General features: G+C 62.9%; 46 protein-coding genes and 2 pseudogenes (1 of these 48 running past the window's edge). 22 read left to right on the forward strand and 26 right to left on the reverse strand.

Annotation, left to right across the window (positions count from 1 at the left end; all coding sequences use genetic code 11):
* A protein-coding gene (locus F3J20_RS11325; RefSeq protein ID WP_240162758.1) for a DUF3857 domain-containing protein crosses the window boundary here: on the reverse strand, positions 1 to 1,756 show its 5' portion. It extends 113 nt beyond the left edge of the window; only the first 1,756 of its 1,869 coding nucleotides appear in the window; the start codon lies at positions 1,754 to 1,756; its stop codon lies beyond the left edge, outside the window.
* Between the two features lie 730 nt (positions 1,757 to 2,486).
* On the opposite strand from F3J20_RS11325, the gene F3J20_RS11330 reads away from it, so the two are divergent.
* From F3J20_RS11330 to F3J20_RS11340, 3 genes are all read left to right on the forward strand, one after another.
* Positions 2,487 to 3,806 (forward strand): MFS transporter, encoded by a 1,320-nt coding sequence (locus tag F3J20_RS11330; RefSeq protein ID WP_167048509.1) that lies wholly within the window; start codon positions 2,487 to 2,489, stop codon positions 3,804 to 3,806.
* A complete protein-coding gene (locus tag F3J20_RS11335; RefSeq protein ID WP_167048511.1) occupies positions 3,803 to 4,618 on the forward strand; it encodes an alpha/beta fold hydrolase in 816 nt (271 codons plus the stop codon). The genes F3J20_RS11330 and F3J20_RS11335 overlap by 4 nt, the downstream gene beginning before the upstream one ends.
* Before the next feature lie 62 nt (positions 4,619 to 4,680).
* Complete coding sequence (locus F3J20_RS11340; protein ID WP_167048513.1) at positions 4,681 to 6,063, forward strand: MmgE/PrpD family protein; 1,383 nt, start codon at positions 4,681 to 4,683, stop codon at positions 6,061 to 6,063.
* Between the two features lie 56 nt (positions 6,064 to 6,119).
* Here the strand turns inward: F3J20_RS11340 and gcvA are convergent, their stop codons facing one another.
* Complete coding sequence (gcvA, locus tag F3J20_RS11345) at positions 6,120 to 7,025, reverse strand: transcriptional regulator GcvA (RefSeq protein ID WP_167048515.1); 906 nt, start codon at positions 7,023 to 7,025, stop codon at positions 6,120 to 6,122.
* A 106-nt stretch (positions 7,026 to 7,131) separates the two neighbouring features.
* Here gcvA and F3J20_RS11350 point away from each other — a divergent pair, with 106 nt between their 5' ends.
* Genes F3J20_RS11350 through F3J20_RS11370 form a run of 5 tightly spaced genes read left to right on the forward strand, consistent with a single transcriptional unit; the run spans position 7,132 to position 14,266 of the window.
* Positions 7,132 to 8,277, forward strand: coding sequence for an acyl-CoA dehydrogenase family protein (locus F3J20_RS11350; RefSeq protein WP_167048517.1), 1,146 nt, complete (start codon positions 7,132 to 7,134; stop codon positions 8,275 to 8,277).
* 29 nt (positions 8,278 to 8,306) lie between these two features.
* Positions 8,307 to 10,415 carry an acetate--CoA ligase family protein gene (locus F3J20_RS11355; protein WP_167048528.1) on the forward strand — a complete coding sequence of 703 codons (2,109 nt, stop codon included), beginning with the start codon at positions 8,307 to 8,309 and terminating at the stop codon, positions 10,413 to 10,415.
* A gap of 31 nt (positions 10,416 to 10,446) precedes the next feature.
* Positions 10,447 to 12,495 carry a 3-hydroxyacyl-CoA dehydrogenase NAD-binding domain-containing protein gene (locus tag F3J20_RS11360; protein WP_345889869.1) on the forward strand — a complete coding sequence of 683 codons (2,049 nt, stop codon included), beginning with the start codon at positions 10,447 to 10,449 and terminating at the stop codon, positions 12,493 to 12,495.
* Between the two features lie 55 nt (positions 12,496 to 12,550).
* Positions 12,551 to 13,300 (forward strand): electron transfer flavoprotein subunit beta/FixA family protein, encoded by a 750-nt coding sequence (locus F3J20_RS11365; RefSeq protein ID WP_167048532.1) that lies wholly within the window; start codon positions 12,551 to 12,553, stop codon positions 13,298 to 13,300.
* A 30-nt stretch (positions 13,301 to 13,330) separates the two neighbouring features.
* The gene (locus F3J20_RS11370) at positions 13,331 to 14,266 is read left to right on the forward strand and encodes an FAD-binding protein (RefSeq protein WP_167048534.1); all 936 of its coding nucleotides are present in this window, start codon (positions 13,331 to 13,333) and stop codon (positions 14,264 to 14,266) included.
* Positions 14,267 to 14,789: 523 nt separating this feature from the next.
* Here the strand turns inward: F3J20_RS11370 and F3J20_RS11375 are convergent.
* From F3J20_RS11375 to F3J20_RS11385, 3 genes are all read right to left on the reverse strand, one after another.
* A complete protein-coding gene (locus tag F3J20_RS11375; protein WP_167283392.1) occupies positions 14,790 to 16,166 on the reverse strand; it encodes an aldehyde dehydrogenase family protein in 1,377 nt (458 codons plus the stop codon).
* Between the two features lie 33 nt (positions 16,167 to 16,199).
* Positions 16,200 to 16,613 (reverse strand): GFA family protein, encoded by a 414-nt coding sequence (locus tag F3J20_RS11380; RefSeq protein WP_167048538.1) that lies wholly within the window; start codon positions 16,611 to 16,613, stop codon positions 16,200 to 16,202.
* An 86-nt stretch (positions 16,614 to 16,699) separates the two neighbouring features.
* Positions 16,700 to 17,752, reverse strand: coding sequence for a LacI family DNA-binding transcriptional regulator (locus tag F3J20_RS11385; RefSeq protein ID WP_205193278.1), 1,053 nt, complete (start codon positions 17,750 to 17,752; stop codon positions 16,700 to 16,702).
* Positions 17,753 to 18,069: 317 nt separating this feature from the next.
* Here F3J20_RS11385 and F3J20_RS32090 point away from each other — a divergent pair.
* A pseudogene (locus tag F3J20_RS32090) lies at positions 18,070 to 18,207 on the forward strand (DUF6402 family protein); the annotation flags it as partial.
* A 277-nt stretch (positions 18,208 to 18,484) separates the two neighbouring features.
* Here the strand turns inward: F3J20_RS32090 and F3J20_RS11390 are convergent.
* From F3J20_RS11390 to F3J20_RS11410, 5 genes are read right to left on the reverse strand one after another with little or no spacing between them, the layout of a single operon-like run.
* On the reverse strand, positions 18,485 to 20,035 hold the full coding sequence (locus F3J20_RS11390; RefSeq protein ID WP_240159269.1) for an efflux transporter outer membrane subunit: 1,551 nt from the start codon (positions 20,033 to 20,035) through the stop codon (positions 18,485 to 18,487).
* Between the two features lie 12 nt (positions 20,036 to 20,047).
* A complete protein-coding gene (locus F3J20_RS11395; protein WP_167048542.1) occupies positions 20,048 to 21,199 on the reverse strand; it encodes an ABC transporter permease in 1,152 nt (383 codons plus the stop codon).
* Positions 21,196 to 22,173: an ABC transporter ATP-binding protein gene (locus F3J20_RS11400; protein WP_167283393.1), complete on the reverse strand. Its 978-nt coding sequence runs from the start codon at positions 22,171 to 22,173 to the stop codon at positions 21,196 to 21,198. Before F3J20_RS11400 ends, F3J20_RS11395 begins: the two co-directional genes overlap by 4 nt.
* Positions 22,170 to 23,135 carry an HlyD family efflux transporter periplasmic adaptor subunit gene (locus F3J20_RS11405; RefSeq protein WP_167048546.1) on the reverse strand — a complete coding sequence of 322 codons (966 nt, stop codon included), beginning with the start codon at positions 23,133 to 23,135 and terminating at the stop codon, positions 22,170 to 22,172. Before F3J20_RS11405 ends, F3J20_RS11400 begins: the two co-directional genes overlap by 4 nt.
* The gene (locus tag F3J20_RS11410) at positions 23,132 to 23,803 is read right to left on the reverse strand and encodes a TetR/AcrR family transcriptional regulator (protein ID WP_167048548.1); all 672 of its coding nucleotides are present in this window, start codon (positions 23,801 to 23,803) and stop codon (positions 23,132 to 23,134) included. Before F3J20_RS11410 ends, F3J20_RS11405 begins: the two co-directional genes overlap by 4 nt.
* Before the next feature lie 308 nt (positions 23,804 to 24,111).
* Here F3J20_RS11410 and F3J20_RS32095 point away from each other — a divergent pair.
* Positions 24,112 to 24,249, forward strand: a pseudogene (locus F3J20_RS32095) (transcriptional regulator); the annotation flags it as partial.
* A gap of 1,205 nt (positions 24,250 to 25,454) precedes the next feature.
* Here F3J20_RS32095 and F3J20_RS11420 read toward each other — a convergent pair.
* On the reverse strand, positions 25,455 to 25,742 hold the full coding sequence (locus tag F3J20_RS11420) for a hypothetical protein (RefSeq protein ID WP_167048550.1): 288 nt from the start codon (positions 25,740 to 25,742) through the stop codon (positions 25,455 to 25,457).
* A 440-nt stretch (positions 25,743 to 26,182) separates the two neighbouring features.
* On the reverse strand, positions 26,183 to 27,100 hold the full coding sequence (locus F3J20_RS11425) for a LysR family transcriptional regulator (protein ID WP_167048552.1): 918 nt from the start codon (positions 27,098 to 27,100) through the stop codon (positions 26,183 to 26,185).
* A gap of 117 nt (positions 27,101 to 27,217) precedes the next feature.
* Here F3J20_RS11425 and F3J20_RS11430 point away from each other — a divergent pair, with 117 nt between their 5' ends.
* From F3J20_RS11430 to F3J20_RS11445, 4 genes are all read left to right on the forward strand, one after another.
* Positions 27,218 to 27,892 carry a hypothetical protein gene (locus F3J20_RS11430; protein ID WP_167048554.1) on the forward strand — a complete coding sequence of 225 codons (675 nt, stop codon included), beginning with the start codon at positions 27,218 to 27,220 and terminating at the stop codon, positions 27,890 to 27,892.
* A gap of 71 nt (positions 27,893 to 27,963) precedes the next feature.
* Positions 27,964 to 29,355, forward strand: coding sequence for an MFS transporter (locus F3J20_RS11435; RefSeq protein WP_167048556.1), 1,392 nt, complete (start codon positions 27,964 to 27,966; stop codon positions 29,353 to 29,355).
* Positions 29,356 to 29,409: 54 nt separating this feature from the next.
* Positions 29,410 to 30,309: an NAD(P)-dependent oxidoreductase gene (locus F3J20_RS11440; RefSeq protein WP_167048558.1), complete on the forward strand. Its 900-nt coding sequence runs from the start codon at positions 29,410 to 29,412 to the stop codon at positions 30,307 to 30,309.
* 28 nt (positions 30,310 to 30,337) lie between these two features.
* Complete coding sequence (locus F3J20_RS11445) at positions 30,338 to 31,141, forward strand: sugar phosphate isomerase/epimerase family protein (protein WP_167048560.1); 804 nt, start codon at positions 30,338 to 30,340, stop codon at positions 31,139 to 31,141.
* A gap of 151 nt (positions 31,142 to 31,292) precedes the next feature.
* Here F3J20_RS11445 and F3J20_RS11450 read toward each other — a convergent pair whose 3' ends face one another.
* Both F3J20_RS11450 and F3J20_RS11455 read right to left on the reverse strand, forming a co-directional pair.
* On the reverse strand, positions 31,293 to 32,207 hold the full coding sequence (locus F3J20_RS11450; protein WP_167283394.1) for an NAD(P)-dependent oxidoreductase: 915 nt from the start codon (positions 32,205 to 32,207) through the stop codon (positions 31,293 to 31,295).
* A 191-nt stretch (positions 32,208 to 32,398) separates the two neighbouring features.
* Positions 32,399 to 33,133, reverse strand: a complete 735-nt coding sequence (locus F3J20_RS11455) for a FadR/GntR family transcriptional regulator (protein WP_167048564.1) — start codon at positions 33,131 to 33,133, stop codon at positions 32,399 to 32,401.
* A gap of 115 nt (positions 33,134 to 33,248) precedes the next feature.
* On the opposite strand from F3J20_RS11455, the gene F3J20_RS11460 reads away from it, so the two are divergent.
* Complete coding sequence (locus tag F3J20_RS11460; RefSeq protein WP_167048566.1) at positions 33,249 to 34,382, forward strand: mandelate racemase/muconate lactonizing enzyme family protein; 1,134 nt, start codon at positions 33,249 to 33,251, stop codon at positions 34,380 to 34,382.
* Between the two features lie 116 nt (positions 34,383 to 34,498).
* Complete coding sequence (locus F3J20_RS11465; RefSeq protein WP_167048568.1) at positions 34,499 to 35,749, forward strand: MFS transporter; 1,251 nt, start codon at positions 34,499 to 34,501, stop codon at positions 35,747 to 35,749.
* 144 nt (positions 35,750 to 35,893) lie between these two features.
* On the opposite strand, the gene F3J20_RS11470 is transcribed toward F3J20_RS11465, so the two are convergent.
* From F3J20_RS11470 to F3J20_RS11485, 4 genes are all read right to left on the reverse strand, one after another.
* Positions 35,894 to 36,331: an SET domain-containing protein-lysine N-methyltransferase gene (locus F3J20_RS11470; RefSeq protein WP_167048570.1), complete on the reverse strand. Its 438-nt coding sequence runs from the start codon at positions 36,329 to 36,331 to the stop codon at positions 35,894 to 35,896.
* A 356-nt stretch (positions 36,332 to 36,687) separates the two neighbouring features.
* Positions 36,688 to 37,485, reverse strand: coding sequence for an alpha/beta hydrolase (locus F3J20_RS11475; protein ID WP_167048572.1), 798 nt, complete (start codon positions 37,483 to 37,485; stop codon positions 36,688 to 36,690).
* A gap of 171 nt (positions 37,486 to 37,656) precedes the next feature.
* The gene (locus tag F3J20_RS11480; RefSeq protein WP_167048574.1) at positions 37,657 to 38,895 is read right to left on the reverse strand and encodes a porin; all 1,239 of its coding nucleotides are present in this window, start codon (positions 38,893 to 38,895) and stop codon (positions 37,657 to 37,659) included.
* 215 nt (positions 38,896 to 39,110) lie between these two features.
* Positions 39,111 to 40,439, reverse strand: a complete 1,329-nt coding sequence (locus F3J20_RS11485) for an MFS transporter (protein WP_167048576.1) — start codon at positions 40,437 to 40,439, stop codon at positions 39,111 to 39,113.
* 238 nt (positions 40,440 to 40,677) lie between these two features.
* Here F3J20_RS11485 and F3J20_RS11490 point away from each other — a divergent pair, with 238 nt between their 5' ends.
* A complete protein-coding gene (locus tag F3J20_RS11490; RefSeq protein ID WP_240159271.1) occupies positions 40,678 to 42,306 on the forward strand; it encodes a gamma-glutamyltransferase in 1,629 nt (542 codons plus the stop codon).
* A 70-nt stretch (positions 42,307 to 42,376) separates the two neighbouring features.
* Here the strand turns inward: F3J20_RS11490 and F3J20_RS11495 are convergent, their stop codons facing one another.
* The 5 genes from F3J20_RS11495 to F3J20_RS11515 all read right to left on the reverse strand — a co-directional run bounded on the left by F3J20_RS11495 (position 42,377) and on the right by F3J20_RS11515 (position 48,323).
* On the reverse strand, positions 42,377 to 43,075 hold the full coding sequence (locus F3J20_RS11495; protein ID WP_167048580.1) for a GntR family transcriptional regulator: 699 nt from the start codon (positions 43,073 to 43,075) through the stop codon (positions 42,377 to 42,379).
* Positions 43,076 to 43,154: 79 nt separating this feature from the next.
* The gene (locus F3J20_RS11500) at positions 43,155 to 43,910 is read right to left on the reverse strand and encodes an aspartate/glutamate racemase family protein (RefSeq protein WP_167048582.1); all 756 of its coding nucleotides are present in this window, start codon (positions 43,908 to 43,910) and stop codon (positions 43,155 to 43,157) included.
* Between the two features lie 32 nt (positions 43,911 to 43,942).
* Positions 43,943 to 45,229, reverse strand: a complete 1,287-nt coding sequence (locus F3J20_RS11505; RefSeq protein WP_167283395.1) for an FAD-dependent oxidoreductase — start codon at positions 45,227 to 45,229, stop codon at positions 43,943 to 43,945.
* A 22-nt stretch (positions 45,230 to 45,251) separates the two neighbouring features.
* Complete coding sequence (locus F3J20_RS11510; RefSeq protein ID WP_167048586.1) at positions 45,252 to 46,946, reverse strand: thiamine pyrophosphate-binding protein; 1,695 nt, start codon at positions 46,944 to 46,946, stop codon at positions 45,252 to 45,254.
* Between the two features lie 657 nt (positions 46,947 to 47,603).
* On the reverse strand, positions 47,604 to 48,323 hold the full coding sequence (locus F3J20_RS11515; protein WP_167048588.1) for a MarR family winged helix-turn-helix transcriptional regulator: 720 nt from the start codon (positions 48,321 to 48,323) through the stop codon (positions 47,604 to 47,606).
* A gap of 46 nt (positions 48,324 to 48,369) precedes the next feature.
* On the opposite strand from F3J20_RS11515, the gene F3J20_RS11520 reads away from it, so the two are divergent.
* The 5 genes from F3J20_RS11520 (at position 48,370) to F3J20_RS11540 (ending at position 53,667) form a co-directional block, all read left to right on the forward strand.
* Positions 48,370 to 49,227 (forward strand): alpha/beta hydrolase, encoded by an 858-nt coding sequence (locus F3J20_RS11520; protein ID WP_167048590.1) that lies wholly within the window; start codon positions 48,370 to 48,372, stop codon positions 49,225 to 49,227.
* Positions 49,228 to 49,272: 45 nt separating this feature from the next.
* A complete protein-coding gene (locus tag F3J20_RS11525; protein WP_345889870.1) occupies positions 49,273 to 50,400 on the forward strand; it encodes a porin in 1,128 nt (375 codons plus the stop codon).
* A gap of 175 nt (positions 50,401 to 50,575) precedes the next feature.
* Positions 50,576 to 51,841, forward strand: coding sequence for an MFS transporter (locus F3J20_RS11530; protein ID WP_240162759.1), 1,266 nt, complete (start codon positions 50,576 to 50,578; stop codon positions 51,839 to 51,841).
* A 55-nt stretch (positions 51,842 to 51,896) separates the two neighbouring features.
* Entirely contained in the window at positions 51,897 to 52,997 is a 1,101-nt protein-coding gene (locus F3J20_RS11535) for an LLM class flavin-dependent oxidoreductase (RefSeq protein ID WP_167048593.1), read from the forward strand.
* A gap of 49 nt (positions 52,998 to 53,046) precedes the next feature.
* Positions 53,047 to 53,667 carry an NAD(P)H-dependent oxidoreductase gene (locus F3J20_RS11540; protein ID WP_167048595.1) on the forward strand — a complete coding sequence of 207 codons (621 nt, stop codon included), beginning with the start codon at positions 53,047 to 53,049 and terminating at the stop codon, positions 53,665 to 53,667.
* Positions 53,668 to 53,828: 161 nt separating this feature from the next.
* Here F3J20_RS11540 and F3J20_RS11545 read toward each other — a convergent pair whose 3' ends face one another.
* The 3 genes from F3J20_RS11545 to phnX are packed head-to-tail and all read right to left on the reverse strand — an operon-like array spanning position 53,829 to position 57,240.
* Complete coding sequence (locus F3J20_RS11545) at positions 53,829 to 55,208, reverse strand: MFS transporter (RefSeq protein ID WP_167048654.1); 1,380 nt, start codon at positions 55,206 to 55,208, stop codon at positions 53,829 to 53,831.
* 47 nt (positions 55,209 to 55,255) lie between these two features.
* Complete coding sequence (gene psrA / locus F3J20_RS11550) at positions 55,256 to 56,395, reverse strand: iron-containing alcohol dehydrogenase PsrA (RefSeq protein ID WP_167048597.1); 1,140 nt, start codon at positions 56,393 to 56,395, stop codon at positions 55,256 to 55,258.
* Positions 56,392 to 57,240: a phosphonoacetaldehyde hydrolase gene (gene phnX, locus F3J20_RS11555; RefSeq protein WP_167283396.1), complete on the reverse strand. Its 849-nt coding sequence runs from the start codon at positions 57,238 to 57,240 to the stop codon at positions 56,392 to 56,394. The genes psrA and phnX overlap by 4 nt, the downstream gene beginning before the upstream one ends.
* Positions 57,241 to 57,671 lie beyond the last annotated feature (431 nt).

The following is a 57,671-nucleotide window of genomic DNA, read 5'->3' on the forward strand; positions in this document are numbered from 1 at the left end:
GCGTAATGGTGACGGTCCGGCCGTCGGTCTGGTACGACGAGGTATAGGTGCCGAGCGGGGAGCGGATTTCGGCCGGGCGTGGCAGCCTTGGCACCGTGATGCCCTCCGGCAGCGTAATGGTCGTGGTTTCCGTCACGTGGCGTCCGGGGAACGGCATCGCGAAGTCGCGCGTGTCGACCATGATCGTCTCGAACGCGGTACTGATTCCGGAAAAACTGCCGAGGCCGAGCGGCACCTGAAAAGCGCCCGGGCCCGGTAGCTGCGCATAATCCGGCAACGTGAAGCGCGTCTCGTATTGGAACGGTTTGCGCAAATCGAGCAAATCGCCGTGCAGATAGGTACCGTAGCCGTCCTGCCCCGTTAGCGTAAGCATGCGTGCGGCAAATTGCGACTCGGTGCCGGGCGGCAACGGGGTCAATATCCGGCGCGCCGCCCAGTCGAACGTACCGGTGTTGTCGATCCGGCTCGTTCCGGAGCCGTTGCCTTGCGCGTCGAGCGAAATCTTCGTGGTGACCTGCACACGTCCGGTGTCGGGCGTCGACAGCGGCAGCGTGATGACGTGGGCCGCGCCTGTACCATCATCCGTCAGGAGTGCCTGTTTGCCGAGTTCGGAACCCGGCAGCACGCCGAAGCGGGCAACTTCCGCGGTCGAATCGGCGAACAGTTTGAAGGCCGGCAAGTACGTGATCGCGTGATTGAATACCGCGAGCGGATCGGCAACGCCTGGCAGCCAGTACATCGTGCCGAGATTGACGAGCACCGGCGCGCTGGCAATGCCTTTCGCCGCAAGCAGCGCCTCCAGCAACGTCACGTGGTCCTTGCAGTCGCCATAGGCGGACGCGAGAATCGCATCCGCTTCGTGAGGTACGATGCTGCCCGTGCCGAGATTGATCGCGACGTAGCGAATGTGCGTGCTGACCCAGTCGTACAGAATTTCCGCCTGACGTCGCGGATCGTCGACACCTTGCGTGAGACGGTCGGCAAGGGATCGGATCGCCGGTGTGACAGCCGACTTCGGACGCGCACGCTCCAGATAGGCGGCGCCGGCAGCCGCGAAGTCCGGGAAGGTCGTCATCACTACACGCGGACTGTAGTCGAGGTTGCTGACCGAACCGAACTCGGGCGGATGCGCGGGACGATTCGTCAGCGTCCATTGCCACACTTGCCGGTCAGGCTGGTTGGTGTCGATCCGCCCGCCATCGAGCCCGATCGCGTCCGCGTGAAGCGCCATCGACGCCGGGGCATGCACGGTCAACCGCATCGAATCTCGCTGAATCGCGTTGCTGAAGTACTCGCTCATCGAGAACTGGCCGGGGAACAGCGGCTTGTTCCGGGTCAACTCGTAGCGCAGCGTCAGCACGGTGCCGACCGCGACGCCGGGAAATACGATGACCTTGACCTCGTCGTCGTCGAACATCGGCGCGCCTGCGCTTTTCGGGCTTTGTTGCGTCAATATCCTGTCCGGCGTGACATCGAGACGCACGCCATCTTTCGTCGTGGTGTAGGCCTCCTCGACCTTCAGATTCTGCTGCGATTCGCTGTAACGCAGCGAAATCTGCCCGCTCTGCGCGACACCCTGCTCGGTATTGATCCGCACGCGTCTCGCAACGGTCCGCGTACTGGCGCCGTTCTCGCTGATGTCATACACGATGTCATCGGAGAGGTTCGTGATGTTCGACTGAAAGCCCGCCATCGCGGCGGCACAATGAGTCGCGAGCAATACGACCGTACACAGGGAAGGGATCAGTCCGCGCATGGAATTCCTGTCTCGCAACGTGTTAGAAAAGGTGCCGTGGCCGGTTGGGTGCGACGACGGTTCGCGTGTGATTTTTCCGGCCCGGCTAATGACTGCGCATCGAACATACTGGTATCGTTTTTAACGATTTCCTTTCTGTATATTTAACATTGCATGGATAATTTCCATGTTTGATGCATTGAATTTGTATTAATAAATGGTTGGGAGATTGATTGCACTGGAAAGGCGAATGGATTTCATCGAATCAGCTGGTTTTTACGGATCGTAACGCCTTATTTAAGCCGGAAATGCTTGCATTTTCGGTTTATTTTAGCAGTCGCCGGATATGTGTCAAGAAAATGAAGATCGGTTTTATTGTGGTGTTTTTCTGAAGGATTAAATGATTTTAGGTAAATATTTTTTAGATGGTATTTATGTATTTTTTAATATTAATTCGTGTGGGTTTATCAGGTAACTTCTGGGAAATCCGGCAGTCGGTATGATTTCCCGCGAGGCAGAGGCTGGTGGCGCGTTTGAGCCTCTCGATCTGGTTGACGACTCTTCCATTCCAGCACGTCGATGCCGCAGCAGTTCCGTTTGCGCACTGTGACTTTTTGGAACATCAGTGTGAGCGATAGGAAGTGTTCAACGCAGGCTGTGCGCGCCAAACTCTGCGCACCTATCCGCTGTCTTGAAGCCAGATTGACGTAGGGGACACCGGAAGAGCGATAACCGCCTCAAAGGAGACAATGTGTCAGACACCCTATCCACAGCCGAGGCAACGGAGGCCTCGACCAGAGCGTATCTTCGAAGTCGCATCGCCGGGTGTATCGGGCATGCCATCGAATGGTTCGATTTCTCGATATACGCCAATCTCGCCATTTTCTTCGGCGCGCAACTTTTTCCCGCCGACAACCAGAGCTCCGCGCTTCTGGCCGCTTTCGGCGTATATGCACTCGGATTCGTGATGCGGCCAGTCGGCGGATGGCTGCTCGGTGTCGTCGCCGACCGTTACGGCCGTAAAACGGCGCTCACCGTGTCCGTCACGTCAATGGCCTTCGGTTCGCTCATGATTGCCGTCTTGCCGACGTACGCGACGATTGGACTTGCCGCACCGCTCATCGCAACGGTCGCGCGTTTGTTGCAGGGCTTGTCGGTGGGCGGCGAATTTGCCGCGGCCTGTTCTTTCCTCGCCGAGACAGCGCCGCCTGATAGACGCGGTTATCACGGCAGCTTCCTGTTTTTCGGCACCGGGATCGGACTTATTCTGGCATCAGGCATTACCTGGGCGCTGACGCAGTCGCTGAGCCATGACCAGATGGCGAGCTTCGGATGGCGCATACCGTTCGTTATCGGCGCCGCCGGAGGTCTGTTCGGATACTGGCTGCGTACCCGGGTCGCCGAAACGGAAGCGTTTACGAAAGCCGCGGAACAGCAGAACCAGCAAACCAGCGGTTCGATCCGGGCTCTGCTCGCCGATCATCGGCGCGAAGTGCTGACGCTGATCGGTACCAGCATTCTTGGCGCTTTCGCCTTCTATCTCTTCATCGTCTACGTTCCCGTGTATGCGATTCACCGCTCGGGTGCGCTGCCCGCGACCGCCTACGCGGCCAGTACCTGGAGCCTCATCGCGTTCACGGTGGTTCAACCGCTGTTTGGCATGCTCTCGGACCGGTTCGGCCGCCGCCCTCAACTGATCGTGATGGCCGCAGCGTACACGGTGTTTCTCTATCCGGTCGTACTGTCGGTCGGCGATACCTTCTGGTCCATTTTGCGCGTCGAACTGTTCGGCATGGTGCTCTATGCGCTGTACACGTCCATCGCACCGGCGGTAATGGCCGAGCTGTTCGACACCGACGTGCGGGCGCTGGGCATCGGCTTGCCGTTCAATCTCGTTGTCGCCGTGCTGGGTGGAACGACGCCGTATCTGATGACCTGGCTTCAGGAGCGCAGCCTGGAACGGTTCTTTCTGATCTACGTATGCGTGGGGTCGGCGATAAGCCTGGTCACCTACCTGGTAATGGCCGAAACCAACGGCAAGCGCATCGAGCGTTCGACGGTGGAGTCATGATCGCGGCGGCCTTCGAGCGACTGTCGCGACAGGCGAGGCAACAGACCGCGGCGAACGGGAGCCTCAGCTATGTGGACCTCGGCAAGGGCCAGCCGGTTGTCTTCGTTCACGGCGGGCACGGCGGCTGGTATCACTGGATAGTCAACATCGAGGCACTCGCGCAAGGGCGGCGAGTGATTGCCCCCGATCTTCCGGGCTTCGGCGCATCGTCGGCTCCCGCCGAAACTTTCTCGCTCGAAGTTGCCGGGCAACGTGTCTTCGATTTGCTGGACGAACTCGACGTCGGGCAGTTCGACCTCGTGGCATTCTCGTTCGGCAGTTGCGTTGCCGGATATATGGCGGCGAGCAGGCCTGAGCGGATTCGCACGCTCACACTGGTCAATCCCGCGGGCATGGGGCCGGTTTCGGCCTCACTGAGCCAGATTCAGAAAGAGGCTGCCGAGGTCGCTCGCAGTGTGGGCATGGAGGGCGGTGTGGAAGTCTCGCTGAAGAAAATCATGCTGTCGGATCCATCGCTGGTGACACCGGAACTCACGGCGCTCGCGGCGCGGCACGTTCGCGCAACCCGGGTTCTGACCCGGCCCATTGCCCGCAGCAATCCTACCCGGGCGCTTATCGAAAGAGTTCAGGCGCCGGTATGGCTGGTGCTCGGCTCGAAGGATCCGCATCAGGCTCACGAGGTGGCTGCGCGCGAGGGCTGGATTCACAGCCTTTCCGCAAGGAATCGTGCGTCGGTGCAAGCGGCCGCTCACTGGCTCCAGTACGAGCGCGCCGAGTGGTTCAACAGACATCTGAGCGAATTCATCTCCTAGCTCTTCACCGCTTTCATCGGGCGTAAGCCGATATTGCCCAACTCATCTCGGAACAGGCAGCCATGATACTGGAATCATTTGCAAAGTATGTTGAAGGGCAGGCGACAGCGGAGTTGACGCCGAACACGCTTCGCGCGGCCAAACGCGTGCTGATCGACTGGTTTTCAGCGCTATTGCCGGGTACTCAGGTCGCGCCCGGCATCCAGTTGTTGCAAGCGCATCGCGCCGAACTCGGACATGGACGATCGAGCCTGCCCGGCAACGAGACGACCGCGTTCGCGGCGACGGCAGCATGGCTCAACGGGAGCATCTCGCATGCGGTGGAATTCGACGACATTTTCCGCGACGCCATCTACCATCCAGGTTGCCCCACCATCGCGGCCGCTCTCGCACTCGCCGAGGATTCGCATGCCTCCGGTCTGCTGCTTCTGAAGTCGATCGTCGCGGGCTACGAGGTATCGACACGCATCGGAGCGGCGATCCAGCCGGCTCACTATCGGTTCTTCCACACCACCGGAACGGTCGGCTGCTTTGGCGCGGCAGCCGCGGGTGTTCTCCTGACCTCTCCCGGCGACGCTCAGGCGGCGTTGCACGCCATGGCCACATCGGCGACGTTTGCGTCGGGTCTGCAGCAGGCTTTCAGGTCCGATGCGATGACCAAGGCGCTTCACGCGGGACATGCGGCCTGGGTCGGCGTGACGTCGGCGCAAGGCGCGTCGGCCGGCGTGACGGGCGTGGCCGACATTCTCGAAGGAAGCGCCGGATTCGGCGCCGCGCTTTGCGACTCGCCCGATTGGCGTTCGGTAACGGACGGACTGGGCGACGTATTCAACATCGAGCGCATCACCCAGAAGAACCATGGTTGCTGCGGCCACACATTCGCAGCTATCGACGCCTTGCTCGATGCGATGAAAACCAGCGGACTACGCTGGGAGCAAATTGCCCGGGTGGTCGTCAGAACATACGCGCCTGCTCTTGAAGTCGCGGGTATTCGTGAGCCGAAGTCGGCATTTGAAGCGCGCTTCAGCTTGCCCTACGTTCTGGCACATGCGGCGGTGTACGGCTCGGTCCGTCTGGAGGCTTTTTCGGACGAACGTCTGCGCGATGGTCACGTGCGGGAGTGGATGAAGAAGATCGAACTGGTCGCGGACCCGGAAATAACCCGGAATTTTCCGAGGATGCGTGCTGCCCGCGTCGAACTGACGTCCGTCGATGGCAAGACAGTCGAGGCATTCGCGCCTTACCGGCGCGGTGACCCCGAAGCGCCGCTCAGCGACGCGGACATCGACGACAAGTTCCGGGAACTCGCCGAGCCCGTGATCGGCTCGCAAGCCGCTCACGAACTTCTGGAAAAACTGTGGCGGATGGAAGAACTCGACGTATCGGATCTGAACCTGTCGAACCTGTTGCCGGCAGGATTCAAGCGAGACCGCGACGGTCGCTAGAAGTGTGTTCCACCGGGGCCGGCGTGATTCGCCAATCAACTGGGCCCCGGATACGTTTAGCCCGGCATCGATTGAATTTCAGAACGAAGCCATGCTCTGAACGCCTCGACCTTCCGGGAGTGTTTCCGGTTGTCTGGAACCAGCAGATAGTAAGCGAGCTCGCGGGTCACCGGCCGGTCAAAAGGCCGGACCAGAACGCCGGTGGTCAGGTCGTTCGCAAGCAGCCGCGTTTGGCCGATGACGATGCCCATCCCTTCGATTGCGGCCTGGTACGCAAGCAGGGAATTCTGAAATCCTCCTCGCTGACGGCTCACCAATCCTTCCAGGTCGCCGCGGCCCACCGCTCGCAGCCAGTCGAACCAGTCGTTGCGCCGGTATCGCGACTGAAGCAGCCGATGATTGGCCAGGTCGTCGATAGTGGCGAGAGCTGGGCCGTTCTTCAACAGTTCCGGACTGCATACCGGTTCGATGACGTCATCGAACAGACGTTCGCAGTTGATGCCGGGCCAGTTGCCGTCTCCGAACTGAATGGCCGCATCGACCTGAACTTCGCTGAAATTGATCTTCGCGACGGTCGTGCTGAGTTCGACCGGGATGTTCGGCTGTGCCTTCTCGAATCGATGCAGCCGATGCATGAGCCATTTTGCGGCGAACGTGTTGTAGACCGATAACCGTAGCGGCTCTCCCTCCACGCGGCCGACGATCGTCTCGGTCGCGCTCACGATGGACGCGAACGCCGGCCCAATCTGCTTGTAGTAAGCCGCTCCCACCTTCGTGAGCTTGACGCCTCTGGGTCCCCGGTCGAACAGACTCACGCCGAGATAGTTTTCGAGCGTGGCGAGTTGCCTGCTCACGGCCGAATGTGTCACGTACATCTCCGCGGCGGCACTCGTCAGACTGCCCAATCGGGCGACGGCTTCGAAGACGTGAAGAGGGTTCAGGGGCGGGACTGTCCGGGGCATGAGATGTTCCAAAAAGTCACAGAAACGTACCGTATGCGAAGTAGTGTGTCAATCGACCGGCTGGAATAATCAATCGCATAGCAGTTCCACGGTCAAAGAGGAAAACATGGACTTCGCACTTACTGAGGAGCAGACCGCGTTCGCTGATGCAGTGCAGCGATTCGCGCGAGACACGTTGGCGGAAGGCGCACTCAAGCGCGCGCATCATGCCGGTTTCGATTTCGACGTTGCAGGGCAGCTTGCGGAGCAAGGCCTGCTCGGCATCACGATGAACGAAGAGGATGGCGGCCAGGGCGGCACCCTCATGGATGCGGTCATCGCGATTCAGGAAATCGCGCTGGTTTGTCCGAAGAGCGCGGACATCGTGCAGGCCGGGAATTTCGGGCCGATTCGCACGTTCGTCGAGTATGCGACGGCCGAGCAGAAGAAGCGCTATCTCAAGGATCTGCTCAGCGGGCGCAAAGTGATTTCGCTGGGCATGACGGAGCCCGGCGCCGGCTCGGCCGTCACGCAACTCAAGACGTCGGCACGGCGCGAGGGCGACGAGTACGTCATCAACGGGACGAAAATCTTCTCGACTCATAGTCCGGATGCCAGCCTGTTTCTCGTCTATTGCCGATTCGGTCCCGGTGTGGAAAACATCGGCTCCGTACTGATCGAAAAGGGTACGCCCGGATTTACGGTCGGTCAGCCGTCCAGCTTCATGAGCGGCGAAGAGTGGTCGCAGTTGTATATCGAAGAGTGCCGTATTCCCGCCGAGAATGTTCTGCTGGGACCGGGCGGATTCAAGAAGCAGATCTCGGGCTTCAACGTCGAGCGCGTCGGCAACGCATCGCGTGCGTTGGCGCTGGGGCGTTACGCTTTCAATACGGCGCGCGAGCATGCGCTGATCCGCGAACAGTTTGGCCGGCAGCTTTGCGAGTTCCAGGGGATTCAATGGAAGTTCGCCGATATGGCGCTGAAGCTGGAAGCCTCGCAACTGCTGCTCTATCGCGCGGCCAATGTTCCGAACGGCGAGTTGCCGACCGCGTACAACACGGCCATTGCAAAAGCGCATTGCAACCTGACGGGCTTCGATGTTTCGAACGAGGCACTGCAGGTCATGGGCGGCATGGGTTATAGCCAGGAGTCGCTGGTCGAATACTGCGTTCGTCGCACGCGTGGCTGGATGATCGCGGGCGGCTCGATCGAAGTGCTGAAGAACCGGATCGCCGAGAACGTGTTCCAGCGCCGCTTCGATCAGCGCAAATAAGAGGGGCGTCTAACATGGAGAACAGCATCATGCCCCAGGGCGAATCGCAGCGCAGGTCGCTGGCAGACGTGCTCCTTGCACCGCGCAGCGTTGCACTTGTTGGCGCATCGGACGACCCCTCGAAAACCGCGGCGCGTCCGCTCCGGTTTATCCGCCAGGCCGGCTTCGACGGTGACGTCTATCCCATCAATCCCAACCGCGACACCGTGCTGGGTGAACAGGCCTGGCCCAGTGTTCGCGCACTGCCGGTCGTGCCGGAGCATGCCTTCATTCTCACGCCGACCGACGCCGCGATCGACGCGTTGCAGGAGTGCGCCGAACTCGGTGTTCCCGTTGCCACGATTCTCGCCGCGGGCTTCTCTGAAAGCGGTCCGGAGGGCGAGGCTCGCGAGGAACGCGTACGGAAGATCGTTCAACGGACCGGGATTCGCGTGCTGGGCCCGAGCGGCCTCGGCATGGTCAACGTGCGCAGGAAGCTTGCGCTGACCGCGAACGCGGCGTTCGCGGAACCGGACCTGCCGGTGGGCGGAATCTTTGTCGCGTCGCATAGCGGCAGCATGATCGGGGCGCTCGTATCGCGAGGCAAGGAGCGCGGAGTCGGCTTTGCCGGGCTCGTTTCGGTCGGCAACGAGGTCGACCTGAGCGTCGGCGAAATTTGCGCGGCGACGCTGGACGACCCCCAGGTCACGGGCTACATGCTCTTCCTCGAGACCTTGCGGCACTCCGACAAACTTCGCCAGTTCGCCGTTCAGGCTGCGCAGAAAGGCAAGCCTGTCGTCGCCTACAAACTCGGCCGTTCGAGTGCGGCCGCGGAGTTGGCGGTCTCGCATACGGGAGCCCTCGCCGGCGAGGACGACGTCGCCGATGCTTTCCTGAGAGATTGCGGTATCGCACGCGTCGAAACGCTCGATGCGTTTCTCGAATGCCTGCCTCTGCTGGCATGCGTTCCCGTTGCCCAAGCCGCCACGGCGAGCAAGCCGCGCGTCGCGGTCGTGACGACGACCGGCGGCGGCGCGGCCATGGTCGTCGATCAGCTCGGAGTCCGGAACATCGAGGTCCAGCATCCGAGCGCGCAGACTTACGAGCGTCTGGCCGCTGCGGGCGTGAAGGTGAACAGCGGCCGCATCGTCGACCTCACGCTCGCGGGCACCCGCTATGACGTGATGAGCGCGGCCCTCGGCGTGCTGCGATCGGCGCCGGAATTCGACCTGGTCGTGGCGGTCGCCGGCTCCTCCGCGCGATTCTCTCCCGAGCTTGCGGTGCGTCCGATTATCGATAGCGCAACGCAGTCACCGGCGTTGCTTCCGCTCGCCGCGTTTGTCGTGCCGGACGCCCCCGAAGCGCTGCGGCGTCTGACCGCGAGCGGCGTGCCGTGTTTCCGCACGCCCGAGTCCTGCGCGGACTCGATCGCATCGGCCTATGCGCGACGCAGCCCGCTCGCGATCGTCGAGCCGGCCGCAGTCGAAGCGGGAGGTGCGCCGATACTTCTGGACGAGTTGGCGGCTTACGAACTGCTGGCGAAGGTCGGCGTCGTTCATGCGCCCGCCGTGGCGATCGACGTAACGGGCGACGGCAGTCTTCCGGATAACCTGCCGTATCCGCTTGCAGTGAAGGTGCTATCGGCCGACGTACCGCACAAGACGGATGTTGGCGGTGTCGAACTCGGCATCCGTGACGCCGGGCAACTCGATGCCGCGATCGAAAAAATCCGCGCGAACGTGGCCCGCAACGTCGAAGGGTTCGAACTGCAGCGCGTTCTTGTCCAGCAGATGACCCGGGGACTGGGCGAAGTTCTCATCGGATACCGTCGCGATGCGCAAGTGGGGCCGATTGTGATGCTGGCCTCAGGCGGCATCTTCACGGAGATTTACAGGGATCGCGCGCTGCGCCTCGCCCCCGTTACGCGGGAAGCGGCGCTCGAAATGATTTCCGAGGTCAAGGCCATGCGTGCGCTCGACGGCTATCGCGGCAAGGCACGCGGCGACCTCGAAGCACTGGCGGATGCCATCGTCGCTGTGTCGAAGCTGGCTACGCTGCCCGGTGCCCTGGTTCTGGAGGCGGAAGTCAATCCGGTGATGGTGCTCGAAGAAGGACAAGGTGTTCTCGCGGTGGATGCTCTCGTGAAGATCGGGGGCTAGTATGGACAGACGTTCAGGCCCTGAGTTCGAGGTGGCGGCGCAACCGGTTCGTTGTGAAAAGCATGGCGACATCGGTTTTCTCGTGATCGACAATCCACCCGTGAATGCAAGTTCGGTGGAAGTTCGCCGCGAACTGCTCGAAGGCATTCTTGCCCTCGGGAACGACGCCACGCTGCGCGGCATCGTCATCATTGGCGACGGAAGCACATTCATTGCCGGCTCGGACATACGCGAATTCGATGCCCCGATTCAGGCGCCGTCGTTGCCCGAGGTGATTCTCGCGATCGAGAATGCAGCCGTTCCGGTCATCGCTGCGATCCATGGTCATGCGCTCGGTGGCGGCTTTGAGCTGGCACTTGGTTGCGATGGGCGCATTGCGGTTTCCGGGGCGACGATGGGATTGCCCGAAGTCAGCCTCGGCATGATTCCCGGCGCCGGCGGAACCCAGCGCGTCGCATACATCACGGGCAAAGCGAAAGCCATCGAACTTGTCGCTTCCTCGCGCCGGCTGACGGCAGCCGAAGCGTTGCAGCTCGGACTCATCGACCAGCTCGTCGACGACGATCTGGCCGATGCCGCCGCACAGTTCGCGCTGACGTTCGCGGCAAGGAAGCGGCGGATTCGCGACCGCGAGGTTCCGTTTGCATCGGCCGGGGAAATCGAGTCGGCCATCGGCGCCGCCATGCGGCTGCGCAAGAACCTGCCTCATATCCAGCAGGCGGTCGACGCGGTCAACATGGCCGGCGACGTGCCGTTCGATGAGGCACTCTCACGGGAGCGCGCGGTTTTCGACGTGCTGCGCACGAGCGTTGCCGCGCGCGCATTCCGCCATCTGTTTTTCGCCGAGCGGGAGTGCCAGCGTTCGCGTTATGGCGGTCGTCCCGACACGGCGGGTATTCGTCGAATCGGCGTGGTCGGCGCGGGCACCATGGGTGTCGGCATTGCCGGATGCTTTGCCGACGCGGGCTATGAAGTCGTTCTGTTCGACACCCATGACATCGCACTGGCGGCAGTCGCGGAGAAGCTTCAGCGCACCTACGACTCGCTGCTGAAAAAGGGCAAGCTCGACGAACGCGAGATGCGCGAGCGGCTCGCACGAGTCCGTACGGTCAGCGATCTCGGGCAATTGAACAAGGTCGACCTCGCTATCGAAGCTGTTTTCGAAGATTTCGACGTCAAGCGCGACATCATGGCAAAGCTGCACGATGTCTTGCCGCCCGATGCCATTCTGGCTTCGAATACTTCGTATCTCGACCTCAACCGGCTTGCGGCGGACGCGGGTCGTCCACGCCGTACTGTGGGCCTGCATTTCTTCAGTCCGGCACAGGCGATGCGGCTTCTGGAGATCGTCGAAACGGAGCACACGGATGCCGCGACGGTAGACATCGCGATTGCAATCGCGAAACGTCTGGGAAAGGTGCCGGTGGTCGCTCGGGTCGCCGAAGGTTTTATCGGCAACCGTATTTTTGCGGCCTACCGCAAGCAGTGCGAGTACATGCTGGAAGAGGGCGCGTTGCCCGAGCAGATCGATGAAGCACTGGAGGAATTCGGCTTCGCGATGGGCCCGTTCGCCGTCGCGGATCTTTCCGGGCTCGACATCGCCTGGAAGATGCGTCAGCGCCTGAATGCGGTGAGCAGGCCCGCCCGCTATGTGACGATTCCGGACGCGTTGTGCGAAGCCGGCCGGTTTGGCCGCAAGACCGGTGCCGGGTATTACCTGTACGAGGCCGGTGGCCGGCGCGGTGTTCCCGATCCGGAGGTGCACACGATCATTGCTCGTGAGCAGCGGAAGAGGGGCATCGTTCCGCGCTCGCTGGGCAACGATGAAATCGTCGAGCGTGCGATGGCCGCCATCGTCAACGAAGCGGCGAAAGTGATGGAAGAGGGCGTTGCCTCTCGTACCAGTGATATCGACGTGGCGCTCGTGCATGGCTACGGGTTCCCGCGTTACCTGGGCGGCCCCGTTTTCTGGGCACGGCAGCGTGGTACTGACGAGATGCACGACATGATAAAGCGCGTGCAAGCCGCATCTGGCCCAGACTTCGTTGTGGGCGATATCGACGCGATGCTCGCAAAATGAAGGATCGGGCGAGCGTCGATCTCGCTCTGAACGACCGGACAGTAGAGGTGATGGAGTGAAAATTGTCGTGGCAGTGAAGCGTGTCGTGGACGCTAACGTGAAAGTGACGGTCGCCTCGGACAATTCGGGGGTGAACCTGAACAACCTGAAAATGGCGATGAATCCGTTCGATGAAATCGCCATCGAAGAGGCTGTCCGCCTGAAGGAAGCCGGCGTGGCGAGCGAGGTGGTCGCGGTGTCGGCAGGCGTCGTGCAATGTCAGGAGACGTTGCGTACGGCGCTGGCGATGGGCGCGGACCGGGCGGTGCTGATCGAGACCGACGTGGAGTTGCAACCGCTTGCCGTTGCCCGATTGCTGAAGGCTGTGATCGACCGGGAGCAGCCCGGGCTCGTGATCCTTGGCAAACAGGCCATCGACGACGATGCCAACCAGACCGGCCAGATGGTCGCGGCACTCACGGGATTTGCGCAGGCCACGTTCGCTTCCAGAGTGGTGCTCGAAGAGGGGCGGGCCATCGTATCGCGCGAAGTCGACGGGGGAATCGAGACGCTTTCAGTGCGATTGCCCGCGGTCGTCACCACCGACCTCCGGCTGAACGAGCCGCGCTACGTCACCCTGCCGAACATCATGAAGGCGAAGAAGAAGCCATTGGAATCCCTGAAGCCTGAGGATCTGGGTGTCGACGTCTCGCCTCGCCTGAAGACGCTGAGGGTCAGCGAACCGCCGAAGCGTGCGGGAGGCGTGAAAGTGCCGGACGTGATGACGCTGGTCGACAAGCTCAGGACCGAAGCCAGGGTGCTTTGAAGACAACCGCAGGTGGTGGAGAAAGGGGATATGACGATTCTGGTGATTGCCGAACACGACGGCAGGCAACTGAAGGCCGCAACATTCAATACGGTCGCCGCGGCCCAGAAGATCGGCGGCGAGATACACGTACTGATTGCAGGCCACAATGCCCAGGCGACGGCTGATGCGGCAGCGAAAATCGCGGGCGTCAGCAAGGTGCTGCTCGCCGACGCGCCACAACTCGCTGAAGGTCTCGCGGAAAACGTCGCGGCGACCGTGCTGAACATCGCGAAGGATTACTCGTACATCCTGGCGCCGGCAACGGCCTACGGCAAGAACGTCGTACCGCGTATCGCGGCGAAGCTGGACGTGGCGCAGATTTCAGACATCACAGCGGTCGATTCGGCCGACACATTCGAGCGCCCGATTTACGCTGGCAACGCGATCGCGACGGTGCAGTCGAGTGATCCGATCAAGGTCATCACGGTGCGCGCGACGGGTTTCGACCCCGTTGCGGCAGAAGGCGGTAGCGCATCGATCGACCGGGTCGAAGCGGCAGCGGACGCTGGCGTGTCGCAATTCGTGAGCCGTGAAGTGACGAAGCTGGACCGTCCGGAACTGACGGCAGCAAACATCGTCGTGTCGGGCGGCCGAGGCCTCGGCAGCGGCGAGCACTACACGAAGGTGCTGGAGCCGCTTGCCGATAAGCTGGGTGCTGCTTTGGGTGCCTCGCGAGCCGCCGTTGACGCGGGGTACGTTCCGAATGATTTTCAGGTCGGACAAACCGGCAAGATTGTCGCGCCGCAACTGTACATCGCGGTTGGCATTTCCGGCGCGATCCAGCATCTGGCAGGCATGAAGGATTCGAAGGTCATCGTGGCCATCAACAAGGACCCCGAAGCGCCGATCTTCAGTGTCGCCGACTACGGTCTCGTGGGCGACCTGTTCACAATCGTTCCGGAGCTTGTCGACGCGCTCGGGTAAAGCGGTGTCCATCGCTATCGAGCGTATTTGATTCTTGCAACGTGGCAGCCGGAGGGGCTCGTGAATGCAATGACTGGCTTTGAGATGCGCCGGCTGGCCGCGGCAGCTTCCGCGAATCAGGAAGATGCCTGTCTGTGGAGAACATTTTCACAACTGTACGAGGAACGGCGTATTCGCTGGTGTAACTCGCCGCAAGGATGGCTCGTATCGATCGATCACCGCCACCTCGCAAGCGAACCAAGTTTCGACGAGGCCATCCGCCGCGCCATCTCCCGACTGCAGTGGGCCGCAAGCCAGGCGCAATCGCCCGTAAGGAAGACACGTCGCGCTGTCGAAGGGAGTCCGTCATCGTCGCGCAGCTCTTCAGGCCGATAGTCTGCACGCCTGAACCGGCATGCTCGGGCGAGAACATGATCGAAGCGCCTGCATTGCGCAAGCGCTTCATGCTTTGAAATTGTGCGCCCGCCGGAACAGCTTTGGCCGCCAGCGGGCGCGCACAGGGCGATCGCCACAGGTACCGCGCTCAGGCGATCTCCGTGACCTTGATCAGCTTGTGATTGAGAAATTCGCCGATACCAAGTTCCGAAAGCTCGCGCCCAAAGCCGGAATTCTTGGTGCCGCCAAAGGGCGTTTCCGGTGCATCCATGAAGCAGGTGTTGATGTACACCATGCCGGAATCGAGCTGTGCCGCGACCTTTTGAGCATGCGCGGTGTCGGCGTCGAAAACATAGCCGCTCAGACCAAATCGCGTGGCGTTGGCGAGCTTGATGGCCTCTTCCTCGCTATCGACGACATAGAAGGACAGGACCGGACCAAATGCTTCCTGGTCGAACAGCGGATTCTCGGGCGAGATGTTCGTCATGATCGTCGGCTCCAGGAAAAAGCCGGGCCGCTCGACGCGCTTGCCGCCGAACACGACTTCCGCGCCCGCTGCCTTCGCATCGGCGATCTGCTGCAACAGCGTTGCCAGTGCGCGTTCGCTGACGAGCGGGCCGATATCGGTTGCCGCGTCGGTCGGATCGCCTACCCTGATCGCGGAGAATCGTTCTTTCAAGGCGGTCAGCATCTGTTCGCCGCGCTCCTTGCCGACCACGATGACGCGCTTGATGTTCACGCAACCCTGGCCTGAATTGAAGGTGCGGCCCATCACGACCTGCTCGATCGCGTGTTCGAGCGGCGCGCCCGGCAGGATCAGAGCGGGGTCGCTGCTGCCCAGTTCGAGGATCGTCTTCTTGACGTTGCGCCCGGCGCGTTCACCGACCGACATGCCGGCGCGCTCGCTACCGGTGAGCGCCACGCCGCGCACACGGAAGTCGTCGATGAGGTCCGCTATCTGCTCGACGCTGCAGAAGAGGTTGGTGTATGCGCCGAGCGGAGCGCCGGCTTCCTCGAACAGCCGCGCAAACGCAAGCGCGCACTGCGGCACGTTCGGTGCATGCTTCATTAGCACCACGTTTCCTGCGACGAGTTGCGGCCCCGCCACGCGGGCCAACTGATAGAAGGGGAAGTTCCACGGTTCGATCGCGAGGATGACGCCGATCGGCTCGGACACCACCATGGCGCCAGGCGCGTCGGGCAAAGTCCGCGTGGCGAGGAAGCGTTCGCCGTTCCTGGCGTAATAGTCGAGGATATCGGCGGCGAGATCGACTTCCATATAGCCGAAGCGCGTCACCTTGCCCATTTCGAGCGTCAGATAGCGCTGATATTCGTCGCGCTTTTCACGCAGGATCCGGGCGGCGCGGCCCACGATCCGTGCCCGCTCGGCGACTGGCCGCTTGCGCCAGTCGTCATGGAAGCACGCGTTCGCCGTTGCCAGCGCCGCGAAGACTTCCTCGTTCGAGAGAAACGGAAATTCCGGACCGGCTTCGCCGGTTGTCGGGTTGATTGTCTGAAAGCTCATGATTTCGATTCCTTTCCTTTTCCGGAGTCCTTGTTACTGGGCAGGTGGGCTCTGCTCGAAGCGGGCCGCACCCGTGAGCGGCGTGAACCAAGGCGCCGCATGGTCGGTATAAATCTCGACCTGTGGCCGAGCCGTTTCCATATGTTCGAGCGTGCCGGCTTTTACGATGGCGATGCCGGGCAGGTTCTCCGCTTTCGTCATGATCGGAGAACCGCACGTCGGGCAGAAATGACGGTGGAGCGACAAGCCGCTATCGCCGCGATCGACGAAGAAGCGAGTCTCGCCGTGCAGTTCGAAGTCGCTCTCCTGCATCAGCAGGTTGACCGAAAACGCACTGCCGCTCTGCTTCTGGCAGTGCGTGCAATGGCATATCACGGTTGTTTGCGGCTGGCCTTTGAGCGCGTAGCGTACGGCTCCACACAGGCAGCCACCTTGCTGGTCTTTCACGATTTCCTCCTTATAGGCCAAATGATCGAAAACGATTTCGTCAAAATACGGCCGAGATGACCCATATCAAGGGCGCTACGATGAGTTCAGGTTCTGGCGGCCGCTTTTCGAACCGGTTCCTGCTGCCCGCCGTGAGAGGACCGCAGTATCATCTCGGGCGACCAGACCTCCTGCAGGTCTTCGGCCGGACGTCCCGCCATGTGCGCGAGGAGCAGTTCGACCATCCTGCGTCCCGCGTCGAGAGCGGGAGCGGAAAACGTCGTCAGAGGCGGATTCAGATAGGGGCCGAGCGGATGGTTGTCGCAGCCGATCACCGCGACGTCGGTGCCCGCACGTTTGCCGACTTCGGCAATCGCCTGCATGGCGCCGGCCGCGATCAGATCGTGGCCGCACATGATCGCCGTCGGCGGATGCTTCATGGCGAGAAGCTGCCGCGCTCCGTTCAGGCCGCCGCTCTCGCCGAAGTCGGCTTCGATCACCAGGCCGGCTTCGTAGGGCAGCCCCGCGGCGCTTAGCGCGGCCCGGTAGCCTTGCCGCAGATGGTGGCTCATCATCAGATAGCCTGGCGTATTCAATAGCCCGATGCGTCGATGGCCGAGGCCGATAAAGCGTGCGGTGCCGTTCCTGCCGGCCACGGTCCTGTCGATGTCGACATAGGGAAAGGGCGCGCCTGTCTCGCTTCTGCCCAGCGTCACGAACGGCACTTTCTGTTCCTCGAGGTAGCGTATGCGGGGATCGGTGCGCCGTGTCCGACCGAACATCACCGCATCGACGCGATGCTTTTCGACAAGACGGCGGAAGCTGTCAATCTCCGTCTCCACGGTCCGCCCGGTGACGATGACGAGCTGGAACGGCGAATTCTCCAGGCCCTGATCGATGCCCGTCAGCAGATCGAGAAAGAGCGGATGCGCGAGGCCGCTTTGCTGAGGCGACAGGATAAAGCCGATGGTTTCGGACGTCTTGGTGCGTAGCCGCCTTCCGCTCGGGTCGGGGAGAAATCCGAGGTCTTGCGCCGTGGCCCGCACCCGGCGTTTGGTTGCGTCGCTCACGTCCGGGCGGTCGTTGAGAGCCTTGGAGACCGTGGACACCGACAGCCCCAGTTGCTGGGCCAGTCCGACGATGTTGATGCGCTGTGTCATGGCTGCCTTACCGAATCCGTGATCTGACGTTCAAGATGATCGGATTATAATCGAAATCGTTTTCGGACGTTTGTCGGTGGGGTCGTGGGGTGAGTTATGGTTGCCGCGGGCAGTTCATCGAGGGATAAGACACGCGGAAGAACCGGCATTAGCACGGCAATTTTGAGATGTACTGTACGGCGGTCGTGCTAAAAGGGCCATTCCATAGACCCTTTCTGAAACTGCATGAGCGCACAAAAATTATCCGTCTATACGCCGAGCGATGGGGAATGGCGGGAACAACCTAGAGACATCGCGTATGTGAAGACCCCCGCGAAGGGGGATCGCAATGGCCCGTCCACAATAGCGATTTCCGGCGTTGGCAGGACGCACGCAACGCGGGCGGCGATAGGGTTCTATTCTCCGATTACCGGGTTGTGAAAATCAATCCGATCAAGTTCGGGGTGCCGAAATGAGGATACTTTCGCGAGTGCGTCGCATCGGTGTCGCTGTCGTCGTGGTAATCGTCGGGTTCAATATCGTCCAATACATTGTCGACGCGCACGCAGGTACAACAGCATCCGAATGTAACAGCGTGATTTCACAAAGTGGCTTATATCGCGCCGAATCGTGCGTCACTGGCGGGAACGGGGACAATCGACATCCCGCCCAACTGGCGTGATCGGCTGCGCGCCATCCTGCCTTGACTTATACCTGTCCACGCCGTGCCAGCGCTTCAACATGCCTGACGCACTAAGGCCGAGCCCCGAGCGCCTGATACAGCGCCGCAGTATCGGCATAACGCTGCGCGGCGATTTTCGTGCGATCGAGTCCGGTCTGCAATTCCTGCCGCTGCGTATCGAGCAGCGTCAATTGACTGATGCCACCCGCCGCATAGCGTTCGCCGGCGATGCCCGCGCTGCGTTGCGCGCTGCGATGCGCATCGTCGAGCGCCTGCAATGCGAGCGCGTCCTGATCGAGCGCGCGCAGCGCATCGGCAACCTGCTGCAGTCCTTGCAGGACGGTTTGCCTGTACACGGCAAGCGCCGCTTGCAAGGCCGCTTCCGAGGAACGCTTGCGCGCCAGCAATTCGCCGCTATGAAAAAGCGGCTGCGTGAGACCCGCGCCGAAATTCCACACGTTGAAGCCCGTCAGCAGATCGGACACGCTCACACGTTCCGTCGCCGCGCTGCCCGATAACGTGATGCGTGGATACATATTGGCGGTCGCGACACCGACGTTCGCGCTGGCCTGATGCAGCAGTGCCTCGGACGCACGGATATCGGGCCGCTGCTGCGCGAGCGTCGAAGGCAACGTTAGCGGCAGATCGGTGGGCAGCACGAGCGTATCGAGATCGAGCGCGGCGAGGTCGTGCGTGGCTGCCAGTTCCGCTGGTGCGCGTCCCAGATAGATCGCGAGTTGATGGTCGGTCTGCGCGAGTTGCGTGCGCAAGGGCGGCAACGTCGCACGGGTCTGCTGCACGAGCGTGCGCTGGCTCAGCAGATCGACCTCGGAGATGCCGCCCGCGTGATAGCGGCGCTCGGCGATATCGAGTTGCTGCATTTGTACCGCGAGCAGCGCTTCGGTGAGCGCAATCTGCCGTGCGAGCGACGCGCGCCGGATCGCCGCCGTCACGACATTGCCCGCGACCGTCAAACGCGCGGCCTCGAGTTCGTATTGCTGATAGTCGACCTGCGCGGCCACGGCTTCGAGCGCGCGTCGATTCGCGCCGAACAGATCGAGCGTGTACGACACCGTAACCTGCGCGCTGTACAGCGTGAACGGCGCAAACGACCGGCCCTGCGTCAGTGCGCCGAAGCCGAGTGCCTCAGGATCGATTTTCTCGCGCGTGGCCGACAGGTTCGCATCGACTTGCGGCCACAGCGTGCCGCCTGCCTGCGCGCGATAGTCCTGCTGCGCTTCGTCGAGTTTCGCGCGGGCTTGCGCGAGTGTGGGGCTGTCGTCGAGCGCCTGCTGCACGAGGGCGTCGAGTGTCGGCGAACCGAAGGCGCGCCACCAGCCGTCGCCGGGCAGATCGGCCGGCACGAAGTGCTGCGCGCCGCCGCCGGGGCCGTCGGATGCAACCGTGCTTGCCGCAAGCGGTGCGGCGGTATAGCTCGATACGGCGGTGACGTCGGGGTGATGAAAATCCGGGCCAACCGTACACGCGCACAATGCCGCGCTCGCGGCGAACACGGCAAGCCGGCGTGCGTCGAAACGGCAAGCCGCGACCTTAACAATCACAGCACGAAAGGCGGTAGCGGCAGAAGCGATGAGAGCAGTGGCGGCGGAAGCGGAACACATGGCGGGCCATCCTCAATCGAGCGTACGCCGGTAGAACTTCACGGCAATACCCATCACGACGCACAGAAAGATCAGCAGCGGCCATACGTGCGGCCACATGTCGGCCCAGCCGACGCCCTTAAGCAGAATGCCGCGCACGAGCCGGTTGAAGTAGGTGAGCGGCAGCAGGTTGCCGATGATTTGCGCCCACTTCGGCATGCCCGCGAACGGGAACATGAAACCCGACAGCAGGATGTTGGGCAGGAAATAGAACATCGTCAGTTGCATGGCCTGCAACTGGTTTTGCGCGAGCGACGACAGCGTAATGCCGATCGTCAGATTGGCCGCGACGAACAGCAGTGCCGACAGATACAGCGCGATCAGACTGCCCTCGAACGGCACGCCGAATACGAAGCGCGCCGCCGCGAGAATGATGCTCACCTGGATCAGCCCGATCGCCACGTAAGGTACGATCTTGCCCGTCATCACTTCGAGCGGCAGCACCGGCGTGGCGAGCAGATTTTCCATCGTACCGCGCTCGCGTTCGCGCGTGATCGCGAGGCCCGTCATCATGACCATCGTCATTGTCAGGATCACACCCATCAGGCCGGGCACGACGTTGTATTGCGTGACGCTTTCGGGGTTGTAGAGCCGGTGCAACTGCACGTCGAATGCGGCGGGGCCGACCGCGAGCGCCGACAACGGACCCGTGAGGTCCTTCTGCAACACGGATTGCGCAATCGACGGCAGCGCACCGAGCGCGGTGCCGACTGCCGTCGGGTCCGTCGCGTCGGCCTCGACGAGCAGCGAGGGATGCGCACCCTTGGCGAGATCGCGCGTGAAGCCGACGGGGATGTTCAGCACGAACAGCACCTTGCCTTGCGCGAGCGCGCGGCGGCCAGACTCTTCATCGGGCAGCGTCGAGACGATGTCGAAGTAGTCGGAGTTGCGCATCGCCATGACGAAGCTGCGTGTGAACTCGCTGTGATCGGCGGCGATCACGGCGGTGGGCAGATGCTTCGGGTCGGTGTTGATCGCGAAGCCGAACAACGTCATCTGCATGATCGGCAGGCCGATGATCATCGCAAACGTGATGCGGTCGCGCTTCAGTTGCAGAAACTCCTTGCGCACGATGCTCCACCAGCGTGTCAGAGAAAAGCGTGGAAAGCGGCGGGCGGCGTTCACGATGCTTGACCCGTAGAAGGCGTTGCGTAGTTGTCGGTCGAGCGGTTCATCATGAAGATGAAGACGTCTTCCAGGCCCGTTGGCTGTCTTTCGATTCGCAGCGTCGTATTCGAGCCGGCCAACTGTTCGAGCGTCGCATGCAGCTCGGGCGTATCTGGGCCGCTCACGTGCAGCGACGAACCGAACGCGACCGTCTGTTCGACGCCGGGCGAGCGGCGCAGTTGTTCGCCGAGTTCGACGAGATTCTGGCCGTACACGGCCCATGTCGCGAGCCCCTGCGAATCGATGACCTCTTGCGACGTGCCTCGCGCGAGCAGCTTGCCGTATGCGATGTAGGCGAGCTTATGGCAGCGCTCCGCTTCGTCCATATAGTGCGTGCTGACGAGCACCGAGATGCCGCTTGCGGCCAGGCGATGCAATTCTTCCCAGAAGTCGCGGCGCGCGCTCGGGTCGACGCCCGCGGTCGGCTCGTCGAGCAGCAGCAGTTCCGGCTCGTGCAGCATGCACGCGGCCAGCGCGAGGCGCTGCTTCCAGCCGCCCGACAGCGCACCGGCCAACTGTTTGGCGCGGCTCGCGAGGCCGAGCTGTTCGAGCGCGCGATCCACTGCGTCGCGGCGGTTCTTCATCTCGTACATACGCGCGACGAAGTCGAGATTTTCGCGGATCGTCAGATCGTCCCAGTAGGAGAAGCGCTGCGTCATATAGCCGGCGCGCCGCTTGATCTGCGCGCTCTCGCGCACGATGTCGTAGCCGAGACAGGTGCCGCTGCCGGAGTCGGGCGTGAGCAGGCCGCACATCATGCGGATGCAGGTGGTTTTGCCGCTGCCGTTCGGACCGAGAAAGCCGAAAATCTCGCCGCGCTGCACGCGCAGCGAGACATCGTTGACGACGTGCTTCGCGCCGAAATGCTTGTTCAGCCTGTGCACGTCGATGGCATAGGCGGGGTCGGCCGTGTTGCCGGCGGTTGCGTTCATTGCAGCGTCACCGTGACGGGTTGGCCGGGCCGCAGTTTCGGCGCATCGGCGGTCTGGGGTTGGGCTTCGACCATGAACACGAGCTTCGAGCGGCTTTCGTTGCTGTAGATCACGGGCGGCGTGTATTCCGCCTGGTCCGAAATGAAGCTGAGCGTGGCCGGTATATCGGCCGCGCAGCCGTTGCAATGGATCGATACGCGGCGGCCCGGCGCGAGGGAACCGACTACAGCCTCGGGCACGAAAAAGCGCACCTTGACGTTTTCCGGCGGCAGCATGCGCACCACGGGACTGCCAGCCGGCACCCACTCGCCGCTGCGATACATCGTGTCGAAGACGAGGCCGCCGTGCGGCGCGTGGATGCTTTTCTGATCGAGCTTCCATTGGGCCTGGCCGAGTTGGGCCTGGGCCGCGTCGACTTGCGCCTGCTGCGCGCGAATCTGTTCGATCCGTCCCGGCAGACGCGCGACGGCGAGCTGGCTTTGCAACTCGCGTACGTGCGCGGCGCTCGACAGCGCGTTCGCGCGCGAGTCGTCGAGCTGGCTTTGCGCGATGCCGCCCGCGCGTAATTGCTGTTCGTCGCGATGGTACTGGGTCGCGGCGCGCGCGGCGTCCGCCTCGGCCTGCACGAGTTGGGCGCGCGTCACGTCGACTTCGGACGGGCGCTTGCCGGTTCCAAGATCGGCAAGCTGGGCGCGTGCCGCGCGCAATTGTTCGTTGGCCTGTGCAACGGCCTCGGTTTCGTTTTGTGCTTCGAGCGCGAAGAGCGGCGTGTTCTCCGTGACGGTCTGTCCGCGCGAAACCGCGAGCTGGGTCAACTGTCCCGCCTGCGACGATGCAAGATAGAGGTACTCGCCCTCGACATAACCTTGCCAGGTGTTCGCCGGTTGCCGCGAACAGCCTGCACACGCGATGCAGAGTGTCAGCACGACGGCAAGCGACGCTTTGAGCGCGGACGGAGTCATGACGGCTTCCTTTTCGCGTGGGGCGCCGTGGGCGTCGATGCGGGCGTTGGGGTTGCGTTCATCCCGCACGTGAGCAGCGCGACGACATGGCGTTCGAGCGTTGCGCGATCGAACGAGGTGCTCGGGTTCAGGCGCTGCCAGATCTTCGCGGTTGCCTGCGGCAGCATCACAAGGGCAAGCACGGAATTGAACAGCAGCGACGGTTCGAGTTGCGCGTTCAACTGGCCCGACGCGCAGCCGCGTGCGATGTTCTGACCAAACCCCGCGAGCTTCTGCAAGGGGATGTGGACAAACGCGCGCTCGCGCAGCAACCCGCCTTCATTGACGATTTCGCGCAGCCATAGCGAGGGCAACCACGGCATTTTTTCGGTGACGTCGAACATGCGCTTGACGATGCCTTGCGTCAGCGCAAGCGGATCGTCGTGCTCGGGGTCGACCGGTTCCCAGATCGCCGCGAAGGCGGCGACGAGCTTTTCCTCGAACAGTGCGTCGAGCAGCTTTTCGCGCGTCTGGAACCAGTAATGCACCATCGCGGACGTCACGCCGCTCGCCGCCGCGATTTGCGCCACCGTCGTGTTGGCGATGCCGCGCTCGGCAAACAGCCTGACTGCGACATCGAGCAGATGTTCGCGCGCGTCGAAGTCCTGCGGATGAGGACGGCGACCCATGCGGGAGCGGATAGGTTGGGGTAGGCTCACGTCACTAATTGATGAATTAGTTAGTTTTAAGTCATTGATAGTAGGTCGCTTTCGCGGATGTTGAAGGAGGGAAAACCCTAGCGCGTGGGCCGCGTGGTGGCGAGGGCCTGTGTGCCGGGACCACGGTTTGTGGGCAGGACGCGTTGCCGCTTACCTGCTGCATGGCATGCCGCGATTACGTCGCATGTAATTGGCGCGTGCGGAAGCGGCCTCTACACGTCGGCTATCGCACGATCAATCCGGTGGTGCGCACCGTCAAGGAGATGCCATGTTTCGGCGTGCCATGTGACTGGAAGGTGCATCGCGGTTCGACCGTCACGCCCTCGATGCCGGTCATCCCGCTCGGCTTCGTTCGCGCAGGGGAAGTGTTGCGCTATTTCTCGATGGTTTCGACCGTAGGCAGGCCGCAAAATATTGGGTCGGCGCCGCGCGCAGAGAAGCCGCGAGAATCGTGTCGTGGCTGGGCAGGGCGCGCAACGCGGTGGCGAGAGTCGCGTCGGGCGCCGACAGATTGTCGGCCACTTTGTCCGGTGAGGTCTGATCGGACTCGGGCATGTAGATGTCGAGGCCGATCGCGAGCGTCTCTTCATCGATCTCGACGATGGTCACCGGCGGAGCGACGGGATGCGCAGGTGGTGCCGCTTGCCCACTGAAGCTTGATTTGCGGTTGCAAGGCACTTTGATGTTTTTCTGTGATTACGAGCCTCACTGAACGCGTCATCTATCTCCGTGGATATTCGCGTTTCGCACACAAATTTCGCTACTCTTTTTTTCTTGACCCTGCAAAGAAGATAGTGTTTGTATGTTTTCTCGAAATCGCGGCCCTTCATGATCATCGAGGCGTTGCGCAGGGTTTTCTTCGTATCGCACGCGTTGACTTCGCGATTCAATTGTCGCTGACAAACGGCCACACATTAATTTCGATGACGTTTATGTCAAAGATTTCCACCGTCTCTTCTCAAAGGTGAAATACATGAGTTCAATTAATAAAGCGGGGTCATCCAGCCATAGTCCAGGCGGCATAGCCGCGAATACTGAGCAAACACACGAGACTCGGAATCAAGGTCAAGCTCCTACAATCAGGCGCCAGGAGAGCCAAGGGGTCATCATAGGGAGACTGCAGAGTCTTCGCCGCATGGGAAGCGGACTATTGAGATCTAATCGTCAACCAGGAGGGGAAGTACCACCTGTTCCACCGTTGCCGCCAGGGTTTGCGGCATCTACCTCGAACCGGAGACACTCCGTTGACTCTGTTTCAGTGACGTCGACGCTCATCGAAGGCCTGAATACGTTGGGGTACGATGAGCAACGGCCATCGCGGGCCTCCGGCGACGGTCAGATAACGGGTCCATCCCGGGAGTCGCGCGTATCCAGAATGGGGCGAGCGATGACGCGGGTTGGCCACACTCCTCCGGAAAAGTTGAATGCGGCGGCACGCGATGAAATCGCCCGCGGGGATGGCGCTAAACTTCGGCAAGCGCTCGCGAATGGAGCCGATCCGACCGCCCAGTCCTCCGAACATAAGAACAATGCTTTCCACTTTCTTGCAAAGAACCCAACTACGGACACGATCCGGATCCTGCGGGATTGGGGACTCACAAACCCAGACCGGAAGCCCCTGCTAGGCGACGCGCTGCGGGCCCTGAATTCGAAAGGCCGATCTCCGCTTCACGTCATGCAATTCAACATTGGCCGAGCGCACGAAGCTAATGATGGAAAAAGCGCGCGGCTTCTCACGGAAGCGTTTAACCAGCTTTCGCCTTATGCCGGAAACCTTGAGAACCTTGTCGATGGTGCCGGCAGACATCTGAGCGAAATGCAGGCTCTCGGGCAACAGGCTCAGGTGCAACGCCGACGGGTGGATGAAACGGCCATAAGCAATCTGCAAGATGCCGGTTTTTTGTAACACCCGGTTTTGCTTTTGGCGACAGTAGCCAGGAAGGAGTATGACTAAGCGTCGGCGTGCGGAATGAACCTTGGCGATGCGCCGAAACAGCGGCGCATCGCCCGCAGCATAGTCTCTGCTTCGGGCTTGCGTTTAAAGCGAAGACATTACCCTGCCAGACAATGGGCCGACTGGTGCTACACGTCAAGCTACCATTGCCGACAGTGCTGTCTTCTTCGACATCGATCTTGCTCTCTCAACTCCTTTGTCATCATCGCCTCGCTCAAAATCGGGGCGAAGACTGACGCCGGAGCGTTACGTCATTCCAATCATCCAATAGCCGGAGACTTCGCACCACCAGCGACGCAGGCGGAGCAGCAAGGCAGGCGCGACGGCTGGGATGAACGTGGAGGCAGCGCAACCCGCCGCCGGGACGATATCGATCGGCACACTCGCCATCAAGCCTATAGCCTTCGCAGCGCAAACGGGCCGGCAGCCAGTTGCTGGCGCAGAAACTCGATCGCCACGCGCACCTTTGCCGAAGCCGAAGAACGTGCGGTCGACACGGCCCATACGTCGGCCGGGCGCGAGTAATCGGGAAGGATGCGCACGAGCGCGCCCGACTCGATGCTCTCGGCGACATCCCACTCGGATGCCATGATGATGCCGTGTCCGTCGTGCGCCCATTCGCGCACGATGTCGCTCTGGTTCGACGCCATCGGCCCCGTCACCTTCACGAACTCCGCGCCGTTCGGCCCGTTCAGTTGCCACACGCCGAATGCCTGCTGACGATCGCGAAATGCCAGGCAGTCGTGCTGGACCAGGTCGGGCAGCGATTTGGGCGCTCCGTGCTTCTCGACATAGCTCGGCGAGGCACACAGTACGCGCGTACTCTCGGACACCTTGTGCGGAATGACGGCCGCTTCCTGGACTTCCCCCACGCGGATGTCGAGGTCGAAGTTCTCTCCGACGAGGTCCACGCGCCGATCGACGAGTTCGAGCCAGATTTCGAGTCCGGTATGGCGCTCGCGCAGCATCGAGAGAATCGGCGTGACATGCAGCCGTCCGAGCCGGAGGCTGGTGCTGATCCGCAAGGTGCCGCGCGGTTCGCGCTCGCCGCCGGCGAGCAGGTCGTTCATCTCGACCACTTCCTCGAGAATGCGACGCGCGCGGCTGTAGGCGATATCGCCGTCTTCCGTCACGGCGACGCGCCGCGTCGTGCGATGAAAGAGCTGTACGCCCCACATGGCTTCCAGTGCGGCGATGCGCTTGCTGACGTAGGGCGGCGAGGTGCCGAGTTCGGTCGCCGCCGCAATGAAGCTCCCACGCCGGGCGACCGCGCAAAGCACGCGCAGATCGCGAAGATAAAGTTCATTATTCATCTTCAGGTTATTTATGTGATATCAGATCGATAAATAATAACCGATCAAGTTCATAGTAATGTGTCGCCATACGATCCGGCGCGCATCGTGCGTGGCCGGCAACACAGGAGACACGTCATGGCCGCGGGCCACGCATTCCTTGCCATCTGGCACGACATCGAAACAGGCGAGACGCAGGCGTTCGAGCGCTGGCATACGCGCGAGCATATGCCGGAGCGCATCGGCATTCCGGGCTTTCTTGCCGCGCGCCGCTACGTCAACTGGTCGCTGCCGAAGCATGGCTGCTTCACGCTGTACGACGGCGCGCATATCGAAACCTTCCGCTCGCCGGGCTATCTCGCGCGCCTGAACGATCCGACCGAATGGTCGAAGCGCATGCATCCCGTCTTCCGCAATTTCATTCGCGGCGCCTGCGTGGTGACCGCGGGCATGGGCGATGGGGTGGGCGGCGCGTGCTCGACCTATCGCCTGACGCTCGACGCAAGCCGCCGTGACGACGTCATGCGCGTTTGCGCCGGCGCGCTGTACGACATCGCGGCCATCGACGGTGTGATTAGCGTGCGTCTCGGCTCGAACGTCGCCGACGTGACGAGCGTGCGCACGAAAGAGACCGAGCTGAAAGGCCCCAATCGGGAAGACGTATTCGATGCGGTCGTCATCGTGGAGGGTCTCGGTCTCGACGAACTCGGGGCGGCGCGCGAACGCGTGCTCGCTGCGTTGCGCACGGAAGGACTACTCGATATCGAAGCGGCCGATTACCGGCTTTCGCAATTGCTGTCGCACGCTCGCTGAACTTCGCATGCACACGCTTTTCTGAGCGCAGCTGGTGCTCAGGATTTCAAGCGGAAAAAAGGAGGAGACCCATGTCTAAAGCAACCCCTGCAAGTTTTCGCACTACCGACGATTCCCCGTTGCAGCGGGAAACGATGTCTGTTGTGATCCGCAAGATATCGCCCTTTGTCGGACTGCTGTTTTTCGTGGCGTTCCTGGATCGGGTGAACGTCAGCTTCGCCGCCATCACCATGAAGACCGATCTCGGACTCTCCGACGTCGCGTACGGCACGGGAGCGGGGCTTTTCTTCATCGGTTATTTCCTCGCGGAGATACCGAGCAACATGATGCTGGAGCGCTTCGGCGCGCGTCGCTGGCTGGCGCGCATCATGATCAGCTGGGGCCTGATTTCGGTGGCGATGGCCTTCGTGAATAGCGCCACGTCCTTCTACGTATTGCGCTTTCTTCTCGGGCTCGGCGAGGCGGGCTTCTATCCGGGGCTCATGCTGTACTTCACCTACTGGTTTCCGATGCGCTACCGCGCGCGCGTGGTCGGCTTTCTGATGTTCGCCATTCCGGTGGCGAGCTTCGTCGGCGCACCGCTTTCGACCGGCCTCATGACGCTTCTCGATGGCGCTCACGGCTTGCCGGGCTGGCGCTGGCTTTTCGTCCTCGAAGGATTGCCGGCCGTGATTCTCGGTATCGCGACGATGCGCTATCTCGCGGACAACCCGCTCAAGGCGCGTTGGCTGCGCAACGATCAACGCGCCTGGCTCATCGAGGTGCTGGACGGCGAGCGTGCGCTCGCCAAGGTGCACGCCAAGGGCGGCTGGCTCGCGGCGATTTCGAATCCGAAGGTGCTGTGCGTCGTGCTGATGCTCGCATTGAACGGCCTCGCCACGAATGGCGTGAACTTCTGGCTGCCGCAACTCGTGAAGAGCTTCGGGTTGTCCACCTTCCAGACCGGCCTTGTCGCATCGATTCCTTATGGCTTCGCCGGCATCGCAGTCGTGTTCTGGGGACTGCATTCCGACTTCAAGCGCGAGCGCGTCTGGCATTACGCGATCGCCGGATGGGTCGCGGCCGCGGGTCTCTTTATCGCGGGATACACGCTGAATCAGCCGGTGCTCAACATCGCGGCGCTGACGCTCGCCGTCATCGGCGTCAACGCGACGCAGCCCGCGTTCTGGACCATGACCGGCCTCGTGCTGGCGGGAACCAATGCGGTGGCGGTCGGTTTCGCCTTCGTCAATTCGCTCGGCAATCTGACGGGTTACGTGGGCCCGGTACTGGTCGGCTGGCTCAAGCAGAGCACGGGCAGCTTCGGCACCGCGCTGTTTGTTCTCGGCTGCACGACGGTGCTGATGGGCGCATTGCCGTTCACGCTGCGCCGCTACATCGTCGAGCAGGAGCACGGTAGCGGGACGGTGGCGCATGCCGTTTCCGACAAGGTGCGCGCGGGCGACCCTACCGGACGCGCGTGAGCGTTTCCAGAACGATAGCGAAGGAATAGAGAAGGACAGCGAAGGAGCGACTCCATGAAGGTACTGATTACGGGCGGCGGCGGCTTCCTCGGGGCGTGGATCGTGCGCGCGCTCATCGCGCGCGGCATCGACGTGCGCCTGATGGAATGGCGTGACGATCGAAGCATCGCGACCGCCGTGCTCGGGGCGTCGGCGGCAACGCTCGACTGGCGCGTGGGCGACGTGCGTCGCGCGGAAGACGTGCGCGCCGCGATGCGCGATTGCGATCACGTCATCCATCTGGCGGGACTGCTGACGCCCGCCTGCAAGAGCGATCCGCTGCTGGGCGCGGTGGTCAACGTCATCGGCACGCTGAATGTATTCGAGGCCGCGAGGCAGGCCGGTATTCGCAAGGTACTCTATTCGAGCAGCGGCGGCGTCTACGGACCCGATGATCCCGAGGTGCCTTTTCCGACCACGCACTATGGCGCGTTCAAACTCGCGAACGAGGGATCGGCGCGCGCATATTGGCTCGACCACGGCATCGCGAGCATCGGCTTTCGCCCGTTCGTCATTTACGGCCCCGGTCGCGAGACGGGACTCACGGCGGGCCCGACGCTCGCCTGCCGCGCGGTGGCGCGGGGCGAACCGTATGTCATTCCCTATACGGGACGCTCGGGCCTCGTGTTCGTCGGCGATGTCGCGGCGGCCTACGAGCGTGCGCTACTGCGCAGCTTCGATGGCGCTCACGTGGTTAATCAGCCGGGGCATAGCACCGACATGAGCGACGTGATCGACGAATTGCGTCGCATCGATCCCGCGGCGGACATTCGCGCGGAAGGTCCGCCGATGCCCAGTCTGTCGACGGCGATTGGCGCGACCGGCGAGGACGTGCTCGGCGCGCTGCCTCTGACGCCGGTTCGCGAGGGTCTGCGTCGGACAGTCGAACATTATCGCGTGGCGCTCGTCGCCTGACGATCCAGCTTATCCGGGAGAACATCACATGAAGTTATTGGGCGCGCATACCTTCGGCACTGTATGGACGCATGATGCGGCAGGCGCCATTGCTGCGTTTTCTGAGCTTGGCTTTCGCGATTTCCAGTTGATGGCGATGGCCCCGCATCTGGACCCGTGGACCTGGCAGGCCGCGTTGCCGCCGCTGCAGCGTGCGCTCGATGCGTGCGGCGCACGCGTGATCGCCGTCGATCTGCCGAGCAGCGACATCAATATCGCAAGCTCGACGCCCGCTGCCGTGGAGTTCGCGATGGCGACCTACGAACAGGCGATGTCGCTGGCGCATGCGGTGAACGCGAAGTGGCTCACGATCAACTCGGGCCGCAAGCATATGCTTCTGCCGCCGCCCGACGAGCGTCTTCTTCAGGTGTACTCGCAAGCGCTCGAACGGCTTGCGCATCGCGCGGGCGAGCTCGGCATGCGCATCCTGATCGAGAACATTCCCGGCTGCCTGCTGGATACGGCTGCGGCGCTTGCGCAGTTTCTCGACCGACACGACTTCGGCAATGTGGACGTGCTCTATGACGTCGCCAACGCGGCCGCGATAGGAGAAGACCCCGTGGACGGACTCGCGTTGCTCTCGCCGCGCGTCGCGGTCGTGCATCTTTCGGATGCGGGCAAGGGCAAATGGCAGCATGCGCCGATCGGTTCGGGCGACATCGACTTCGAGGCGATACGCCGGCAACTCGCGGATATGCAATTCGCGGGGGACGTGGTGCTGGAGATTATCAGCGCGCGCCCGATCGAGGACCTGCGCGCTTCTCTCGAGAGGCTGCGCGCGCAAGGCTGGTGATAACGCGCGCGGGGAGAGGCTGAGACCGGCAAGCACGGGCGGCAACCGCAAGGCTGGCCGCTTGGTCTTGCGCGATGCCGGGTCAGGCTCCGGGGGCTGTAAGTGCCGCCGGTGCCGTATGCATCGCGTTATCGGATGGCGCGCGCGGTGCTCAGCTTTGCGGCCCGGACGGCTGGTTTGCCGGCGTGCCGCGGTCGGTACGCTGCTCGATCGCGCGGATGACCGCGATCATGTCCTGTTGCCCGTGGCCGAGTGCTTCGGTTTCGCCATAAAGCGCGTGGCAGAGGTCGAGCAGCGGCGACGCAATACTCGCGTCTCTCGCGGCCTCGGCCACGAGGCGACTGTTCTTCAGCACGTCGGTGATGGCGGCCTGCACCGAAAAGTTCTGCGTGGCCAGCTTGTCCAGCTTCACGCGCGATACGTCGCTGGCCATCGGTCCGGCATTGAGCACATTGGCGAACTGCGCGAGATCGATGCCGTGGCGCTCGGCGAAGTGTGTGGCCTCGGTCAAACCCGTGACCATGGTGATGAGAAACAGATTGACGGCGAGTTTCATCGTCAGGGCCGACGGCACCGCACCGCACACGAAGCTGTCGCGACACAGCGGCTTGACGAGCGCACGCACTGCTTCGACATCGGCGGCGGCGCCTGCGAGCATGACGACGAGCTGGCCCGCTTCGGCGGGCTTGCGCGAGCCCGAAACGGGCGCCTCGACGTAACGGCCGCCCGCCGCCTCGATCTCGGCCGCCAGCGCCTGGGAATATCCGGCCGACGTGGTCCCCATGTTGACGATCGTATGGCCGCCGACGCGCGCGCCGAATGCCGGCGTGCCGCGGCCAAGAACGGCATCGATCGCGGGATCGTTGGCGAGCATGAGGATCACGGTCCGGCACTGCGCGAAGACCTCGCCGGCTTCCTTGACGACTTGCGCACCGGCGTCGCGCAACGTGCCGTAGTGTCCCTGGGAGCGGCTCCAGGCGACGAGCGGCGTGCCGGCCCGCACGAGGTTGAGCGCCATCGGCGTGCCCATGACGCCGAGACCAATGAATCCGACTGCTGTTTGCATAGGACCGCTCCAGGGTGAGGGAGATAACGGGAAGATGCGTGCGCGTCAATACGGCGGCATTTCCAATGCGTGCCCCGCATTGTGAGGCGTATCGGCATTTGCGTCAGCGATTCGCACAACGGCAGGGGCAAGCCGATCAGACCATCACGGCCGCATCGCGCCTCGAGCAGCGGGCAGTGGGCGCAGCGGCGTTACTCGTCGTCCGTTTGCTGCTGCGCGGAGCGCAGCCTGCGCATTTCCGTGTCGTCGAGATGTTCGAGCATTGCGCGGTGCGCGCCGGGCCCGTCACCCGCGAGAATGGCGTCGAGAATCGCCTTGTGAAGCGGCAATGAGATCGCGTGGTTTTCTTCCGCGCGCGAATTGGTCAGATGCAGCGATGCCAGCATCGTCGCGCGGATCGCATGGGCCAGCGGCAACAGGAAGCGGTTGTGCGCGGCGAGCAGGATGGCCGTGTGGAACTCCAGATCGGCTTTGATGAAGCCTTCGGTGTCGTCGGTGTGCGCGCCCGTGGCCATCGCTTCATACGCCGACGCGAGCCGCGTCTTGTCTTCCGGTCCGGAGCGGGTCGCCGCCAGGGCCGCCGCGGACGGCTCGACGAGCCGGCGCATTTCGATCAGATCCACCAGCACTGGTGCGTTTGCGCTGAGCTGGCTGTGCCAGCCGAGCACGGCCGGGTCGAGCTGATGCCAGTTCGGCGGTGCTGTCACCAGCGTGCCGCGTTTCTGGCGCGACTCGATCAGCCCTTTGGCGGCCAGAACCTGCAGCGCTTCGCGCAGCACCGTCCGGCTCACGCCGTACTGCGCCAGCAGGTTCTCTTCTGCCGGCAGCGGACTGTCAGGCTCCAGCTTCCCGGAGACGATTTCGCGCCCAAGCGCATCCACTACCTGTTCGGTGCGCGTTTTGGGCAAGGGACCTTTCAACATCATGGCCTGGGGTTTTCCCGCTTAAAAGGTGAGTGAATTATATAATAATATTTAATACATCGATCTAGGCTTGCCGTACCGAGGCGATGCCAGTCAATCAATTCGCCAAGGAGCCCAGATGAAAATCAGCGCCGTTCGCACCCATGTTCTCGAAGCATCATTATCCCAGCCGTTCGCTTATTCGCGCGCCTGGTACGCCGGCCGCACCGCGATGCTGGTCGAAATCGAAACGGATACCGGGCTGACCGGCTGGGGGGAATGTTATGGACCGGCACGCATGACGTCGGCCGTCGTGCAGGCCATGTCGCGCTGGCTGCTGAACCAGAATCCGCTGCACACGGACCGGTTGTGGCAGCAGATTTACGCCGATTTGCGCGATCACGGCCAGAAGGGGCTCGTGGTCGAAGCGCTCAGCGGCATCGACATTGCGCTGTGGGACATCAAGGGGAAGCACTTCGGCGTGCCGGTCTACGACTTGCTCGGCGGCCCGTTGCGCAATTCGGTGCGGGCGTATGCCACGGGGCTGTATCGGCGCGAAGGCGGCAACCCGCTGGAGTATCTCGCCGAAGAGGCGGCCGGCTATGTCCGCGAGGGATTTCATGCCGTCAAGCTGAAGGTCGGCTTCGGTATCCGTGACGACGTCCTCGCCGCGCACGCCGTGCGCGAGGCCATCGGGCCGGAAGTCGGCCTGATGATCGACGCGAATCATGCGTACGACGCGGTCGCGGCGATCCAGTTGGGCCGCAAGCTCGAACATCTGGATATCGGCTGGTTCGAGGAACCGGTGCCCCCGGAAGACCTCGACGCCTATCGCGAGGTGAAGCGCGCGCTGCCGATTCCGATTGCCGGCGGCGAGTGCGAATTCACCCGCCTCGGTTTTCGCGACGTGTTCGCCTCGCACGCGCTCGATATCGTGCAGCCGGACACGTGTGCCGCGGGCGGTATCAGCGAATGCAAGAAGATCGCCGACATGGCGGCAACCTTCGGCATTCGCTACAACCCGCACGTCTGGGGTACGGGCATCGGCATCGCCGCCTCGCTGCAACTGATGGCGACGCTGCCGACGCATACGCCGACCTCGCTGCAGCCGGTCGAGCCGATTCTCGAACTGGACCAGACCGAGCATCCGATCCGCCAGGCGATTCTCAAGACGCCGCTCGTGCACTCGGGCGGCGGCATGGCTATTCCGGACGGTCCGGGCCTTGGCATCGAGATCGACCGCGACGCGCTCGAAGCATTTCGGGTTCGCTGATTCATTTCCAATCCGCCATTTCCCAGGCATTCCGATGACCTGGCGACCGCTCGCGCCTGCGGTCGGGCAACGCGCACCGGCGCATCAGGCGCTACAACAAGGGAAGGAGAAGCAGCATGCAAACACAGCGACTGGAGCCGTCAGGCGGGAGCGCGGCGGTGCCGGCACCGTGGTGGTCGATTGGCGGCACCTTGATGATCGGGTTGTTCGTCGCTTACCTCGACCGCTCGAATCTGTCGGTCGGCCTGCCGGGCGTGGCGCGGGATCTCGGTTTCGATGGCCCGCAGTTCGCGAAGGTATCCAGTTGGGCGCTGACGGCCTTTCTGATCGGCTATACGATTGCGAACATTCTCGGCGGCCTGTTGACGCGCCGGCGCGATCCGAAGTGGATCATGATCGCCTGCGTGGCGATCTGGTCGGTTGCGACGCTCGTCGTAGGCACGACGGGCTCGATCGCCACGCTGCTCGTTTGCCGCGTCGTGCTGGGCGTGACCGAAGGCATTTACTGGCCGCAGCAATCGCGCTTCGCCAAAGCGTGGTTTAGCCCGGAGCAGCGGACGACCGCCAATAGCCTGATCCAGTATTACGGTCAGTTTCTGGCGCTCGGTCTTGGCTTCATGATCCTGACGCCGTTCTACGATCTGCTGGGCTGGCGCGCGCTGTTTCATATCACGGGTCTGCTTGGACTCCTGATTATCGTGCCGTTGTATCTGTGGCGTTTGCCGCGCAAGGACGCCGCGCCGTTCCCCGAACCCGCGGTTTCGACCGGGAAGAAAGAGCGGTTGACGCTCGCCTCGCTGGGCGGCCCCGCGTTCCTGCTTCTGTTGTTCAGCTACCTGACGCAAGGGGCGCTGTTCTGGGGCATCACGCTGTGGATTCCGCTCGCGGTCAAGACGCTCGGCTTTACCGGCTTCGAACAGGCATTCGCGAGTTCCATCCCTTATCTGTTCGCCGTCGTGCTGGCGATTCCGCTTTCACGCCTGAGCGACAGGACGAAGCGGCGCACCCTGATCGCCGGACTCGGGTTGCTCATTCCTGGCCTGCTCGTCGTGACTCTCCCGTTCGTGGGCGGCGCGATGGCCAAGATGATCCTGATTACGCTTTCGCTGGGGTTTTATGCGAGCGCGTTCTCGCCGAACATCTGGTCGATCGTGCAAAGCACCGTGCACCCGGACGCCGTGGGTCCGGCCGCGGGCATCATCAACGGTATCGGCGCCGGCGGTGGCGGCACCATGGCCGGCTTCGTGGTGGGCATGCTGTATCAGTCGACGGGTTCGTATATTCCCGGCTTCGCGACGTTGGGCGCGTTTGTCGTGCTAGGCGGTATCTCGCTGCTGCTGTTTGGCCGGGTGACCAGGCAGGGGTGAATCTGGTCTTCGCGCGATGGCGTTGCGGTGGCGTTGCGGTGGCGTTATATCGCGCTGATGTGCGGACGTGTATGCATGCACCATGCGGACGCTCCGCGCCGCCGCCTTCCGGTCGAGGCGCGCGGCGAAACAGATCGGTCGGGTTCAGGCCAGGTTGAGCATCGTGCCACGGCAATCCTTGGTGTTGCAGTGGCATGCGTAATCGTTGCGCGCCTCGTCGGCTTCTTCGGGCGGTACTTCGAGCGAGTAATCGATAAACAGCTCCTCGCCTGGCGCAATGTCGCGGATCGCGTCAATGTAGACGCGACCGTCTTCTTCGGCGGCTTCACAGTTTGCCATGCACGCGTGATTGAGCCACCGCGAGCCATTCCCGCCGCGGCCGCCGTCGATCACGCGTCCGTCGGACAGGCCGAACAGGAACGTGTGCCCGCTCTCCTCGCGTTTCGCGTAGTGGCGGGCGGCTTCCCGCCACGAGGTCACCAGACCTTTGTACTCGAAGATGCGCTCGCCCGTGGAAATCGCCCGAAGCGCAAAAACGCCCTTTCCATGAACAGAGGATTGCCGTACGGAGACACGCTTCATACCGGGCCACGCGAGGAGGAGAGAGGCTCCGAGTATAGCCGGAGGATAAGTCATTGGGCGGCATTTGAATCGTGCGAAACATGAGCATCGTCATGCGGTGTCCGGATTCGTCCATTCCGCCGATGTCCACTATTTTGGATATTTAAGCATTGCCGTGGACGTACTCGTACTTTCGCCTTGACGATGCGACCGGCACCCTGACTTTGGACATTCCTTCGTGTCTTCCGTATCCGTTGGGCGCGCAATCGTAACGCGCACGACAGACAACGCCGCGTCTCTGCCTTTCGCGGACCTCGACGCAACGATTGCGCGCGACGTGACGGCGTGACGCCGCGCGCGGGTGTTGCCTGGGCCCGTCAGGCGGTTTGGCGCTTCAGGAAGCTTTCGACGACGGTGGCGAAGTAGGACGGACATTGCTGCATCGGGTAATGGCCGCTGTCAGGAATAACGTGCAGCTCCGCGTTCGGATGCCATGCGAGAAAGGTGCGCTGCATGGCCAGCGCATCGAGCCCCGGATCTTTGTCGCCAATCATGACCAGGAAAGGGGTTTCGAGTCCCCGTACGTCGTCGACGAAATTTGCCGTGACCAGCATGTCGAGGTATTTCCTCCGGCAGGCTGGCGCTACGGTGTCGCGGTTATATTGCACCTTGCTATCGACCCACTCGTCGGAAAGCCCGCCGGAGACGAACTTGAATAACCGCCGAAGGGCGTTGTCGTCCTCTACGGTGCTGGCAAAGAAAGTCAGGGCTTCCGGACTCAACCGGTTTCCGGCAGCGGAAACCGGACACACGGCGATTGCGCTGATGACGCGAGAAGGCGCGTCTGCCGCGAGGCGCTGCGTAATCATCCCGGTCATCGAGTGACCGATTACGTGGAAGTGCGGCCAACCGAGCCGATCGGCGAGCATGAGGCAATCGGTGGCAATTTCCTCCAGGGTGAATTCACCCGTCAATGCGATGGATTGCCCGTAGCCGCGCAAATCGGCGAAAACGTAGGTGAACGCATGACCATCGAGCCAGGGTATGACTGCATCGTAGCTGGCGTGGTCCCCGAGCCAGTCATGCATGACCAGTACATGAATCGGGCCCTGGCCGTACTGTACATAGCCGAGGTCGGCGTCCGAGCCCGGACGGATTTCAAGGGGTACTTTCATTTCAGGGTTCCATTCAGATGGCGGAACCAAAACGAAACGCCCTCCCGGCGAACCGGGAGGGCGTTTTGAAAGTGAAGCCATGCTATCAATCGCTCGAACGAGAGTCAATAGGCGGGCATGCGTTTCCGTACGACAGCAGTGGCTGGAATTTTGAAGCAGTGGGGTCGACAATCAGAACCGGTGCGTAATCCCTATGCGTAGCGCAAGCTGGTGGTTGCTTGCCGATGGCGTTTGCCCGGTCAGATAAGCAACCGCCGGCTGACCGAGCGAGTCGGTTCCACTCGCATGCTGATAAACGACGATGAAATACACGTCGGTACGCTTGGACAGGAAATAGTCGGACCCTGCTTGCAGCTGGTGATACAAGGCTCCGCTCCGGTTTTCGGCGCCGCTTGCATTCGTATAGATATAGGCGACGCCGGCGAGCCATGCAGGCGTTAGCTGATATCTGCCGTTCACTTCGACGTTGTTAAACCGCGCATTGCCTGTGTAACCAAGCGGATTCGGCCCGCTCGTGGAGCCGAGTCCGCGAAACTGCACGTTTGAGTAAGTCAGTCCCAGCGTTGCGCTACCGATCTGATACGAACCCGCTGCACTGATGATCTGCAACGTGGAGGCCGATGCATAACCGGCATAGATGGGATTGGACTCCGGCGTCGTTGCCGACCCCAGCGAGCCAAGATTGTTGCTCGCGGCAGTCGTACCGTTATTGGGATTGCTGCCGTAGAACCCCAGGTTTGGATTGCGAGCGTTCAGGTAGGCCATCCCAAGTCCGAATGGACCGTGCGTATACCCGCCGCCCAACGACCACACCTGGTTACGGGAAACACTGCCGGGCACCCCGCCGAAACTGTATAAACCGCCGAACCGTAGCCCGGAATAATCGTTGCTGGCGAACTTCACGGCATTGTTGATGCGTCGGGTGTTCAATGCGTTGTCGACGTCGCCGGCGTGGGCACCCATGTATCCCGCCCATTGCGCTCCAGACTGGAATAACTGGGTATAGTCGACCACGGAGTCATATTGACGTCCCAGTGTCAGGGTGCCGTATGAGCTTTGCAATCCGACGAATGCCTGGCGTCCGAACTCCGCGCCACCTTGCGCCAAGGCGCCGTTTCCAATGCTGAAGCCGTTTTCGAGTACGAATACCGCCTTAAGTCCACCTCCCAGATCCTCGACACCCCTGATTCCCCATCGGCTACCGCGAATACCGCCCGTCGCGCCATCCTGGAACGAGTATTGGTGATTGCCTTGCGGACCGCTGGCGGGCCGTGCGGTTTGCACGTTACTCGTGAAATTGATGCCGGCGTCGATCAGTCCGTAGAGCGTGACACTGCTCTGCGCAAAGGCTTGCGCGCTATATCCGATCGTCGCTAACGCAACGACTGCGGGTAGTTTTTGAATCTTCATTCGCGTCTCCTTGAGTTGTCGTCTTTCTGGAATTGAATAATCTTATTCAAATATCTATAAATTAGACATACTAATTATCTGGAAGAAATTTTTAGCGAAACGGTTTCGGCGGTTGACGTTAAGCCATGTCGAAACATCGTCGACATGACTGGGCATCGACTCGCCGGGCGGAGAGCGTCCTGCGTCACGTTGCACGCCTTGCCGCCCAGGCGGCATCAGCGTATCCGCGCATTTGCCACATGGCGTCGGCGCCCGAACGGCCATTCGCCGCGACGCCAGCCCACCGCTGAGAGCGCGGCGCCGCTGATCAGCGCCGCCATCAGCACGTAATAGCTCGGTGCCAGCGTGTCGCCCGTGACGCCGATGACCCAGGTCACGAAGAAGGGGGAGAAGCCGCCGAATAACGTGACCCCGAGGCTGTAGGAAAACGACAGGCCGGTCGAGCGCGTTTCGACTGGAAAGATTTCCGATACCAATGCCGGCATGGGTCCGGAATAACCCGCCTTGTACAGTCCGGCGATCACTTCCAGCCCGAGCAGCCAAGCCATGGTCGGGTGGTATTTGAGCCAGAGAAACATCGGATAGACCGAGACGGCCATTGCCATCGCGGTAGTCAGCATGACGCGTATGGGGCCGACGCGATCCGACAGCGCTCCCATGACGGGCGACAGCGCGAACTGGAGGAAGCCGTTGAGCGCCACGATGCCGAGCGATTGCGCGGCCGGCAGGTGCAACTGCCTGACGGCATAGAGCGGCATGTACAGTTGCAGCACATAGGTCATCACCGTGGAGAGCGCCACGATGCCGGTAGCGATCAGCAGCTTGCCCGTCTGTCCGCTGCCGGCGGTGCGCGACCGCGGTGTCGTGCGTGCGTGGACGGCGAGAAATTCCGGCGATTCTTCCAGCCGACGGCGGATGTAGTAACCGACCGGTCCGATCAGCAGACCCAGTGCGAAGGGTACCCGCCAGCCCCACGATTGCAACTGCTCCGCGCTCAGTGCGGCGGTCAGCGCACTGCCGATGGAGGCGGCAAGGATGGTGGACATGCCCTGGCTGGAGAACATCCAGCTGGCGGCATAGCCGCGCTTGTCCGGATTGTGTTCCACCATGAAGGCGGTGGCGCTGCCGTATTCCCCGCCGACCGCGAAGCCCTGGAGCAGGCGCGCGCACAGGATGCCGAGCGGCGCGAACAGGCCGATCCGGCTGTAGCCGGGCATCAGCGTGATCACCAGCGTGCCGGCGGTCATCATGAAGATCGATAGCGTGAGCGCCGCCTTGCGGCCGCGACGGTCCGCGTACAGACCCAGCACCACGGCGCCGACCGGCCGCGTGACGAAGGAGACGCTGAAGGTGCCGATCGACAGCAGCAGTGACACCCACTCGTCGTGCACCGGAAAGAACACTTTCGCGATGACGCTGGCGAAGTAGCCATAGACCAGAAAGTCGTACCACTCCAGCGCATTGCCGATCGTCGCCGAGACGACGATGCTTCTCAGACGCGCACGACTGGTTGCGGCAGAGGCTCCGCCGTTGTTTGATTGCATGTCCTTTACCCTTGCACGAGTTGACGTATCGAACAGCGTAAATTAGTATCCATGTATGTATTGTTGTTTGGATACATTATTGTGTCGATTACATCCAATAGCAACCGAGGGTTTTCCCATGGCAACCGTCGAGCTTCCGTCCGCTGCTGCCGTACGCGGGATCGATAGTTATCGCCCGCCCGTGACGGGCCGGCGTCATGCAGTAGTGGCCGGCCACTATGGTGCCGCGCACGCGGCGATGCGCGTGCTGGAAGGCGGTGGCAACGCGGTCGATGCCGGCGTCGCGGCCGGCATTGCATTGAGTGTGTTGCAGAGCGATCTGGTCAGCATGGCCGGGGTTGCACCGATCCTGATCTATCTGGCCGCGCGGCGCGAGGTGGTGTCGATCGCGGGCCTGGGCGGCTGGCCACGGGCGGCGTCGGCAGAGTATTTGCGGCGCGAGCATGGCGGGCGCATCCCCCCGGGGGTGCTGCGGACGGTGGTGCCGGCCGCGCCCGCGGCGTGGATCACCGCGTTGCGGCACTACGGCACGCTGTCGTTCGGCGACGTGGCGCAGGCCGCCATCGGTTTCGCGCGCGATGGTTTCGCCATGCATGCGCTGATGGCCGAAACCATCCGCGAGCACGAGGACGGCTACCGCCGCTGGGAGGCCAATGCGCGCATCTATCTTCCAGGCGGTCGTCCGCCGGCGGTGGGCGAGCTGTTCGTGCAGGCCGATCTTGCGCGCACGCTGCAGTTCATGGTCGACGAGGAGCGGCGGGCGGCCGGCCGTGGCCGTCTGCATGGTCTCGCCGCCGCGCACGACGCGTTCTATCGTGGCGACATCGCCGCGGCCATGCTGAGCTATCACCGCGAGCATGGCGGCTGGCTGGCGGCGGAAGATCTGGCGTCGTTCGACGCGGAAGTGGAGCGGCCCGTCATGGTCCGCTACAAGGGATACGAGCTCTATAGCTGCCCGCCATGGTGCCAGGGGCCGATCCTGGGACAGACGCTCAAGGTGCTCGAAGGCGTGGATCTCGCCGCGCTGGGACACAACAGCCCGGCCTACGTGCACACCGTGGTCGAGGCGCTCAAGCTGACGTTCGCCGATCGCGAGCGATACTTCGGCGATCCGCGCTATGTCGACGTGCCGCTGCAGCGGCTGCTGTCGGACGACTACACCAGCCGCCTGCGCGCGCGTATCCGCGCCGATCGGGTGTTCGACGGCATGCCGGCGGCGCAGCCGCTGGAGAGCGGCGTCGACGTGTCCGCGCTGGACACCTCGTACGTGTGCGTGGCGGATCGGCACGGCAATCTGTTTTCAGCCACACCGAGCGACGCGACCTGCGAGAGCCCGATCATTCCCGGCACCGGCATGATGCCGTCCAGCCGCGGCGCGCAGTCGTGGACCGATCCGGGGCATCCCTCGGTGCTGGCGCCCGGCAAGCGGCCCCGGCTCACACCGAGCCCGATGATCGCGTTCGGCCCTGCGCATCCCGACGACGTACACGGCGAGCGTGGCCGCCGCGCGCTGCCGTTCGGTTCGCCGGGCGGCGACGTGCAGATCCAGGCCATGCTGCAGGCTTTCCTGAACGTCGTCGATTTCGGCATGGACCCGCAGCAGGCGGTGGAAGCGCCGCGCTTTGCCACTTACGGCTTCCCCCTCACGACCGATCCGCACGCGTATACGCCGCGCAAGATCAAGCTCGAGGCACGGCTGCCGCCGCAAACCGGCGACGCGCTGGCTCAACTCGGGCACGGGGTGGACTGGTGGCCGCAGTTCGGCTGGAAGGCCGGCGGCGCCTGCATGATCGTCAGCGATCCCGAGCGGGGGGTGTTGACCGCCGGTGCCGATCCGCGGCGGCCGAGCTATGCGCTGGCGTGGTAGGCATGCACCGAACGCGATGAGCGCCGTCGTGCCGTGCGGCCATGACGGTCGTTACCGCCTGCCGCAGCCGCTATGGCTGCTGTAGATAAATACGCGCGAGGCCAGCGGTGATGGCGTCGACGATCTGGTCGGTGCGGTGCGTAATATGAGTGCGCAGCAGCGCCACGCACGCATCGGCGTCGCGTTTGCGCAGTGCCGCAAGGATCTTGCGATGCTCGGCCTGGGTGTGGTCGCGGCCGATCTTCTCCATATTGATCCAGCGGATGAAGCGTATCCGGTGATTGAGATTGATCAGGATGCGCATCAACTCGGCATTGCCGCTCGCCCGCGCGATGCGCTCGTGGAACGCTTCGTCCAGTTCGACCAGATGCGATGCCGACGTGTCGGCCGGCACGCCGGCACTGGATTTGAGAAACGCGTCGATCTCGTCGAGCGCTTCGTCCGACGCGCGCTCGGCGGCCAGCCGCGCGCATTCGGCCTCGATCGCACAGCGTGCTTCATACAGATCCAGCGTTTCCTTGACGTCCAGTTGCCGACGGCTGTAGCCGCGGCCCGATTCGACCAGAAAACCTTCCTGGGCCAGCCGGTAGAGCGCTTCGCGCACAGGCGTGCGGCTCACGCCCAGACGTTCCGCCAGATCGACTTCGTTGAGCCGTTCGCCGGGCTTCAACTCGTACTGGATGGCCATGTCCCGCAGACGGCAGAAAACGTCCTCGGCAATATTGACCCGGACCGGTGGCGTTTCCCGAGGGGCGGCTGTTCGCGGCATGACGTGAGGTGCCCGCAGGCATTATCCAAAGCTGTATACATTAATGAGCCGCGGGCGTCCGGTCAACTTGCTGGCCGCTTCAGAACCGGCGTGGCGCGAGGCCGAGCTGGAACCAGCTGACGAGGCTGTAGATGTCGAACACCGGCAAACCGGTCGCGCATCGTACCGCGTTCGCGTACGGGCACATATTGGTGCACTCCAGTACGATGGCGCCCACGTCCGGATGGTTGCGCGTCAGCGTGATGGCGGCCGTCACGACGTCGCGCTCGGCCAGGTCGCGATCGAGCGTCAGTTCGTTGCCGAGGATGACGCGCGAAAACTCGGCGCCCTCGTCGGTGCCGGCGATCGGCGTATCGGGTGGCACGCCGGCCGCGCTCAGATGGCGCTGCGTGAGGGTCGCCGACGAGATCGTCACGATGCCCACCCGTTTGCCCGGCGCCAGCGTGCGGCCGACCTGGGCGACCTGCAACAGCGAGGAAGTCAATACCGGGACCGGTACGGCTTGCTGGAGCTCGCGCTGGAAAAGCGCGAGGAAGCCGCAGTTGGTGGTGATGCCTTCGGCGCCGAGATCCACCAGTTCGCGCGCGGCGTCGATAAAGCGTTCCAGCGTGCCGCTTGCCTCGCGCAGCACGACGAGGTCGGGCGAGGCACCCTTGACCACCTTGTAGAGCACCGGGAACGGCCAGGTCGTGGCATTGCCCATGTCGCCCGGAATGCGCGGGAAGCGTGCATCCAGCATCAGGATGCCGAGCGGTGCGCCATAGACGGATTTGCCGCCATGGTAGAACCGCTCGGCCGTGCTGGCGGAAGAAACAGCGTGTCTGTCTGAGGACATGGGGTGACTCCGTGTCGGTAAGAGGCGGTGCTTCAGCGGAAGCGGTCGATCGAGTAGGGGGCGAGGTCGATGGCGGCCGGCCGGCCGGCGATCAGACTCGCGACGAGCCGGCCTGTGACCGGCGCGGCCGTGAGGCCGACGTGACCGTGGCCGAACGCATAGACGGCATTGGCGTGGCGGCGGGAGCGGCCGATCACCGGCAGCGAATCCGGCGTACTGGGGCGAAAGCCCAGCCAGCGTGCCATATGCGCGCTGCCGTCGCGTTCGGCGCCGGGTGTCAGCCGTGGGTACATGCGGCCAAGCAGCCGGGCCAGCAGATCGGCGCGGCGCCAGTCCGGCGCGGCGCGCAAACCGGCCAGCTCGACCGTGCCGGCACAGCGGACCCGGCCGTGCATGGGCGTCACCACCACCTTGCCTTCGCCCCACATGACCGGCAGGCGCGGACCGGCCTCGGTCTCCGGCGTTTCGACGTGATAGCCGCGTTCGGTGTCGAGTAGCACGCGGTCTCCCAGCGTTCGCGCAAGCGGACCCGACCAGGCACCCAACGCGATCACCACCGCTTGCACGGGCAGCGTCTCGCCGGTCAGCACGACTTCCGTGACCGCGGAGCCATTGCTACGTAGTCCGGAGATTTCCGCGCGGCGAAACTCCACGCCGCGTGTCGCCAGCCAGTCGGCGATGCGGGTCAGGAACTCGCCCGGATCGGTCAGGTGCGCATTGCCGGGCATCAGATAGCCGCGCGTGAAGACCGGTGCGAGGTCGGGCTCCAGGTCGCGCAGCGCGGCGGTATCGAGCGTCTCGACGGCGATGCCGTGATCGGTTCGCAGGCGTATCGCGCGCTGGTCGGCCGCGTGGCCTTCCGCGGTCGAGTAGACCACCAGGTTGCCGCGATCGTGCAGCAGGTCCCGCGCGCCGGCTTGCGCTGCCAGCGCCTGCCAGGCTTCGACGTTGCCGGCCAGCAGGCGTTGCAAGGCGGCGGCCGAGGCCTCGACGGTCGCGGCATTGCCCGCCCGCACGAAGCTCGTCAGCCACGGCAGCATGCGCGGCAGCCAGGCGGCGCGCAGCACCAGCGGACCATCCGGCTGCAGCAGCCAGCCGGGCACTTTCCGCACCACGCCCGGCATGGCGACCGGAATGATCGACGACGGGTTGATACAGCCTGCGTTGCCCAGCGAGGCGCCGCCCTGTGCCGGCGCCGCACGGTCGATCACGACCACCTCGTAGCCGGCTTCGTGCAGCGCGGCGGCGGCGCATAGGCCGACCGCGCCGGCGCCGAGCACGGCGATTGGCCGGTTGTCTGTCCTGATTGCGTTGTTCATGTTCCGGTGGCCCGTGCGTCGCTCAGCCCATCCACTGGCTGACCGGCGCGGCGGTTTCCTGGAGCGGCTGCGTGATGATGTCGACCAGCGCCGGTCCGCCATGTGCGATGGCGGCGCGCAGCACGGCATCGAGCTGTCCGGGGTCCTCGACTTTCCATGAGGCGACGCCATAGGCGGCGGCTACGCGCGCATGGTCGGTGCGGTCGAAGTCCACGGAGAAATAGCGCTCCTCGTAGCCGGCTTTCTGGCTGGCCTTGATCCAGCCGTAGACGGAATTGGAGAACACGATCATCAGCAACGGTACCTTGTGGCGCACCACGGTTTCCAGTTCGCCGACAGTAAAGCCGAAACTGCCGTCGCCCATGACCGAGACGACCTTGCAGCCCGGGCGCCCGATCGACGCACCGACGCCGGCCGCCATCGAGAAGCCGAGCGCGCCGTGCGCGCGATTGGTGATGAAGTGCCGGCCGGAGTGCGCGGCCGAGAAATAGGCGGAGAAGTAAGGGCAGGGGGTGCCGGGGTCGGCCACCACGATGGCGTCGTCGGGCAGCAGGCGGTTCAGTGCGTCGACCACGCGCTCGGGCTTGATCGGCGTGTCGTTCGACGCGGCCAGCTGCAGGAAGGCTTCCGACTTCGCGTGCCGCGCCGCCCGCGCGAGCGCATGACCGTCGCTGGTGTCGCCGCGCCGTTGCGGCAGACGGTCCCGTACTTCCTCGTTGAGGATTTGCAGCGCCAGCAGAGCGTCGCCCACCATGCCGACCTCGGTGCGGTAGTTGGTGCCGACCACCATCGGGTCCGAATCGATATGCAGGATGGGCACCGACGCATTGGGCACCTTCCAGTGTTCGGTGGAAGTCGAGCCGGCACGGCAGCCGATGATGAGCACGACATCCGCGGCGGCCAGCACCTCGCGGGTGGCGAGCACGCCGCCGTTCGAACCGACGACGCCGACGTTCAGCGGGTGGGTGTCGGCGAGGCTTCCCTGGCCGCTTACCGTGGTGCAGACCGGCGCATTGAGCGCTTCCGCCAGTTTTTGCAGCTCGGCGCAAGCACCGGCGATGACCACGCCGCCGCCGCAGAGTATCACCGGGGTGCGGGCTGACAGCAGATGTTCGGCGGCGCGTACCAGGTCGTCGCGTGCCGGGGCGGTGCGCATGGCCGGAAAGCGGTCGTGACCCGGCTGGGCCCACAGGTCCGGGTAATCCATTTCGTGTTTCTGTACGTCGTACGGCAGGCATAGATGAGCCGCGCCCGGCCGGCCGGTGGTGGCTGCGCGGAAAGCGCCGCGCACCGCGCCGGGAATCTGGTCGACGCGGTCGATGGTGGTGTTCCATTTGGTGAGCGGACGGTATAGCGCTTTCTGGTCGAGCTCGGTCAGCGGATAGCGGCCGCGCGAGCCGACCGAGACGTCGGACGTGATGCCGATGACGGCAATCGACGACTCGTTGGCTTCCACGAGTCCCGGCAGCAGATACGTGGCGCCGCCGCCGCTCGGGCCTTCGCATATGCCCACCTTGCCGGTGACGCGGGCGTAGCCGTCCGCCATGTAGGCGGCGCTACGCTCGTCGCGGGTCAGAATGTGCTGCATGCCGTGATCGAGGCGGTGAAGCGCGTCGTAGAACGGCAGGCTGGTGTCGCCGCACAGTCCGAATATATGTTTGACGCCATTGAGTTGCAGCATGCGCACCATGGCTTCGGCGCCGGACAATTTACTCATGAACACTCCTCTGGACAGGTAGGCTCCGGAGCGTCCCCCGGCGTTTGGTATTCAATACTATATCCAAATTTGGATACATACAAGGATAAGGCGTATCCCTTAGATGTTCGGTTCGCTTGGGTGGGGATGCGGAAACTGCGGGGGCGTGCCGGACTGACGAAGGCGGGCAAAGGCGCTTCGAATTTGACGGGCAAAAGAGATAACTCTGGAATCCGAAGCGTTGGGTCCTGGTAGTCTGCGCGGGAGTCGCCCGTCGCGGGCGCCATGAAGGAAGAGATCAGACGCCTCCGGCAGCAAGGGGGCAGCGCGCGGACTCAAGCGACGAAATTGTCTGCATGACGGGATCGCGTCGATTGAATCGGCGATCCAGCAGGCGACAGCCGCGCTATCGGAGTTGATGTTCGGTTCCGGGAAAACCGGTGCCGTGATGGGCGGGCAGGCTTGAATGATGTGCCGGTCAAGCCGGGCGGGAGACAGCGCGAAGAGCGGTGCCCAACAATGTCTTGATCGCCCGTGGTGAATGGTAGAGAAGGCGTTGCCCGGGACTCGGTTGGTTGTGCGATTCCGCGTGTTGGCGAACGAAGCGATCCGCCTCGCTCTCCAGCCGGCGCGCAATCACGACTCACGACCGATCAAGCCGCAATAAACCGGTGCGATTCAATTTGCCTCAAGACTGCTGATCGTTTTCTTCAGCAACATCATGAGCGTCTCGGTCTCCTCAGGCGTCAGATGAGACGTCCCCCTTTGGTAATGCTTCCATGCAAGTTGCCAAAGGTTCTGATAAAGATCCTCACCGCTTGCGGTGAGCGACAGGCTCAGGTATCGGCTGTCCGATTCCCGCGCGGCGCGCTCGATCAAGCCGCGCTCGTGCAATTGATCGACGACCCGGCTCAGCGTCGGCTGGTCGATCGCGGTTTTCGCCACGATTTCCCGCAGCGCCAATCCCGGCTCGCCGTGCAGCACGGCCAGCGCGCGCCATTGCATGACCGAAATATCGAGCTTGCGCAGGTCTTTCCTGAATTGCAGGTTGAACAGGCTGGCCGCGTGGTTGATCAGATACGGCACGAAGCGGTCGGTGAAGTACGAGGCGTCGGGCGGTATGTCGGCGCGGCCTGTCTTTTCCTGTGATGAATGAGGCCCCGTGCTTTGGGGCGCCGCCGTCGCGCCGCTCTCCTTTTTTCTGCCGCTCGAACGATTTCCCTTTGCCGTATTCATTGCTTTTTCTCCTCGAGGAAACATCCCGCTGGTGGTTTCCGGCCGGTCTTTTCGCAACGCTATGCGCGGCCCGTTGACATGCAGAAATTGGTGGCCTAAGGTGTGTTCACATACATATGAAATTACATGTATTTTCCATGTTTCTGCCGGCTGATGCAACATCGGCACGCTTCGGCGTGATGTCATGCTAACTATTATGGGGACAAAAATGGGGGAAGCAGGTTGGCGCGGCGCTCCCGCCGCGTGGCCGGTCACATTCGTGCCGGGCGCGCCGAGGATCGCTTTTTCGGAGCGAGGCACAGGAGAACTCGTTCTGTTTCTGCACGGTATCGGTGGAAACCGTTCGAACTGGTATCGGCAACTGGTTTCGATCGGCACCTTCGCGCACGCGGTCAGTTGGGATGCTCGCGGTTATGGCGCGAGTGACGACTATGACGGCAAGGTGACGATCACCGACTTCGCGCACGATGTCCTGCGGCTCATCGATCACTGTGGCGCGGCTCGCGTGCATCTGGTCGGGCTGTCGCTCGGCGGGCGCATTGCGCAGCGCTTTACGCTGCAGTATCCGCAGCGCGTTGCCTCGTTGACGCTGGTCGACACGCGTCCGGATACGCGCGACACCCGCACGCCGGAAGAACGGGAGGCTTTTCTCGCTGCCCGCGCGCAACCGCTTCTCGCGGGCAAGACGCCGGCCGACATCGCGCCGGCGGTTGCGCGCGGTCTTGCCGGTCCGAAGATTACGGAAGCCGCGCTCGATGAACTGGTCGCCAGCATTTCGATCCTGCGTACGGACAGCTATCTGAAAACCATCGAGGCCAATCTGAACGACGATTTCGTCGGCGACCTGTCGCGGATCGTCGCGCCCACCCTCGTCATGGTCGGCGAGTACGACACGCTGACGCCGCCTGTGCTGGCGCAGGAACTGGCCGCCAGCATTCCCAACGCGACGCTCAAGGTGATTCCCGAATCGGGTCACCTTTCCAACATCGAGAATCCGGAGCAATTCGATCTGAGTCTGATGCAATTCCTGCAATCCGCTTTCAACCGATCCTCTCGCGTTTCCTGACACATTAAATTAAATCGTCGTTTTCCTGACATAAAAGGATGCTTCGTGAAAATTAAATTAGGTATCTTAATTTATTCGATTTCGATGATCTCGACGAGCGCCTGGGCGCAGAACAGCGTCACGCTGTACGGCATCATCTCGACTGGCATCGGGTATGTGAGTAACGAAGGCGGAAAAAGTGCTGTTCAGATGTTCAGTGGTGCAAATCAGAACAACCGGTGGGGATTGAAGATTCACGAAGATCTCGGCGGCGGGTTTGCCGCAGTCGCCCAGCTCGAAAACGGGTTCAGCTCGACCAACGGCTCGCTCGGGCAGGGCGGCCGGATGTTCGGGCGGCAAGCGTTCGTCGGCCTTGGCAGCGACCGCTACGGCACCGTGACCTTCGGCCGTCAGTACGACATGATGTGGGACTACCTGGACCGCTACGAACCTCAGGCGTTCGGTCCCGGGTTCGGAACCACCTTTGGGGATAGCGACAACGTCGAAGGGAATTTTCGCTACAGCAATTCGGTGAAGTACGTCAGCCCCAATTTCAGCGGGTTGACCTTCGAAGGTCTCTACGCGTTCAGTAACAGCGCGGGCAATTTTTCGCAGAATCAGGCGTGGAGTGCCGGCGCGGGTTATGACAATGGCCGTTTTCGCTTCGCGGCCGCCTATCTGTATCTCGATCGGCCGGGTGTGGGCAATCCCAACGGCGCGGTGACGGACGACTATGCCGGCGCGCCGTTCGCGCTGTTCCATACGAGCCCGCTAAACAGCACGGTCGGCGTCAAGCATCAGGAGGTGGCGGCAGTGGGCGGGCTCTACCGGTTCAGTGCATTGAGCGTCGCCGGCATGTACTCGAACGTGCATTTCACGTATCTCGACAATAGCGGCGTCAACCTGAACAACTTCGACGTGATCGGTCTTTACCAGCTCACGCCGGCCTTGACGGTCTCCGCGGCGTGGCTCTACACGAGCGGCAACTACCAGGGTGTCAGCGCGAATCCCCATTGGCACCAGGGCCAGGTCAGCGTCGACTATTTCCTGTCGAAGCGTACGGACGTATTTGCCTTTGCGAATTATGTGAGAGCGTCCAACGGGCCGCTGGCGCCGGCCGTTATTTTCCAGGCCTCGCCATCGAGTTCGCGTAACCAGCTGCTGCTGCTCGGCGGAATGCGACACCTGTTCTGATCGTTGCCCGATCGTTGCGTTAACCGCCGCGCGGGCGGTCGTGTGCAGGCGGTTCTGATTTGCCGGCTCAAACCACGGCGGCCGTCATGGTCGCCGTTATCTGGAGATTGGTATGGAAGTATCGGAAACGTTGTCTGGAGGCAGGGAACGGTCCGTTTCCCTGCAGGGGCGTGCATTGCAACGCATCGTCATATCGAGCGCGCTCGGCAATGCCCTGGAATGGTATGACTTCTTTCTGTATGGCACCACGGCCGCGCTGGTGTTCGGGCAGATTTTCTTTCCGAAAGGAACGCAGCCGCTGGTTGCTGCGCTGGGTGTTTTTGGCGGCTTTGCCGTCGGCTTTCTGGCCCGCCCGTTTGGCGGCGTGATCTTCTCGCACATCGGCGATCGCTACGGGCGCCGTGCCGCGCTGATCTGGACGCTGACGTTGATGGGCAGCGCCACGTTTCTGATGGGGCTTCTTCCGTCGTACAGCCAGGTCGGCATCCTCGCGCCCATGTTGCTGGTTGCGTTGCGGATCGTGCAAGGGCTCGCGGCCGGCGGCGAGTGGGGCGGCTCGGTGCTGATGATTACGGAAAGCGCGCCGTCCGGCAAGGTCGGTTACTTCTCTGCATACGGGCAGGCCGGCCTGAGTCTGGGTTTCCTGTTGTCGGCCGCGGCGGTATGGCTCGTGCGGCAACTGCCGGAAGCCGATTTCATCGCATGGGGATGGCGTATGCCGTTTCTCGCGAGCATCGTGGTTTTCTGCCTTGGCATTTACATCCGCCGTTTCGTTCCCGAGACCCAGGCGTTCAGGGAACTCGCCGCACGCGGCGGCCGGGCGAAGCTGCCGGTGCTGCAGGTTCTGCGCGAGCATCCGCGAGCGGTACTGACGGCCATGGGCCTGCGGGTGGCGGAAAACGGCAGCTCGTACGTCTTCGTCGCGTTTTCGCTGACCTTCGCGAAGTTCGCGCACGTGCCCGACGGGCAGGTGCTCGGCGCGATGATCCTGTCGTTTGTCTTGCAATTGCCCGTGATCGTATTGATGGGGCGGCTTTCCGATCGCATCGGCAGTCGTCCTATCTATCTGTTCGGCACCCTGACGATGATGGCATTTGCCTATCCGTTCTTCCATTTCGTCAGCACCGGCAGCCCGGCCTTGACGCTGCTCGCGTTTCTACTCGTCAACACGATCAGCTACGCGGCGCTGGTTGCGACACAGCCGACGTTGTTCAGCAGCTTTTTCGGCACGAGCATGCGCTACTCGGGCCTCGCGCTGGGGCATGAGATCGCCGCAATCTTTAGCGGAGGATTGTCGCCGTTCATTGCCACTTCGCTGCTCGTCTGGTCCCACGCGTACTGGCCGGTGGCCGCCTATCTCGTCGTCCTCGGCCTGATTACGACCTTCACGGCCCTGACGATCCGCAAGGGGCCCACCCCCGGCGAGCGAGAATCTGCTTGACAGCGAAGATTAATGACATAACATATGTAAATACATCTAATTGAGGAGACTTCAGATGTCAGCTTCGCAGGTCGAATTTGGGTTCATGATTGCCGCGTCGGACGTCGAGCCGACGCCCGATCTCGAACTGTATCGCCACATGATCGACGATGCCCGTTTTGGTTACGAAGCGGGTTTCCGTACGGTATGGACTCCGGAGCATCACTTTTCGAGCTATTTCCCCACGCCCAGCCCGTTGATGCTGATGTCGAACATCGCGTCGCGCTGTCCGGGTCTGGGGCTCGGTACGATGGTGCTCGTTACGCCGTGGCATAACCCCGTGCGGCTTGCGGGCGAGATCGCGATGCTGAGCCTGATGTCCGACGCGCCGCTCCATCTCGGCCTTGGCCGCGGTGCCGCCCCGCTCGAATACGATGCGTTCGACCTGAAGCTCGAGAATGCGAAGGCCCGCTTCCAGGAAGTCTGGGAAGTACTCGATCTGGCCTTGTCGGGCAAGCCGTTCACCTATGAAGGCCAGCATGTGCGCGTGCCGCTGGAAGTGCGGCTGCGCCCGGATGCACGACGCGAGAACATCAACTTCTACGGCGCGATTGGCAGTCCTGATAGCGCGACGAAGATTGCCGAACTCGGTTTGCCGCCGATTTCCAACGGTACACTGCCTCTGGCCGTGCAGCGGAAGGTGCTGAGCACCTGGCATGACGTCACGCTGCAACGCGGCGGCGATGTGGACGTGACGAAGCCGGTCGCCATCAGTTGCATCATTGCGGACAGCGACGATGAAGCCGAGGCGCTCGCGCGCAAGTACATGCCGCGCTGGTTCGAACTGCAAGTCGAGCACTACCGGCCGGATGAAGGCGGATTCCCGTCGATTCCCGACTATCAGTCGTTCGCGGCTGTTCACGAACGCCGTGTCTCGATGTGCAATCCTGACAATCTCGGGCCCTTCAATCGTCTGCAACTGTTCGGTTCTCCGGCAACGGTCTGTGAGCGCGTGCAGGAATATCTCGACGTCGGTTTCAATCACCTGATCGTGATGGCGGCAACGCCGGGTATCCCGCAGCAGCGCCGGCGCGAGTGGCTTGGCCGCTTCGCGAGCGAAGTGGCGCCGCACTTCTCCGCGGAATTCGCGCAGCGAGCCCGCCTGGCTGAAGTCTGATGGCGAGTTCATCCACGAGAACCCCGTGCTTTGCCATCTGGAGAAAATCATGACGCAGCCATTCGTTCCTCATATCGTCGGCATAGGCGGCACACTCAGATACGGGTCGAGTTCCGAGCGGGTCGTGCGCGCCGTGTTGCGCGAAGCTCAAAGGCTCGGTGCGTCGACGGAAGCCATCGTCGGTCCCGAACTGGTGATGCCGATGTATTCACCCGAAGCCCTGGAGCGCACGCCGCAAGCCGTGCGTTTTCTGGAGGCGCTGCGGCGCGCCGACGGGGTGGTCATCGCTTCGCCCGCCTATCACGGCTCGGTATCGGGACTGGTGAAGAACGCGCTCGACTACACGGAAGACATGCGCGACGACGAGCGCAGCTATTTCAGTCAGCGTGCGGTAGGGTGCGTTGCCTGTGCAGGCGGCGTTCAGGCGGGCGCTTCGACGCTCGCGACGCTGCGCTCGATCGTGCATGCGCTGCGCGGATGGCCGACGCCGCTCGGCGTCATGCTGAACACGTCGCAAACGCTGTTCAATGCCGAAGGCGTCTGTGTCGATGTCGCGGCGACGGAGCAATTGCGTATTATGGCCGGCGAGATCGTTATGTTCGCGAGAGCGAACGCGAGTGCGAGAGAGGAGCGGGAAGCTCTATCCGAAGTGTCTTGCGAGTCGGTCTAGCGGTTCGCGATAGACCGATAGGTCCCGCCGCATTGCACAGCGTATTGCACAGAAATATAGTCAAGATTCCAGATAAAAAAGAGCCGCACGCAAAAGCGCACGGCTCTTCAGAACATCGGGAATAAAGGCTCGGCGAAAGCAGCGCCGGCCCATCATCGCACTCAGCCCGCCGCGACCGTCTGCAATCCGTTTTCCGCGGTCAACGCATCCAGGCTGCCCTGCTCCAGCGACACATTGCGTGTTTCGCGTCCTTTCCACCACCAGAGCGCGGCCGCAACCGGCCCCGGTGCCGCGATCACGAACAGCGTGGTCAGCGCGCCGGCCGGCGTGCCGGTCGAGGAGAAGGCGCTGGTCAGCAGCAGCGGCGTAATCATCGCGCCGACGCGGCCGACCGCCACCGAGATGCCGAGACCCGAAGCGCGCAACCGCGTCGGCAGGATTTCGGAGGACACCACGTAGGCCGAGATATAGGCCCAGGTCACGCCGAACTGGATCAGGCAGTAGCCGATCACCATGCCCGCCAGCGTGTGCGCCATGTAGACCACGAGGATCGAGAGCAGCGTGAAGGTATAGCTCACGAACAGCGAGGAGCGGCGGCCCCAGGCCTCGACCAGAAACGACGCGGTCAGCCCGCCGAGCAGCGCGGCGAGGTTGCCGTACGCGTAGTAGATCGGCATCGACCCGGCCGGCACCTTCATGTACGGCAGGATGACGAGCGCCATCAGCGACAGCACGCCATACACGACCGCCGCCTGCGAGAAGTTCAGTGCGCTCGCGAGGCCGCACGGCGCGCGGTACTTGCCGAGCAGTTCGCCGACGTTGCGCCAGAACATCGGATGGGCCGGCACGATCGTGGTCGGTTCAAAGCGGCGCTGAGCGGCCAGCGCATCGGGGCCCTGCGCGGCTGCTGCGATCCTCGTGACGATCGCCTCGGCTTCCTCGACACGACCCTGCTGCAACAGCCAGCGCGGCGATTCCGGCACCACGCGGCGAATCCAGAAGAAGATCAGCGCCATCGTCGTGCCCAGACCGAAGCCGACGCGCCAGGCGATGCTGGCCGGCAGGTGATTCAGCACGAAGTACGATACGCCCGCTGCGATCAGCGCGCCGAGCGGAAAGCCCGACAGGATCAGCGAATCGGTCCGGCCACGATGCTTGCGCGGGATGAACTCGCCCATCGTGGCGGTGACGGCCGAGTATTCGCCGCCGACCGCGAGCGCGGTCATTGCGCGGAAGAACAGGAACGAATCGAAATTCCACGACACCACGGTCGCAACGCTGAAGAGCGCGTACCAGAGCAGCGTCGCGAGGAACAGGCGCTTGCGGCCGAAACGGTCGGCGAGATAGCCGAATGCGATCGCGCCGACCAGCATGCCGAACACCCAGATGCTCACGGCCAGCGAGCCCTGTGTCGAACTTAGATGCCAGTACGACTGGATGCCGCCGAACACGCTGCCGATGATGTTGGTCTCGAACGAATCGAGTGCCCAGCCCACGCCGAGCGCAGCGATGATGAGCGTGTGGAAGCGTGTCCACGGCATGTTGTCGAGGCGCGCGAGCGCATCGGTCGAGATGGAACGTTGCGTACTCAAGACAATCTCCTGGAGGGGGCAATCGGCGGAACCGATGCGAAATCGAATTTCGGAAAGTGGCTGCGGTTGCCGATGAAGTTGCGCCCGCGCGCGCCGTCGAACGCCTGATCGACGATTGCGTACCATTCGCCTTCAGCGAGGCCGTACGAGCCCGGATGCGTGGCGACGCCGAGCGAGTCGAGAAAGGCCGCGAGACGTGCGGGCGCGGTTTGCGTGTCGCCGAAGATTTCGGCGAGCGCGGCGTCGCAGGCCGGATCGGTGCCGAGCGCAGCCTGCATCACGGCCGGCAGCGTGAACGAGCACGCGATGCCATGCGCGACGCCGTGCGACAGCGTGATCGCATACGAGATGTTGTGAGCCAGCGCGGTACGCGTATTCGAGAACGCGAGACCCGCGCGCAGCGCGCCGAGTGCCATTGCGCCACGTGCCTCGAGGTCGGACGGATGCGCCATCACACGCGGCAACGCGGCCATGATCTCGCGTGCCGCATGGATCGCGAGGCCGCGCGTGACCGGGCTCGCGTGCACGTTCCAGATACTTTCGAGCGCATGGGCCAACGCATCGAGACCGCTCGCGAGCGTCGGACCTTCGGGCAGACCGACCATCAGTTCGGGATCGATCAGGACTGCTTCCGGGTACAGATCCTCGCGCGACAGCGACAGCTTGCGCGCATTGTCCGGGTCCCAGACCGTGGCCCAGCAGGTCACTTCGCTGCCGGTGCCGGCGGTGGTCGGAATCGCGATGATCGGCAGCGGGTTCGCCGTTGCGGGGCCGCCCGCGCTCAGGTAGGCGTAGACCGGGTCGAAGTCGCCGCGCCCGGCGGCCAGCACCTTGGCCGAATCCATGACCGAACCGCCGCCGAGCGCGACCAGCACCTCGGTTTCTTGCGGCAACGCCTTGAGCTGTTCGCAGGCGCGGCGCAGCATGCCGACCGACGGATTCGGCTCGACCGAATCGATGCGCAATTGCGCGGGACCGGCGATCGCCTCGATACGCGCCGAGAGGTCGGCGAACACCGCGTCCGGATAGGTGACGATCACGTAGCGGCGGCCCGCGATGGCCTGGCCGATCTCGCCGAGCGAGGCGGCGCCGAAGCGCACGCGAACCGGGTTGTGGAACTGCCAGGCGCTGTTCACGGACGCTCTCCGGCGGCGAGCAGCGCCTCGATCGCGTCGATCACGGCCGGCAGATCGGCGATGGTATCGATCACGAAGTGCGCGCCGGTCCGTTCGAGCTTCGCGCGCGCGGGCGTCAGATGCGCCTGCTGTTCGGCGGGGCTCAGCGCGGTCCACTCGGCGAGCGACAGGCCCACTTCGTTGCCGCTCGCGGCGATGCCGACCGCCCACATGCCCGAGGCCAAGCCGGCCAGCAGGCCGGTCGGGCTGTCGTCGACTACCACGGCGCCGCGCACATCCGGCGTCGCGAGCGCGAGTGCGTTGGCGAGGATCATGTCGGGGAACGGCCGGCCGCGTGCAACGTCGCTGACCGTGCTGACGAAGTCGGGCTTGTAATTGCGTTCGGCCGCGAGCGGAATCAGGTTCTTCATGACTTCGCGCGGATAGCCAGTGGTGCTGCCGACCGCGATGCCGCGCGCGCGCAGATGCGCGATGGTGTCGATTGCGCCTGGGATCAGGTCGGCGTATTTCGCGACGTTGATTTCGTCCACACGCAGGAACTCCTTGTACAGCGCATCGACGTCGGCTTCGTTCGAGGCGTGGCCGGTGTGCGCCTGCCAGCGGGCCTGCACGTCGGCCTCCTTGAGGATCAGCGCGATGTGCTCGCGCTTGGCCGCGCCCATCGGCGCGCGCGCTTCGGCGATCGTGACCGGCACGCCGGCGTCGGAGAAGACCTGACGGAACGCCTCGACCGGGGCAATGCAGCCGAAGTCGAGCACGGTGCCGGCCCAATCGAAAATGGCAGTGGTAATCGGACCGCGGTACTGACGGTGCGACGCGTTCGAGGTCAGTAGACTGGGTTGCATGGCGGTGTCCTTTTTGAAGAGGGCTGATGAGTCCATGCAGAATAGATTTGTCGCGTGACGCTCGTATGATCGAAATACCGGGTTGAATTCGTTGAATCAACCGAAAAAATTGATCGATTGGCCGTATAACGCGTATACGGATACGTGCGTTGCTCGCCGTCGTGCGGGGCTATTGGGCGTGGGGGTGGCGTGCCCGGCGGCCGCGCGGTAAATCGCGGGCCTCGGGCGCCATGCGTGTTCGCCGCCGCGGGACAGCGGCGAACCCGTGCACGGCGTGCGGAATGTGCTGAAGATTGATGCGGCGGGGAGATATCACATCGTCGGCCATCGGCATGATCGATGGCCTGTCGCGCTCAAGGGTTCCGGTCAGAGCCGGCATTCATTCCCGATAAGCGTGAGTGTGAGCGTGCTGCGCAAAGTCAGGAATGGTT

This window comes from Paraburkholderia sp. Cy-641 (assembly GCF_011752945.1).
In the GTDB taxonomy this organism is placed as follows: domain Bacteria; phylum Pseudomonadota; class Gammaproteobacteria; order Burkholderiales; family Burkholderiaceae; genus Paraburkholderia.

What these genes read in the sequence shown, in the direction of transcription:
- F3J20_RS11350 (WP_167048517.1), top strand. Translation starts at nt 7,132, where the DNA reads ATGGACTTCGCACTTACTGAGGAGCAGACCGCGTTCGCTGATGCAGTG.
- F3J20_RS11475 (WP_167048572.1), bottom strand. Translation starts at nt 37,485, where the DNA reads ATGAAAGTACCCCTTGAAATCCGTCCGGGCTCGGACGCCGACCTCGGC.
- F3J20_RS11390 (WP_240159269.1), bottom strand. Translation starts at nt 20,035, where the DNA reads ATGTGTTCCGCTTCCGCCGCCACTGCTCTCATCGCTTCTGCCGCTACC.
- F3J20_RS11400 (WP_167283393.1), bottom strand. Translation starts at nt 22,173, where the DNA reads ATGAACGCAACCGCCGGCAACACGGCCGACCCCGCCTATGCCATCGAC.
- F3J20_RS11375 (WP_167283392.1), bottom strand. Translation starts at nt 16,166, where the DNA reads ATGAGCTTTCAGACAATCAACCCGACAACCGGCGAAGCCGGTCCGGAA.
- F3J20_RS11410 (WP_167048548.1), bottom strand. Translation starts at nt 23,803, where the DNA reads ATGGGTCGCCGTCCTCATCCGCAGGACTTCGACGCGCGCGAACATCTG.
- F3J20_RS11500 (WP_167048582.1), bottom strand. Translation starts at nt 43,910, where the DNA reads ATGTCCTCAGACAGACACGCTGTTTCTTCCGCCAGCACGGCCGAGCGG.
- F3J20_RS11465 (WP_167048568.1), top strand. Translation starts at nt 34,499, where the DNA reads ATGCAAACACAGCGACTGGAGCCGTCAGGCGGGAGCGCGGCGGTGCCG.
- F3J20_RS11535 (WP_167048593.1), top strand. Translation starts at nt 51,897, where the DNA reads ATGTCAGCTTCGCAGGTCGAATTTGGGTTCATGATTGCCGCGTCGGAC.
- F3J20_RS11545 (WP_167048654.1), bottom strand. Translation starts at nt 55,208, where the DNA reads ATGCCGTGGACACGCTTCCACACGCTCATCATCGCTGCGCTCGGCGTG.
- F3J20_RS11505 (WP_167283395.1), bottom strand. Translation starts at nt 45,229, where the DNA reads ATGAACAACGCAATCAGGACAGACAACCGGCCAATCGCCGTGCTCGGC.
- gcvA (WP_167048515.1), bottom strand. Translation starts at nt 7,025, where the DNA reads ATGCCCCGGACAGTCCCGCCCCTGAACCCTCTTCACGTCTTCGAAGCC.
- F3J20_RS11490 (WP_240159271.1), top strand. Translation starts at nt 40,678, where the DNA reads ATGCGCGTGCTGGAAGGCGGTGGCAACGCGGTCGATGCCGGCGTCGCG.
- F3J20_RS11435 (WP_167048556.1), top strand. Translation starts at nt 27,964, where the DNA reads ATGTCTAAAGCAACCCCTGCAAGTTTTCGCACTACCGACGATTCCCCG.
- F3J20_RS11335 (WP_167048511.1), top strand. Translation starts at nt 3,803, where the DNA reads ATGATCGCGGCGGCCTTCGAGCGACTGTCGCGACAGGCGAGGCAACAG.
- F3J20_RS11515 (WP_167048588.1), bottom strand. Translation starts at nt 48,323, where the DNA reads ATGTTGCATCAGCCGGCAGAAACATGGAAAATACATGTAATTTCATAT.
- F3J20_RS11430 (WP_167048554.1), top strand. Translation starts at nt 27,218, where the DNA reads ATGGCCGCGGGCCACGCATTCCTTGCCATCTGGCACGACATCGAAACA.
- F3J20_RS11520 (WP_167048590.1), top strand. Translation starts at nt 48,370, where the DNA reads ATGGGGGAAGCAGGTTGGCGCGGCGCTCCCGCCGCGTGGCCGGTCACA.
- F3J20_RS11445 (WP_167048560.1), top strand. Translation starts at nt 30,338, where the DNA reads ATGAAGTTATTGGGCGCGCATACCTTCGGCACTGTATGGACGCATGAT.
- F3J20_RS11405 (WP_167048546.1), bottom strand. Translation starts at nt 23,135, where the DNA reads ATGACTCCGTCCGCGCTCAAAGCGTCGCTTGCCGTCGTGCTGACACTC.
- phnX (WP_167283396.1), bottom strand. Translation starts at nt 57,240, where the DNA reads ATGCAACCCAGTCTACTGACCTCGAACGCGTCGCACCGTCAGTACCGC.
- F3J20_RS11355 (WP_167048528.1), top strand. Translation starts at nt 8,307, where the DNA reads ATGCCCCAGGGCGAATCGCAGCGCAGGTCGCTGGCAGACGTGCTCCTT.
- F3J20_RS11460 (WP_167048566.1), top strand. Translation starts at nt 33,249, where the DNA reads ATGAAAATCAGCGCCGTTCGCACCCATGTTCTCGAAGCATCATTATCC.
- F3J20_RS11450 (WP_167283394.1), bottom strand. Translation starts at nt 32,207, where the DNA reads ATGCAAACAGCAGTCGGATTCATTGGTCTCGGCGTCATGGGCACGCCG.
- F3J20_RS11455 (WP_167048564.1), bottom strand. Translation starts at nt 33,133, where the DNA reads ATGATGTTGAAAGGTCCCTTGCCCAAAACGCGCACCGAACAGGTAGTG.
- F3J20_RS11510 (WP_167048586.1), bottom strand. Translation starts at nt 46,946, where the DNA reads ATGAGTAAATTGTCCGGCGCCGAAGCCATGGTGCGCATGCTGCAACTC.
- F3J20_RS11385 (WP_205193278.1), bottom strand. Translation starts at nt 17,752, where the DNA reads ATGACACAGCGCATCAACATCGTCGGACTGGCCCAGCAACTGGGGCTG.
- F3J20_RS11440 (WP_167048558.1), top strand. Translation starts at nt 29,410, where the DNA reads ATGAAGGTACTGATTACGGGCGGCGGCGGCTTCCTCGGGGCGTGGATC.
- F3J20_RS11485 (WP_167048576.1), bottom strand. Translation starts at nt 40,439, where the DNA reads ATGCAATCAAACAACGGCGGAGCCTCTGCCGCAACCAGTCGTGCGCGT.
- F3J20_RS11370 (WP_167048534.1), top strand. Translation starts at nt 13,331, where the DNA reads ATGACGATTCTGGTGATTGCCGAACACGACGGCAGGCAACTGAAGGCC.
- F3J20_RS11425 (WP_167048552.1), bottom strand. Translation starts at nt 27,100, where the DNA reads ATGAATAATGAACTTTATCTTCGCGATCTGCGCGTGCTTTGCGCGGTC.
- F3J20_RS11540 (WP_167048595.1), top strand. Translation starts at nt 53,047, where the DNA reads ATGACGCAGCCATTCGTTCCTCATATCGTCGGCATAGGCGGCACACTC.
- F3J20_RS11480 (WP_167048574.1), bottom strand. Translation starts at nt 38,895, where the DNA reads ATGAAGATTCAAAAACTACCCGCAGTCGTTGCGTTAGCGACGATCGGA.
- F3J20_RS11340 (WP_167048513.1), top strand. Translation starts at nt 4,681, where the DNA reads ATGATACTGGAATCATTTGCAAAGTATGTTGAAGGGCAGGCGACAGCG.
- F3J20_RS11470 (WP_167048570.1), bottom strand. Translation starts at nt 36,331, where the DNA reads ATGAAGCGTGTCTCCGTACGGCAATCCTCTGTTCATGGAAAGGGCGTT.
- F3J20_RS11495 (WP_167048580.1), bottom strand. Translation starts at nt 43,075, where the DNA reads ATGCCGCGAACAGCCGCCCCTCGGGAAACGCCACCGGTCCGGGTCAAT.